The sequence below is a fragment of the Methylobacterium sp. GXS13 genome, from assembly GCF_001455965.1.
Taxonomy (GTDB): domain Bacteria; phylum Pseudomonadota; class Alphaproteobacteria; order Rhizobiales; family Beijerinckiaceae; genus Methylobacterium.
In genome coordinates this window covers 56,644-109,336 of record NZ_LKKO01000020.1, presented here as the reverse complement: position 1 = coordinate 109,336, position 52,693 = coordinate 56,644, and the positions used below count along the sequence as shown (strand labels likewise).

The following is a 52,693-nucleotide window of genomic DNA, read 5'->3' as shown; positions in this document are numbered from 1 at the left end:
GCCGCGTGTCTATCAAAACGCACGGCGACCGGGATGTCTCCTGCCGCCCGCGAGGGTGCGGCGCGGCTCCCGCGAGGGATGCTCAAGCCCAGCGCCAGCCGGTCGGCTCCAGGACCAGCCCCTCGCCCTGGCGGATGCCGAGGCGGGGCGCGGCGTAGACGTCGAGGAGGCCCAGGGCGACCAGGGCCGCGCGTGCCACACCACCATGGGCGACCACCACGGCATCCCCCTGCAGATCGGCCAGGACCGGGCCGACCCGCTCGACCAAGGTGGCGTAGCTCTCCCCGCCGAGCCCGGGCGGACGGTGGTTCCAGCGTTCGCGGTCGCGCGCCGAGGCGCGCCCGGGATCGCGGCGCCGGATCTCGGCCCAGGTCGAGCCCTCCCAGGTTCCGAAACCGATCTCCCGCAGCCGCGGATCTGTGCGGTATTCCCCCGGCGGCAGCCCCAAGCTGGTCCGCAGGATCTCCATGGTCCGCCGCGTACGCTTGAGCGGGCTCGCGAGGAACTCCGCCTGCGCCAGGCGCGGACCCGCCACGGCGGCCAGGCGCTCGGCCACAGCGACGGCCTGCGCCTCCCCCTGCGGGTTGAGGTCGATGTCGCGACTGCCCTGCAGGCGGCCCTCGGCATTCCAGGCGGTCTGGCCGTGGCGGATGAAATAGATCGTGGCCAACCGTGTCAAAGTCCTGTCGCTGCGCAGGTGCCCGGAACGGCCGGGCTCGCCAACCGTTCTGGGCGTTCGTCGGCAATGCCCCGGAACAGGTCCTGCCCATGTCCAAGAAGCACGGCAAGCATCTTCCCGGCCAGTCGCATGAGGACGCCGTGACAGACGGCCCCGATCGGCACCAATCTGCCCGGGCTCGAGCGCCCTCCACCGCCCTCTGGGCCGGAGCGGCCGATGCGATCGCCGGGACGGTCCCGGCGGCTCTGGGGGGCCACAGCGGGGTGAAGATCTTGGCAGCCCCGGGCATCGTGACCGTCGAGCCCGGGACGCGCGTCGATCTCGCAGCGATCGATGCCGACGCCGATGGCGGCCTCGATAAGGCCTGGGCGAAGGAGGCTCTTGCAGGGGAACGCGACCGCATCAGCGCGTTGCAGGAGCGGCTCTATGCCGAGCGCGCGCGCAGCCTGCTGCTGGTTTTCCAGGCGATCGACACCGGCGGCAAGGACGGGACGATTCGTGCGGTGCTCAAGGGGGTGAACCCGCAGGGCTGCACGGTGACCTCGTTCAAGGTGCCGTCGAGCGACGAGCTCGATCACGACTTCCTGTGGCGCTACCACGCCAAGACGCCGGGGCGCGGCATGATCGGGGTGTTCAACCGCAGCCATTACGAAGACGTCCTCGTGGTGCGGGTGAAGAATCTCGTGCCGGACGCCGTCTGGCAGGGCCGCTACCGGCTCATCAACGATTTCGAGCGGTTGCTCGCCGATTCCGGCACGGTGGTGATCAAGTTCTTCCTGCACATTTCCAAGGGCGAGCAGAAGAAGCGGCTTGAGGCCCGGATCGCCGACCCGGAGAAGCATTGGAAGTTCGACCCGGCCGACCTCGTCGAGAGGAAATCCTGGGATGCCTATCAGCAGGCCTTCGCGGACGCGCTCTCCCGATGCGCGACGCCGCACGCCCCGTGGCTGGTGGTGCCGGCCAACCACAAGTGGTTCCGCAACTACGTGATTGCCCGCACGATCGCCGATACGCTGGAGGCGATGGACCCGCGATTCCCCCGAGCGAAGACGGGCATCGCCGACCTGAAGGTCCCGGATTGATCGAAGGGGTGCCAAATGCTGGCGGTTCGGGAAATCGCGGTCTCGGGCTACCGGTCGCTGCGTCGGATCGGTTTCCCAGTGGACGACCTGTCGGTGTTCGTGGGCGGCAACGGCACCGGCAAGACCAACCTCTATCGCGGCCTCGAATTGCTGCAGGCCGCCGCCCGTGGGACGCTCACCCGGGACCTGGCCGCGGAGGGCGGCATGGATTCGTCGCTCTGGGCCGGACGTCGGCGGCACGGTGAGGCGGCCCGGATCCGGCTGTCCGCCACCCTGCACGATGACGTAACCGGGCAGGGCTTCATCTACGCGGTCGAGATCGGGCTGGTGCCGCAGGTTGCCGGTGTTCCCATCGGCGCAGCTTTCGCCCAGGAGCCGCAGGTAAAGGCCGAGCGCCTATCGGTGCGCGCCGGCCCCCGAAAGGCGGTGATCCTCGACCGCGACGGCCGGACCGGCTTCGTTCGCGACGAGGACGGGCGCAAGCGCTCGCTCGGCATCGATCTGCTGCCCACCGAGACGGCGCTCGGCACCTTCCTGGACGCCACGCTGCACCCGGAGATCGCCCTGGTGCGCCTCGCCATGATGGCATGGCGCTTCCATCACGCGTTCCGCACGGACGCCGACGCGCCCCTGCGCCGTCCTTGCCTCGCCGTAACCACGCCGACGCTCGCATCCGACGGGTCGGACCTTGCCGCCGTGTTCGCCACCCTGGCGCATATCCGGCAGGACACGGCCGACCTCGACGAAGCCCTGGACGAGGCGTTTCCGGGCGCCCGGCTGGTGGTGCCGGTGCCCGGACGCGAGGCAGGCTTCGGGATGACGATGCCCGACTTTCCGAACCGGGTCTTCTGCCCGGCGGAGCTGTCGGACGGGACGCTGCGCTACCTCGCCCTCATGGGCGCCCTGCTGGGCTACCGCTTGCCGCCGTTCATCGCGCTGAACGAGCCGGAGACCAGCCTCCATCCCGACCTGATGGAGCCGCTGGCCCGGCTGATCGCCCGGGCGGCCCAGCGCACCCAGGTCTGGCTGGTTACGCATTCCGAGCGACTGGCGGACGGGATCGCCACCCATGGCGGCGCCCTGCGCCGGGTCGTGGTCAAGCGCGAGGGCGAGACCTGGATCGAGGGGCTGAAGCTCTCCGGTGAGTTCGCCGAAGCGGACCGCGACGACGACGATTAATCCTTGTCGAGGGTCAGGTCCGGCGCCTCGGGGTTCTTCATGCCGACGACGTGGTAGCCCGCATCGACGTGCAGGATCTCGCCGGTCATGCCGGCCGACATGTCGGAGATCAAATAGGCGGCGGTCTCGCCGACCTCACCGATGGTCACGGTCCGGCGCAGGGGCGCGTTGTACTCATTCCACTTCAGGATGTAGCGGAAATCGCCGATGCCCGAGGCTGCCAGGGTCTTGATCGGGCCGGCCGAGATCGCGTTGACGCGGATGTTCTTCGGTCCGAGATCGGCCGCGAGATAGCGCACCGAGGCTTCAAGAGCGGCCTTGGCCACGCCCATGACGTTGTAATGCGGCATCCACTTCTCGGCGCCGTAATAGGTCAGCGTCAGCAGGGAGCCCCCTGGGCGCAGGATCTTCTCGGCGCGCTGGGCCACGGCCGTGAACGAGTAGCATGAGACCAGGAGCGACTTGGTGAAGTTCTCCTCGGACGTCTCTAGATAGCGGCCGGTCAGCTCGTCCTTGTCCGAGAAGGCGATGCAGTGGACGACGAAGTCGATGCCCTCGGGGAAGACGCGCGCAGCCTCCTCGAACACGGCGTCGATCGTGGCTGCATCGGTCACGTCGCAATGGCCGATGACGTGGGCGTCGAGTTCCTTCGCCAGGGGCTCGACCCGCTTGCGCAGGGCGTCGCCCTGATAGGTGAAGGCGAGTTCGGCCCCGTGCGCACGGGCGCTGCGGGCGATGCCCCAGGCGATCGAGCGGTTGTTGGCGACGCCGAGCACGAGGCCCCGCTTGCCCGCCAGAATGCCCTGCCCGTGTTCCGCCATGATCGATCCTGGAAACCTCTCGGCCCCTTGCGGCACCGGGGGTCTCCTTAACGGAGCCAGCCCGGTGACGGAAGTCCGCACCCGACCGCAAGACGGTCGGGTGGGTCGCGTGTGTCAGGCGGCTTTGGCGCGCCGGCCCCGGGCGAAGTCGGTGAGGATCGGGTCCTCGCTCTCCGGCAGGGTGATCGCCGTGGTGGCGAACAGGTCGCCGCGCGTGCCGTCCTTCTTGGGCAGGCCCTTGCCGCGCAGCCGGAACGTGCGGCCGGAACTGGTCATCGGCGGCATCTTCATCTCGACGGCGCCGGTCAGCGTCGGCACCCGGATCATGCCGCCGAGCACGGCGTCCTCCAGCGGCACCTCGACGTGGGTGCGCAGGTCGGCGCCGTCGACGGTGAAGCGGGGATGCGGGCGGATGCGGATGGTCAGCAGCGCGTCGCCGGGCTCGCCACGGGGGCCGGCACTCTGGCCGAGGCCGCGGAGCCGGATGGTCTGGCCGTCCTCGACGCCCCGGGGGATCACGACGTCGACCTCCCGGCCGGTGGGCAGCGCCAGCCGCAGCTTCTCCTCGCTGGCGACCTGCTCCAGGCTCACGGACAGCTCGGCGGCGACGTCCTCGCCCTTGGCCGCCTGGCGCTGACCGCCCGGCCCGGCGCCGCCCGCGCGGAACGCCTCGCCGAAGATGTGGGAGAAGATATCCTCGCCCATCCCGCCGCCGCCGCCCCCGCCGCCCTGCCGGCTGCGCGCCATGTTCTCGAAATCGAACCCGCTCGACCGGCCGCCGCCGAAGCCGCCCGAAAATCCCTCGAAGCCGGAGGCGCGCGGCCGTCCGTCGGCGTCGATCTCGCCGCGGTCGAACTGCTTGCGCTTCTCGGAGTCGCCCAGGATCTCGTAGGCCGAGTTCGCCTCGGCGAAGCGGTCCTTGGCCTTCACGTCGTCTTTGTTGCGGTCGGGGTGGAAGTCCTTGGCGAGCTTGCGGTAAGCCTTTTTAATATCGGCTTCGCTCGCTCCCTTGGGGACGCCCAGCACGTCGTAGGGATTGCGCATCGGTCTCTTGGGCTATGCGGTGTGGAATTTCCACCCGGATGTGGGAAGGATGTTGCATCCCTGCAACGATCGCGGCGGCGAAAGTCTGCGGGTTCGCGCCCTGCGTCAAGCGGCGGATCTCGCCCTGGAGCGCGCGACCACATAACCTTTACGCAAGACGCCAGCGCCGGCCTGCGGGAGACAGACACGCGATGCAATACGCCTGCGATCACGTTCACCTGCGCAGCCGCGACGCCGTGAAGGCCGCCGCCTTCTACGTCGAGACCTTCGGAGCCAGGGAGGTGAAGCGCGTCGGCGCCGACCCGGTGCAGCGCATGGTGCTCGATCTTGGCGGTCTCACCGTCTTCATCGAGCAAGCCCCAGCCGAGACCACGCCCGCCACGCGGACGCCCTGCCTCGGCATCGAGCATATCGGCCTGCGCGTCGCCAATATCGATGCCGCCATGGCCGAACTCGCGGCCCGCGGCGTCACCGTGCGGACCGGTATCACCGAGCGCGGCCCCGGCCTGCGGATCGCCTTCGTGGAGGGTCCCGACGGCGCGCTGATCGAGATCCTGGAGCGCCGGTCCGAAGACTGACGCCGGACCACGCCCCACCTCACCCGTGGCGGCCGCCACTCAGGGCCAGGGGGGGCTCCACGTATCCATCCACGGGCGCCGGCGGCTCGATCCGGTCGAAGCCGTCCGCGGTGTAGACCGCGCCGAGCACGGTCTTGAAATGCCGCTGCACCCGGTCGTGGCACTCGCAGGCGGCCCTCGACATCGCCCGGCGGTCGAGCACCGTGATGCGCCCGCGACCGACCCGGATCAGGCCCTGGTCCTGAAGCGTCCGCAGGATGCGCGTCAGGTAGGTGCGCTGGACGCCGAGCATCGAGGCCAGCAATTCGTGGGTGATCGGCAGTGTGTCGCCGCCGATCCGGTCCTGCAGGGTCAAGAGCCAGCGCAGGCAGCGCTGCTCGATCGGGTGCAGGGCGTTGCAGGCCGCGGCCTGGAGCACCTGGGCTAGGAGGCAGTCGGAATAGCGCGCGAACAGGTTGCGGATTTCGGTGGACCGGCGCTTGGCATCCTGGAGACGCTCCGCGTCGAGGCGCAGCATCGGGCCGCCGATCTGCACGATCGCCTCGGTGGAGGCCGGCACCCGGCCCGCGCTGACGATGCCGCCGACCGCGCCTTCGCGCCCGATCGTGGCGGTCTCGGCGCAGCGCCCATCGCGGGTGGCGATGATGAGAGCCACAACGGTCTGGTCGCACGGGAAGGTGATGTGCGTCACGTCCGAGCCCGCCTGGAACACGCTCGCCCCCTTGTCGAAGGAGACCGGTTCAAGATGGGGCGCGATCAACGCGCGGTCGGGCTCCCGAAGCGCATCGAGGAGCAGGTTGCCCGTGAGGGCGGCCGCGCGGTCAGCGGGCATTGCAGGCAGGGGATCATGGGAGAAGAGGCTCCCGGAAGGATCCTCGTCGAGCGGCCCGCCGGCGTGCGGGAGAACCCGATACGCATATATCCTAGCCTGTGTTGGTGAACCAACTTAAGTCTATCAACCCCGAACAATTATTTGTCGGTACATAGCCCCTGTTCCGAGAGCCGCCGATGCTCGCGGGGATCGCAATCGGTCGACAGGAACGAGGCCCAGTCGGACGGCGTGCCGTAGAAGGCGTTGCGGTCGACGTCACCCTGCACGCCGGGGACGCGCCCGGTCGACGTGAACTGCCACAGCATCCACTTCCGGTTGACGAAGCGCTGCTCGGGCTCGGCCGCGGTGGAGCGCAGCCAGTGCGGATAGTCGGGCAGTTCGCCTTCCAGGACGTCCTTGTGGAAGGTGATGTCGGTGTAGATGATCGGGCGCTTGCCGGTGTAACGCTCCATCTCCTCGAGCATCTCGGTGACCATCGCCAGGGCCTGCGCCTTCGGCAGCTTCTTTGGGCAGGTCTGCGAGTGGCCGTTCCACTCCACGTCGAGCACCGGCGGCAGCGCCGTCGGGTCGTTTGGGACGTTGCGCTTGAACCACTCCATCTGGTCCCGGGCCGAGCGGCACCAGAACACGAAGTGATAGGCGCCCCGCGGCACGCCGGCCCGGGCCGCGTTGTCCCAGTTGGTCCGGAAGCGCTCGTCGACGTGGTCACCGCCCTCGGTCGCCTTGATGAAGGCGAACTGGGTGCCGGCGGCCCGGACCGAGGCCCAGTCGACGTTGCCCTGCCACTTCGAGATGTCGATGCCCTGGATCGGGTGCTGCTTGGCCTTGGCCACGCCCGGATGGGGCTTGGCATCGCCCTTGGTCGGGTAGAAGTCGGGGTTGGACGCGCAGGCGGCCAGGCCGGCCATCACGGCGACGGCCAGCACCCGGGTGGCGAGTTGGCGAACGCGCCTCAACCGGCCGGATCCCCGGCTCGATTCGGCGAACGACACCTGCGAAAGCTTGTAATCCCGCACCATCAGTGTTCAGCCCGCCACCGAAGAAGCGCCAAAGTCAGGCGTAAGCGATGACCCGAGCGCAGTTAACGGAGCTTTGCGATCTTTGCGGCGGAATTCCGGGAGTCGTTGCGCTGCCGCGACATACCGCATCAATCCCCGGTTGGTTCACAGGCTCCGATCCGGCTAAGTGCCGGTCCCGCAACGCGAGTCCCGGCACGGTCCCGTGAGCAAGCAACTCTTTACCATAGGCTACGAAGGCCTCGACCCGGAGCGGCTCACCGATGCGCTGCGCTCGGCGGGCGTCGCCGTCCTGGCCGACGTGCGGGCGGTGGCCAACTCGCGCAAGCGCGGCTTCTCGAAGGGCGCGCTGGGAACCGGGCTCGTGGAGGCAGGGCTCGGCTACGCGCATCTGCGCAGCCTCGGCACGCCGAAATCCGGCCGGCGAGGCCGCCCGGGCCGACGACGCGGCGCTGATGCGCAAGATCTACTGCGAGGAGGTGCTCGACACGGCCGCCGGCGGCGTCGCCCTGGATGAGCTCGGCGCCATGGCGGAGGCCGCCCCGACCTGCCTGCTGTGCTTCGAGTGGGACCCGGCCCGCTGCCACCGCCGCGTGCTAGCCGAGCGGCTGGCGGACCGGGGATTCGTGACGACCGACCTGTTCGGTTGACTCTCCACTGGCGTTGGCCGTCGCGCAGGAATGAAACACGCGCCCCTTTCCCGGACGCCTGAAACGTCAGTGGAAGGTGATCCGGGATCCAGCGGAGACAGCGCCGCGCAGCGGCACGATTTTGAAGCGACGGTCGCAATCAGGTGCTTCGCGTCATCCTGTGCTGGATCCCGAGTCGCATTCCGCTCTCGCTCCACGCGCTCGGGAAAAGGGACAGCGCGAAAGCGGCAACGCTCGGCTCGGTCAATTCGTATTCAGGTCAGCGCATCGCCCGCGTGGCGGCGAAGCGCCGGATCGGCGCCATGGCGGCGCTCAGCAGCATCCGGGAGGTGCGCACGGCACCGAATTCCCGCGGGATCGGCCGGCGGCGATTCGGGTCGTTCACCGGCTCGACCGGCAGGTACAGGGCTTCGAGGAACGACATCTCCAGGAGCGTCGCGCCGGCCTCGTCGGCGATGACCAGGGCGGCGTCGAGCAGCCGCGGGTCGCCGCCGTGCTGCCGCATCAGGCCCCGGACGATGGTTCGCGCCGCTGTCCGGGCGGCGTCCATGTCGGCGATGTCCTGGGCCGTCGGCGCGGGCAGATAGGCACCGTCGAGGCGGATGTAGAAATAGGCGCGGATCATGGGAGCGGTCCTCAGGATCTTGCGGCGAGGGTCAAGCGGCCTGGGCGCCGTCCTGGGGATCGGCCTTCTCGGCGGCCGATTTCGGATCGAAGGCGTCCGCCAGCAGGCTGAGGCGCCGGGCCATGTCCCGCACCTCGTTCAGCGCGATCGACTTCTGGCCTTCCTTGACCGCACGGGTGATGTCGCTGACCTGCGTGGTGGCGACCCGCCTCAGTTCGTCGGCGAGCTGGTGGCTGGTCATCATCGCATCCGGTCCCGAATTGGTTCGTCTGTGCCGGGACCGTGGTGGGACGCCGCTTACCAACCGGTTTCGCAGTGCCGCGATGCCTGTGGACAAGCCCGGCAGGCCTTCAATCCTGCAGGTGGCGGGCCGCGATGATCGAGGCGGCGGTGCGGTTCTCGACGCCGAGCTTGGCGTAGATACCCTCGAGGTGCTTGGTCACGGTGCGGTGGCTGAGCCCGAGGATCTCGCCGATATCGCGGCTCGACTTTCCCCGGGACAGCCAGAGCAGCACCTCGGCCTCGCGCCCGGTGACCGGCAGCCGCGCCCGCAGCCGCTCGATGCCGCCGGAGGCTTCCTCGCGCGACAGGCGCAGCAGGATCTCGTCCGGGGTGCGGCCGATGAAGCTCAGCGCGTGAGGCGTGCCGTCGCGGCCGGTGAGCGTCAGGGCGTTGGCCGAGGCGCCGGTGAGACAGCCGCGCAGCCAGTCCCGGGCCCGCGGGGGGAGTTCGAGGGCGACCGCCGGATCGTGACCGAGCCCTGCCAGCAGCCGTCCGGCCTGCGGGGTCGCCCACAGCACGGCCCCGGCCTCGGAGACTGCGAACAGGGTGCGCCCGGCGGTATCGAGGGCGGCGCGGGCGCTCTGCGCGGCCCGGGCGCTGGCGAGGTGCACGCGGATCCGGGCCAGGATTTCGTCGGGGGCGATCGGCTTGGTGACGTAGTCGATCCCGCCGGCGCTCAGGCCCTTCACGATGTGCTCGGTCTCGCTCAAGCCGGTCATGAAGATCACCGGCACCCCGGCGATCTGCGGCTTGGCCTTGAGACGCCGGCAGGTCTCGAACCCGTCCATACCCGGCATCATCGCGTCGAGCAGGATCACGTCCGGGGTGATCTCGTCGACCATTGCGAGGGCGAGGTCGCCGCCCACCGCCACGAGCACGGTGGCGCCGGAGCGCTCGATCGCCTCGGTGAGGAAGCTCAGCGTGTCGGGCGAATCGTCCACAACCAGGACGACATCGCGGCTCGGCTGGTTCGTCGGCGCCTCAGCCATGGCGGGCGAGCCCCTGCAGGACCGAGAGGTAGCGGCGCAGGTCGTAGCCCTCCACGAGGCCGCGCATCTGCGCCACGAAGGCGGGCGCAACCGTGGCGTCGCCCTCCATCTGGGTGAGCTTGGCCTCGATCGCCCGGATGTGTCCGATCCGCCCCAGGCGCAACAACTCGCCGACATGCTCGGGGCCGGGATGGCCGATATCCGTGAGCGCCGGGGCGGGCTCGCGCAAGGAAGGCGTCGCTGCGTCGGTCCATTCGAGGTGGAGCAGCTTGCCGATCCGCTCCAGCACGTCGCGCAGGTCGAAGGGTTTGGCGAAGATCGCGTCGTGGGGAGCGTCGTCGCCGCGCACGGGGCTGATCTCGTGGACGTTGGCCGACATCATGGCGATCGGCCCCGTGTGGCCCTCCGCCCGCAGCGTCGCGGCGGCGGCCCAGCCGCTCATGCCCGGCATGGCGATGTCGAGCAGGATCAGGTCGATGCCGCCCCGGGCCACCGCCGCCAGGCATTCGGGCCCCGAGCCCGCCTCGATCACAAAAATCCCGTGCGGCTCCAGGATCGCCCGCATCAGGGCGCGGTGGGCGCTGTCGTCGTCGGCCACCAGGATCGTGCGGCGGGCACCGGCATAGGCCCGTTCCGGCGCGGAGGCCGGGACCGGCAGGATGATCGGTGCGGGCTGGGCGACGGATGACAGCATCAGGCGCAGCCGGGCCTGGGTGCCGCCGCCCGGCGCCGCCGCCACGGTGATCTCGCCGCCGAGCAATTGCGCCAGCAGGTCCGCGATGGTGAGCCCGAGCCCCGTCCCCGGGGTGCTGCGGGCGGCCGGGGTCGAGCCGCGCTCGAACGGCTGGAAGATCCGGGCCAGATCCGCCTCCGGAATGCCCGGGCCGGTGTCGCGGATCGTGAATATTGCGATCTGGCTGCGATAGCTCAGATCCAGCGAGACGGTGCCGGAGGGCGTGAACTTGATCGCGTTCGACAGGAGGTTGAGCAGCACCTGGCGCAGGCGCTTCTCGTCGGTGGCGACCACCGCGGGCAGGATTTCCGGCCGGGAGAACCGGAATTCGAGGCCCGCCTCCCGGGCCTGGAGCCGGACCATGTCGACCAGCTGGTCGAGGAACTCCGTGAGCCGGACCTCGTCCCGGTGGATCTCGAGCCGCCCGGCCTCCATCCGCGAGATGTCGAGGAGTCCGTCGATCAGCCCGGATAGGTGCTGGGCGCTGCGCCGGATCACCCGGATACCGTTGAGGCGCGGGGCCGGGATCGCGGGATCGGATTCGAGCAGCTGTGCGTAGCCGAGCACCGTGGAGAGCGGTGTGCGCAATTCGTGACTGATGCCGACGACGTAGCGGCTCTTGGCGAGGTTCGCGGCCTCGGCCCGCTCCTTGGCCTCCTGCAGCTTGGCGTCCGTGAGCTTGTGCGCGGCGATCTCGGCCTCGTAGAGCGCGGTCTGGCGCATCGTCTCGGACTGGGCGACCCGCCGGCTCTCCTGGGCGAGGACGAACAGCCACGCCACCACGCCGAGGATCACAACCAGGATGAAGAACACGCTGGTGAGCGCCGAGCGCAGAAAGTCGCGGTGCTCGGGATGCGCGATGGTCGCTCCGGCATGCACGATCCCCAGGATCAGGCCGATCACCGCGCAGAGCGTCAGCATGACCGCCAGATAGCGCCCGAGCGGCGCGCCGATCCAGGCGGCGGTGCGGCCCGGCAGGATCCGGCCGAGCGCCTGCTGCGCCTGGGCCTCCAACCGACCGTGCGGCTTGCACAGGTCGCCGCAGCGGGCATCGAGCGAGCAGCACAGGGAGCAGATCGGGGCGTCGTAGGCCGGGCAATGAGCCATGTCCTCGCCCTCGAAGGGCAATTCGCAGACCCGGCAAATGATCTCGCCCGCCCCCCAATCCTGCTTCGGTATCCGCGCGAGATACCAGCGGCCGGCCGTGGCGCGGGCGATCACCGGCGCCGCCGCAAAGGCGGTGGCCAGCGTCAGGAGTGGCGCGAAGGGCTGAAGCGCGTGGCCCAGCAGGCCGGCATAGGCGAGGCCGCCGACGGCGAGCGCCAGCACCATGGCGCCGGTTCCGACGGGATTGATCGCGTAGAGATGGGCGCGCTTGAACTCGATACCCGGGGGCGAGAGGCCGAGCGGCTTGTTCACCGCGAGGTCGGCGGCCAGTGCCCCGACCCAGGCCGAGACCACGGAGGCGTAGAGCGGCAACGTGCTCTCGATGGTCTTGTCGATGCCGAGCTCCATCAGGAGCACCGCGATCGCGACGTTGAACACCAGCCAGACCACCCGCCCCGGATGGCTATGGGTCAGCCGGGAGAAGAAGTTCGACCACGCGATCGAGCCGGCATAGGCGTTGGTGAGGTTGATCTTGAGCTGCGAGACCAGGACGAACAGGCCGGTGAGCAGGAGTGCCGCCCGGCCGCCCTCCCCGGTGACGTAGCCGAACGCGACCGCGTACATCCGGGTCGGCTCGGCGGCATGCTCGGGCGGGACGCCATGCCCGAGCGCCAGGACCGCGAGCCCGGCGCCGAGCAGGATCTTGAGCATGCCGGGCACGATCCAGCCGGCGCCCCCCGAGAGCACCGCAAGCCACCAGCGCCAGTCGCGCTGGCCGACAGGCTCGGGCACGAATCTCAAAAAGTCGACCTGCTCGCCGACCTGGGCCAGCAGGGCCAACAGCACCCCGGTGGCGAGACCGAACCGGCCGACATCGAACGCCGCGCCGCCGCCGTCGAGGCCCGGGAAATCCGCCAGCGCATGCAGGGGCTCGGCGCCCTGCGCCGCCACGAACACGAGCGGCAGCAGGCTCAAGGCCACCCAGAGCGGCTGCGTCCAGATCTGGAAGCGGCTGATCAGCCGGATGCCGTAGACCACCAGGGGAATCACCGCGGCGGCGCAGAGGAGGTAGCCGACGCCCAGCGGCAGCCCGAAGCAGAGCTGCAGCGCCAGCGCCATGATCGCCGCCTCGATGGCGAAGAACAGGAAGGTGAAGCTCGCGTAGATTAGCGACGTGACCGTGGAGCCGAGATAGCCGAACCCGGCGCCCCGGGTCAGCAGGTCCATGTCGAGGCCGTAGCGGGCGGCGTAGACGGTGATCGGCGCCGCGGTGGCGAAGATGATCAGGCCGACCACCAGCACGGCGGCCAGCGTGTTGGGGAAGCCCGCCGTGAGCGCCAGCGTCCCGCCGATCGCCTCCAGCGCCAGGAACGAGACCGAACCCAGAGCCGTCTGCGCCACCTGGAAGCCGGACCAGCGCCGCGCCTTCTTGGCGGTGAAGCGGAGGGCGTAATCCTCCAGTGTCTCGTCGGCGACGAAGCGGTTGTAGTCCCGGCGGATCGGGATGATGCGCTGGGGGCCGCTCATCGGGACCCGGTTCGGGGCATGAGGCCGCGTTCGCGCACGCGCGCGCGCAAAAAATGCAGCGCCCGGGCGCTGCCCACGCTCCCAGCCTTCGCTCCCAACGATCCCTCAGACTTCTGCGCCGCGATGGTGCGCTCGATGCAAGAGAACGGCCATACGCAAAACATCGTATAGGCCGCAGTGCAACCGAAGACCTAGCCTGGACCAGTCGATCCGAGCCGCTTCTCAAGGCTTGGACGCGGATGAAGGCAGGCACGATGGCTGACGACACCGAGACCGGCGCGAAGAACGGCTTGCACTCCCCGTTGCGGCGCAGGCTGCTCATGGGACTGGCCGGCGCGCCGGCCCTCGCCTTGATGCCCCGCGGCGCCTGGGCGGCAGCGCCCACCTCGGCGGTGAACACAACCGGCCTCGCCGTGACCGACACCGAGGTGACGGTCGGCATCCTGCACTCGGTCACCGGCACGATGGCGATCTCCGAGACCGGCGCCCAGGAGGCGGAGAAGCTCGCCATCGCGCAGATCAATGAGGCCGGCGGCGTGCTCGGCCGCAAGATCAAGATCATCCAGGAGGACGGCGCCTCCGACTGGCCGACCTTCGCCGAGAAGGCCAAGAAGCTCCTGGTCAACGACCATTGCGCCGCCGTGATGGGTTGCTGGACCTCGGCCTCCCGCAAGGCGGTGCTGCCGGTGTTCGAGCAGTATAACGGCCTCCTGTACTATCCGACCTTCTACGAGGGCCTGGAGCAGTCCAAGAACGTGTTCTACACCGGCCAGGAGGCCACGCAGCAGATTCTGGCCGGGCTCGACTGGGTCCACAAGGAGAAGGGTGGCGACAGCTTCTACTTCATCGGCTCGGACTACATCTGGCCGCGCACCTCGAACAAGATCGCCCGCAAGCACGTCGAGAACGTTCTCAAGGGCAAGGTCGTCGGCGAGGAATACTTCCCGCTTGGCCACACCCAGTTCAACTCGGTGATCAACAAGATCAAGCTGACCAAGCCGAAGGTGATCTTCACCGACGTGGTCGGCGGCTCGAACGTGGCGTTCTACAAGCAGCTCAAGGCGGCCGGCATCGACCTGTCGAAGCAGGTGCTGATGACGATCTCGGTCACCGAGGACGAGATCGACGGCATCGGCGGCGAGAACATCGCCGGGGCCTATGCCTGCATGAAGTACTTCCAGTCGATCGAGAACGAGAACAACAAGGCATTCGTCGCCGCCTTCAAGAAGATGTGGGGCGAAAAGACGGTCATCGGCGACGTGACGCAGGCGGCCTATCTCGGCCCGTACCTGTGGAAGATGGCGTGCGAGAAGGCCGGCTCCTTCGACGTCGACAAGGTGGTCGCCGCCTCCCCGGGCCTAGAGTTCAAGGGCGCTCCGGAAGGCTACGTCCGGATCGACGAGAACCACCACCTCTGGTCGAAGACCCGGGTCGGCAAGGCCAAGCCCGATGGCCAGTTCGAGATCGTCTACACCAGCCCGGAGCTGATCAAGCCGGACCCGTTCCCGAAGGGCTACCAGTAGTCTCCAACGCTCCCCTCCCCCCCCTGCGGGGGAGGGGGCCCCTGCGTCAGCAGGGGACGGGAGAGGGGCAGCGCGACGGAGCAGGATTTCATCTCCGCCGCGCCCTCTCCGGATACGGCGCTCTCCTCTCCCGACCCGCTTCGCGGGCCACCCTCCCCCGCAGAGGGGGGAGGGAGAGCGTCGCGGACACCGACACACCAGCAAGATCGCGGGAGACACGAAACAATGTTGGGCGAGTATTCCCTCGGCGACCTCGGCGCGATCTTCGCCATGCAGGGTTTTGCCGGCCTGATCCTGTTCTCGGTCTACCTGCTGATGGCGCTGGGTCTGGCGATCATCTTCGGGCAGATGGGCGTGATCAATATGGCCCACGGGGAATTCATGATCCTCGGGGCCTACGTCACCTATCTCTGCTCGGCCTTCTGCCAGAGCTACCTGCCGGCTTTGTTCCCGGTCTACTTCTTCGTCGCGATGGGGCTGGCGTTCCTGGCCTCCGGGGCGCTCGGGATGCTGGTGGAGTGGAGCCTGATCCGGTTCCTCTACAAGCGCCCCCTCGACACGCTGCTCGCCACCTGGGGCCTGTCGCTGATCCTGCAGCAGGCCTACCGGTCGATCTTCGGCGCCCGCGAGGTCGGCGTCGAGCTGCCGTCCTGGCTGATCGGCTCGGTGCAGGTCACCGACACGATCGAGATCCCGGTCAACGGCCTGTTCGTGATGGCCATCACCATCCTGATCACGGTGAGCGTGGCGCTGCTGATCTATCGCTCGCGCTTTGGACAGCAGGTCCGGGCCGTGATGGCCAACCGCGCCATGGCCGGCGCCGTGGGCATCGATACCGAAAAGGTCGACCGCTACACGTTCGGGCTGGGCTGCGGCATCGCGGGCGTCGCCGGCTCGGCCTTCACGATGATCGGCTCGACCGGGCCGACCTCCGGCCAGCTCTACATCGTCGACACGTTCCTGATCGTCGTCTTCGGCGGCGCCGCGAGCCTCTTGGGCACCATCGCGTCGGCCTTCTCGATCTCCCAGACGCAATCGACCCTGGAATTCTTCCTCTCCGGCTCGATGGCCAAGGTGATCACCCTGCTCGCGGTGGTCGGCATCCTGATGTTGCGGCCGCAGGGCCTCTTCACCCTCAAGGTCCGGCGCTGAGGATGTCCACGATGACGAATCCGGTCCAGACCCTGACCAAGTCGGTCACCGTCAACGACAACCCGTTCATGAAGCCGGTGGAATGGCTGAGCTTGGCTCTGCTCGCCGGGGTGATCCTGGTGGTCCTGCCGCTGGCCCTCGACGGGTTCCGCCTCAACCTCGTCGGCAAGTATCTCACCTACGCCTTCGTGGCGCTCGGGCTGGTGATCTGCTGGGGCTATGCCGGTATTTTGTCCTTGGGCCAGGGCGTCTTTTTCGGGCTCGGTGGGTACTGCATGGCGATGTACCTGAAGCTTGAGGCTTCGAGCGTCGCCAACACCAAGATCCAGTCGACCCCGGGCATCCCGGACTTCATGGACTGGAACCAGATCACCGAGATCCCGTGGTTCTGGCTGCCGTTCAGGAGCCTGCCGCTGACCCTGATCCTGGTGGTGGCGGTCCCGGTCCTGTTCGCGCTGATCATCTCCTACGCGATGTTCAAGCGCCGGGTCGGCGGCACCTATTTCGCGATCATCACCCAGGCGATCGCCGCGATCCTGACGATCCTGATCGTCGGCCAGCAGGGCTACACCGGCGGCATTAACGGCATCACGGACCTGCGCACCCTCCACGGCTGGGACATCCGCACCGACCACGCCAAGGTGATCCTGTACTTCGTGAACGGCGGCCTGCTCATCGCCTGCATCCTGGCGACGCAGTACGTGAAGAAGTCGAAGCTCGGCCGCATCCTGGTCGCCATGCGCGACAAGGAGGACCGGGTCCGGTTCTCGGGCTATTCGGTCGCCGGCTTCAAGGTCTTCGCCTTCTGCCTGGCGGCCGGCTTCGCGGCGCTCGGCGGGGCGATGTTCACCCTCCAGGTCGGGTTCATGTCGCCCTCCTTCGTGGGCATCGTGCCCTCGATCGAGATGGTGATCTACGCCGCGGTCGGTGGGCGCCTGTCCCTGTTCGGCGCGGTCTGGGGCACGCTGCTGGTGAACTGGGCCAAGACCAGCTTCTCCGAGAGCTTTCCGGATCTCTGGCTGTTCGGCCTCGGCGCCCTGTTCATCGCGGTGGTGCTCGCCTTCCCGAACGGTCTGGCCGGCATCTGGCGCGAGCAGATCGAGCCCCGCCTGACCCGCCGGGTGAAGGGTTTGCGGGCGCCCCCGCCCGCCATCGCCCCGTCCCAAAAGGCGCCCGTTGGCGCTCCGGCCGAGTGAGGAACCCATGAACGCCGCGCTCCTCTCCTCCCCCGTGGTCGGCGCCGAAGCGGCCCCGGCGGACTACCTCCTCGCCGTCGAGGCGCTGACGGTCTCGTTCGACGGGTTCAAGGCGGTCAACGACGTGTCGTTCTACGTCGACCCGGACGAGATCCGGGTGATCATCGGCCCGAACGGCGCCGGCAAGACCACGGTGCTCGACCTGATCTGCGGGCGCACCAAGGCCAGCACCGGCTCGATCAAGTACAAGGGTCAGGAGCTGACTAAGCTCTCCGAGAGCGCGATCGTGCAGGCCGGCGTCGGCCGCAAGTTCCAGACGCCGTCGATCTACGACGACCTCACGGTGTTCGAGAACCTGGAGATCTCGTTCCCCCGCGGGCGCTCGGTGTTCGGCGCCCTGACGTTCAAGCGGGATGCGGAAGTCCGCGACCGGATCCACGAGATCGCCCAGACGATCTTCCTCAAGGACCAGCTCAAGGAACGGGCCGAGTTCCTGAGCCACGGCCAGAAGCAGTGGCTCGAGATCGGCATGCTGCTGATCCAGGACCCGGAGCTGCTGATGCTCGACGAGCCGGTGGCCGGGATGAGCGTCGGCGAGCGGATCAAGACCGCGGAACTCCTCAACCAGATCATCAAGGGCCGTTCGGTGCTGGTGATCGAGCACGACATGAAGTTCGTCGAAGACATCGCCCACCGGGTCACCGTGCTCCACCAGGGCAAGGTCCTCTCCGAGGGGTCGATGGAGCGGGTCAAGAACGACCCGAAGGTCATCGAAGTGTATCTGGGACATTGACGATGGGCTCGCTCCAGACCGCACACCCGCCGCTCGCCCAGGCTCCGCCGCGCGTCGTGATCCCGGACGTGGCCCCGGCCCTCGACATCCACGACCTCCACGCCGCCTACGGCCAGAGCGAGGTCCTGCACGGGCTGAGCTTCTCGGTGGCACCCGGCGAGATCGTCGCCGTGATGGGCCGCAACGGCATGGGCAAGACCACCCTGATGAAGACCCTGATGGGTCTTGTGCCGGTCAAATCCGGGACGATCCGGGTCGAGGGCGAGGAGGTCGCCGGGCTCAAGAGCCACGCCCGGGTCGCCAAGGGCCTGGCCTACGTGCCGCAAGGCCGGATGATCTTCTCCACCATGACGGTGCAGGAGAACATCGAGACCGGCCTGACGGTCACCGGCGCCCGCAGGGTGCCGCAGGACCTCTACGACATGTTCCCGGTCCTGCTGGAGATGAAGGGACGGCGCGGCGGCAACCTGTCCGGCGGCCAGCAGCAACAGCTCGCCATCGCCCGGGCGCTCGCCAGCCGCCCGAAGGTGCTGCTGCTGGACGAGCCCACGGAGGGCATCCAACCCTCGATCATCCGCGAGATGGGCCGGACCCTGAAGAAAATCCGCGACGACCGCGGCCTGTCGATCGTGGTGTCCGAGCAGGTCCTGAGCTTCGCCCTCGACGTCGCCGACCGGGTGATCGTGATGGAGAACGGGGCCATCGTCCACGAGGCGCCGCGGGACGGCATCGACGAGGCGGCCGTCGCCCGGTTCCTGTCGGTCTAGGGGCGCCCACATGGCCGATTACGAGATCTTCGAACTCGGCGACTTCGTGCTCCAATGCGGCAAGACGCTGCGTACGGCCAAGCTCGCGTACAAGACCTTCGGGACCCTGAGCCCCGCCAAAGACAACGCCATCGTCTACCCGACCTGGTATTCGGGCCAGCACACCGAGAACGAATGGCTGATCGGCCCCGGCAAGGCGCTCGATCCGGACAAGTACTTCATCATCATCCCGAACATGTTCGGTAACGGGCTCTCGTCCTCGCCGAGCAACACGCCGGCGCCCTGGAACGGGCCGCGCTTCCCCAACGTCACGGCCTACGACAACGTTCGCGCCCAGCACCGCCTCGTCACCGAGCATTTCGGCATCGAGAAGTTGGTTCTGGTCACCGGCTGGTCGATGGGCGCGCTCCAGACCTACCACTGGGCGGCGCTATATCCCGACATGGTGCCGCGGATCCTGCCGTTTCAGGGCTCGGCCAAGTGCTCGCGGCACAATTACGTCTTCCTGGAAGGCGCCAAGGCGGCGCTCCAGGCCGACGCCGCTTGGGAAGAGGGCTGGTACACGCAGCCGCCGACCCGGGGCCTGCGCGCCTTCGGCCGGGTCTATGCCGGCTGGGGCCTGTCGCAGACCTTCTACCGGCTCGAGGCCGACATCACCCACATGGGCTACGCGTCCCTGGAGGACTTCCTCATCGGGTTCTGGGAGGGGCTGTTCTACGCGCGGGACGCCAACAATTTGCTCGCCATGCTGTGGACCTGGCAGCACGGCGACATCAGCGCCAACGACACCTTCAAGGGCGACTTCAAGGCCGCGCTCGGCGCGATCCGCGCGAAGGCGATCCTGATGCCCGCCTCCACCGACCTGTACTTCCCGCCCGAGGACAACGCCATCGAGGCGGCCGCCATGCCGGATGCGGAGCTGCGCGTGATCGACACGTGGTGGGGCCATTTCGCCGGCGGCCCCGGCACCAGTCCGGACGACATCAAGGTCCTCGACGACGCGCTGAAAGAGCTGCTCGCGAGCGGGTGAGTTTCGCGCAACGGCGCGCGGATGGGGTCCGCCCCAAGGTTCTAGGGAGCTGGAGACAGAACATGCCCGAGACGCTGATCAAGGTCGATCTGACGCAATCGGCCTACGACAACGATAGCGTGCACAACCGCTGGCACCCGGACATCCCCATGGTCGCCACCGTGAAGCCGGGCGACGACTTCATCGTCGAGACCTACGACTGGACCGGCGGCTTCATCAAGAACAACGATTCCGCCGATGACGTGCGCGACATCGACCTGTCGATCGTCCACTTCCTGTCCGGTCCGATCGGGGTCGAGGGCGCCGAGCCCGGCGACCTGCTGGTGGTCGACCTGCTCGATATCGGCGCCAAGCCCGAGAGCCAGTGGGGCTTCAACGGCTTCTTCTCCAAGAAGAACGGCGGAGGCTTCCTCGACGAGCACTTTCCCCAGGCCCAGAAGTCGATCTGGGACTTCGAGGGGATGTTCACCAAGTCCCGCCATATACCGGGCGTGCGCTTCCCCGGCCTGATCCATCCCGGCCTGATCGGCTGCCTGCCCGATCCGAAGATGCTGGAGACCTGGAATACCCGCGAGAAGGCGCTCTACGATACCAACCCGGAGCGTGTGCCCGCACTCGCCACCCTGCCCTTCGGCCAGACCGCCCACATGGGCCGGCTGAAAGGTGACGCGAAGGACGCGGCCGCCGCCACCGGCGCCCGCACCGTCCCGCCCCGGGAGCACGGCGGCAATTGCGACATCAAGGACCTGTCGCGCGGGTCAAAAATCTACTTCCCGGTCTACGTCCCCGGCGCCGGGCTCTCGATGGGCGACCTGCATTTCAGCCAGGGCGACGGCGAGATCACCTTCTGCGGCGCCATCGAGATGGCCGGCTGGGTCCATCTCAAGGTCGAGCTGATCAAGGATGGCATGGCGAAGTACGGGATCAAGAACCCGATCTTCAAGCCATCGCCGATCACGCCGAAATTCGACGACCACCTGATCTTCGAAGGTATCTCCGTCGACGAGCACGGCGGCCAGCATTATCTCGACGTGCACATCGCCTACCGGCAGGCCTGCCTCAACGCGATCGAATATCTGAAGAAGTTCGGCTATTCGGGCGCCCAGGCCTACTCGATCCTCGGCACGGCGCCGGTCCAGGGACACATCTCGGGGGTGGTCGACATCCCGAACGCCTGCGCGACTCTGTGGATTCCCACCAAGATCTTCGAGTTCGACATTAATCCCGGCGCCGACGGACCGACCAAGTTCCTCGACGGCTCGATCCAGATGCCGCTCTCGCCGGATCTTTGATCATGCCCGTCTACGAGTATGCCTGCACGGCCTGCGGTCCGTTCACCGCCATGCGGCCGATGGCGGAGTTCAAGGACCCGCACGCCTGCCCGGATTGCGGGACGGCGTGCGACCGGGCCTTCCTCACCGCGCCGCGGATCTCGGGCATGGATGCGGGGCTCAAGGCGGCTCACGCCACCAACGAGCGCAGCCGCCATGCGCCGCGGCGCGTCTCGGGTCACGGCGCCGGCTGCGGCTGCTGCGGACCGAAGAAGACGGCCCCGGCCCCCGCCGCGGCCAAGAGTTTTCCGAGCGCACGGCCCTGGATGATCAGCCACTGAACCACCAACCACCCTCCCCCCTCTGCGGGGGAGGGTGCCCCGCGCATGCGGGGCGGGAGAGGGGCAGCGCGACGATTCAGGATGTCACGCCCGGCACGCCCTTTCCGGACGCGGCGCTCCCCTCTCCCGCCCCCCTTCGGGGGCCACCCTCCCCCGCAGAGGGGGGGAGGGAAACGGCGCCTCGTGCGCCTTTGAAACAGGAGGAATCCACGCCATGATGCACGGAGACATCTCGTCCAGCCAGGACAGCGTCGGCGTCGCCGTCGTGAACTACAAGATGCCGCGTCTCCACACCCGCGCCGAGGTGCTGGAGAACGCCAAGGCGATCGGCAAGATGATCATCGGCATGAAGACTGGCCTGCCCGGCCTCGACCTGGTGATCTTCCCGGAATACTCGACCCACGGCATCATGTACGACGCCGCTGAAATGTACGAGACCGCCTCCTCGGTGCCGGGCGCGGAGACCGAGGTGTTCGCCGCCGCCTGCCGGGAGGCCAAGGTCTGGGGCGTGTTCTCGCTCACCGGCGAGCGCCACGAGGAGCATCCGAACAAGGCCCCCTACAACACCCTGATCCTGATGAACGACCAGGGCGAGATCGTGCAGAAGTACCGCAAGATCATGCCCTGGACGCCGATCGAGGGGTGGTATCCGGGCGACCGCACCTACGTCTCGGACGGGCCGAAGGGGCTCAAGATCAGCCTGATCATCTGCGACGACGGCAATTACCCGGAGATCTGGCGCGACTGCGCCATGCGGGGCGCCGAGCTGATCATCCGCTGCCAGGGCTACATGTACCCGGCGAAAGAGCAGCAGATCCTGATGTCGAAGGCGATGGCGTTCGCCAACAACACCTACGTGGCGGTGGCCAATGCCGCCGGTTTCGATGGCGTCTACAGCTATTTCGGCCACTCGGCGATCATCGGCTTCGACGGCCGGACACTCGGCGAGTGCGGCGAGGAGGAGATGGGCATCCAGTACGCCGCCCTGTCGAAGTTCCTCATCCGGGACTCGCGCGCCCACGGCCAGTCCGAGAACCACCTCTTCAAGCTGCTGCACCGGGGCTATACCGGTATGATCAACTCGAAGGAGAACCGGCACGGGCTATCGGAATGCCCTTACGAGTTCTACCGCCGCTGGATCGAGGATCCCGACGGAACCCGCGACGCCGTTCGCGCCATTACCCGCCAGAGCGTCGGCACCGAGGAATGCCCGATCGAGGGCATCCCGTTCGTCGGCAAGGGTCACGGTGCGCCCGACCCCGTCCGCTGATTTCACCCGGCCTGGTTCCATTCCCGGGGCCGGGCCGGCGCAACGCCCAGGACTCCCATGGACACGACGCCCCTCGACCCCACTGCCTTCCGCAGCCCCGCCGTGCTGCTGTCGGGCCCGGTCGATTACGACATGTACAAGGAGTTCCGCCGCCAGTTCGCCGAGGCCGCCGAACGCGACATCGTCGTGATCGAGCTTTCGACACTCGGCGGCGACCCGGAGGTCGCCCGGATGATGGGCGAGGACATCCGCTACCACACCGAGATGAACCCGGAGCGCCGCTTCGTCTTCCTCGGCAAGGCCGCGATCTACTCGGCGGGCACCACCTTCATGAGCTTCTTCGCCCGGCCGAACCGCTATCTCACCCGAGGCACGCGGCTGATGATTCACGAGCGCAAGATGGACAAGCAGCTCCACGTCCAGGGTCCGCTTACCACCTGCATCGCAGCCGTGAAGGCGACCCTGCACGAGATCGAATGCTCGATCGTGATTCAGAATGAGGGATTTTCCAACCTTATCCAGGGCTCGGACGTGACGCTGAACGAGGTCTTGGAGAAGGCGCCGGCCAATTGGTATCTCGAGGCGGAAGAGGCCAAGCGCCGGGGTTTGATCGAGGCGGTGATTTGAGGTGGCCTGGCTTCGGTCGCGTCACGCGACCTGATAGCGGTCGGCGGCGCGAAGGTCCGTGGGTCGTGGCGACAGCCCTTCCCGTTCGTCCCAGCGCAGCGAAGCAACCGAGGGGCACGCGGTCTGCGGCGATCGCACAGCGCTCAAGGTCCATCGCTGCACTGGCGAGCACGGCGTGAACGGAGCGATCCGCCCCGAAACGGATCGAACCGCGTGCAAGGGCGATGATGAGAGCGCCTCGACGCTCACCCCTTCGGGTAGTCCGCCCCCAGGCTCGTCGCGCGCCACGCCTCGATCTCGGCGAGGGTCTGCTTCAGCCGGGTGGTGACCGCATCGTACCCCCAGGCGCCGAGAACGAGGTGGCGGGGCGGGTTGTCGATCTCCGTCATCTGGATCATCGCCTCGCCGGCGCGGACGGTGTCGCCGGCCTGCGTCCCGCTCTTCTCCGACGTCGCCTTGAGGCGGGCGCCGGCAGTCTCGGCGTAGTCGGCCATCGTGTTCGGGGTCTGGATCAGCGAGCGGCCGGCCCAGTCGGTACGGAACGGGCCCGGCTCGATGCAGATGACCTTGATGCCGAGCGGGCCGGCCTCGGCCGCCAACGCGTCGGAGAAGCCCTCGACGGCGTGCTTGGTCGCCGCATAGTAGCCGGATCCCGGGAAGCCGACGAAGCCGGCCACCGAGGTCACGTTGAGGATATGGCCCGCGCGCTGCGCCCGCATCGCCGGCAGCACCGCCCGGGTCAGGGCGAACAGCCCGAACACGTTGGCGTCGAACTGGGCGCGGATCTTGTCTTCCTCGCCCTCTTCAATCGAGGATTGGTAGCCGTAGCCGGCATTGTTCACCAGCACGTCGACACGCCCGAATTTTTGCGTCGTCTCGCTGACCGCCTGGGCGATCTTGCTGGAGTCGGTAACGTCGAGCGAAAGGGCCAAGACCCGGTCGGCGGCGCCCTCCGCCAGGTCGGCGACCGTGGCCCGGTCGCGGGCCGTCACCACCGCCCGCCAACCCCGGGCGATGACGAGCTTGGCGAGTTCCCGGCCGAAACCGGTGGAGCAGCCGGTGATGAGCCAGACCGGTTGGGTGTTTGCCATGGGGATCCGTTCCGTCATGATCAGGGCGTCGCCGCCGGCTCGGTCAACGTATCGATCGACAGCAGGTAGGCAATCAGCGCATCCTGCTCCGGGCGCGAGACGCCAGCGCCGGCATCCGCCCAGTAGGCGTGCCCTTCGCCGGTAACGCGCGCGATCCGCGCCGTATCCGAGGATTTATTCGCAGCGATCACCTTTGAGCGGAGGTCCCGGTCCACCAGACTGCGAAGGCTATTCGACGGATCGGGGGCGATGCCGCGATAGAGCGTGCCCGGAACGCCGAGCTGCGTCGCCGGATCGGGACCGACCGCGATGCCCGAATCGTGCAGGTAGGGCGCCGTCCAGGCCAGCCCGACGAGGTTCGGCACCTTGTAGCCGCCCGCGGTGCCCCCCTGCCCCCAGGCCAGCTGGACCTGGGCGAGCCGCTCACCCGACAGCGGCACCGGAACGATCACGGGATCGGACGGAAGCGGGAATGGCGTATCGGTTGCGAACAGGCTGGGGGGCGAGAGCCGCGCCTCCATCTTGGCGCCGGCCCTGGCCCGGGTCGGCTCAGTCCCGATCTCGGCCTCCGGGATGATCCGATGGTTGGTGAGCGCCGGCCCGGCATGGCAGGCGCCGCAACCGACCTTCTCGAACACCGCACGCCCGGCCCGCACGGCGGCGGCATCCTGCCGAGTCGGCGGCGGGTGGAGAAGGTTCTGGAACGCCGACATGGCGTTGTTGGCGTGGTTGACCGGCTCCCCGGGGACGGAGGTGAACAAGCCGTTGTCGGTGACGTAGTTGGTCGCCGGATAGGTCGGCAGCACCGCGTAGCTGTTCAGCCCCGGAGAGGCCGGCGTCGGGTCGACGCTGCGCAGCACCTCCGAGGGCTTGAGGGACGCGCCGGGGTTGTACCGGAAGGACTCGGTGGCCGCGCCCCGCAGGACGATGCCGAGATAGGTCTCCGCATCCATGCCGAACAGCCACGGCGCCGCGGCGGCGAGCTGCGTCGTGTCTGAATTGGCGGCGTGGACGTTGTTGTTGAGGGAAGACAGGCCCGCAAACGGTCCGACCGCTTCACGCCCGCTCCAGCTGTAGGGCTCGCCGTGGGCGGAGAAGCTCGACGGGATCGAGGTCGGGTTGGTCACCCGGTCGGCCGAGGAGTCGAAGCTGCCCGGCGGCCAGCTCGCGACTTGGACCTTGGTAGCCGCCTCCACCGCCCCGGCATCCGGCAGGGCCAGACCGGTCCCGGTGGAGCCGGCATGCTCGGGCTCGGCCGCGGGCTTGGCATCGGCCTCCGGCACGCTGGCATGCATGAAATAGGCGGAGGAATTTTTGGCGAGCGCCATCAGCAGCCCGGCATTGAGGTCGGTGTTGGGCGCTCCCTCCACGACCTTGCCGGTGCTCGGGTCGACCGCGGCATGACACAGGGCGCAGGTGATACCCATGCGCAGGTGCCCCCGGTCCGAGAAGGTCCTGATGCCGATGATGAAAGCACCGCCCTTCGGCACGTCGAGCCCGGTCGGCACCAATTCACCCTTGCGATAGGTCCGGGCGCCGATGCGCATGTCCCGGGCCATGGCGACCTGGAGATTGGTGGTGCCCTGCCCGCCCAGCCGAGCCACCGCGAGGGCGACTTCGGTCGGTGTCAGGCCGCCATCGAGCATGCCCATCACGTCGGTGAGGAAGACCTCGTTCCCGAAGGTCTCCTGATAGAAAGCCTGCCGCCCACGCTCGACCATGGCGGGATCGATCGCCACGGCGCCGCTGGCCGCTGAAAGCTCCCTGCGGCCCGCCTCGGTGCCATTGAGGTGCTCCGCCTCCGCACGGGAGACCCGGCGCCCGAGGACATCGAACGCGGTCTGGATCGGGTAGCGGTCCGGATTGAGCAAGTCCGCACGGTCCGGTATCGGCGCGTAGCTGAACCGGCCGAGGCCGAGCGTTATGCCGGCCGCCACGGTCGCGAGGCCGGCGGTAAGGAGGATGCGGCGGGGCCAGCCCATGGACAATCTTTGATATTCTCGGTCCGCCACCCGGCAGACATGCGGGGGTCGGCAACCGGCGATCAACGGCGATCCGCCGCCGAGGTTCACGCCGTCAGGCGGGACCGGGTGTCACGTTCTCGCCAGCACAGGGGGCATATAGCGGGTCGCAGCGTCGTTTTCTGACTGCGGGGCGCGGAAATACACGCTTGGCGGGCGCCCAAGGGAGCGGCGAAACACAGCCGCGAAGGCGCTCGGACTGTCGTAGCCGCAATCCAGCGCGACATCGAGGATGGCCCGGCCCTCCGCCAATAGCGGCAGGGCGTGGAGCATCCGGGCCTGCTGGCACCACCGGCCGAAGCTAAGGCCGGTCTCCCTCTGGAACAGCCGCATGAACGTCGCCCGGCTCATGGCGAGCTCGGCGGCGGCCGCTGCGATGGCATGCGGGCGGGCGGGATCGCAGCGGATCCGCGCGCACAGCGCCGCCAGGCCGGGGTGTTTCGGCGTCGGAAGGTCGAGCGGCTGTACAGGCAGGAACGCCATTTCCAGCATGAGCAGGCGGATCACCGCCTCCGCGACCTCCCGGTTCCCGGGTGTCTCAGTCAGGGCCACGAGCTTGAGGATCAGCTCGCGCAAGAGCGGGGTCACCTCGACAACCCGGCAGCGATCCAGGAACCGGGCGAGCCCGGCGCTGTCAATCAGCAGCGAGCGGAACCGGATCCCGGCATGGCTGGCGGTGACATGGGCCAGGCCCGCCGGGAGCCAGACCGCCCGGTTCGGCGGCACGACCCAGGTTCCACTCTCGGTCGTCACCGCGACAACGCCTTCTGTCGCATAGAGGAGTTGGGCCTGCGCGTGGCGATGGAGCTGGCTCATGTATCGATCGCTGTCGTGGCGGATGACCGCAATCTCGTCCGTGATGCGGATACCGTCTTTCACCGCCGATCCTTTCGCGACGAACCTCGATGCCTGCGCGCGCGCATATCACCGCCGGCTTCCCTAAGGCTGATGTTCCGCATCGGAACCGTCGCCGCCGATCCCGGCCGACCATCGGCCGGCTTTTGCGCGGCGCCGCACCGAAGCATCGATCCCACGGCCGATCCCGTCATGCTGACCAATCCCGCCACCAAATACCGCCCGTTCGTCTCCCCAATCGACCTGTCGGATCGCACCTGGCCGTCGAAGCGCCTCGCCACCGCACCGCGCTGGCTGTCCACGGATCTGCGCGACGGCAATCAGGCGCTGGCCGACCCGATGGATGTCCCCCGCAAGCTGCGCTTCTACGACATGCTGCTCGGCATCGGCTTCAAGGAAATCGAGGTCGCCTTTCCGTCGGCGTCACAGACCGACTTCGATTTCGTCCGGATGCTGATCGAGGGCGATCGCATTCCCGAGGACGTGACGATCCAAGTGCTGACCCAGGCCAGGGCCGACCTGATCGCCCGCACCTTCGCGTCGTTGGACGGAGCCCCTCAAGCGATCGTGCATCTCTACAACGCCACGGCACCGCTGTTCCGGCGGGTCGTGTTCGGGATGGAGCGGCACGAGATCGTGGCCCTCGCCGTATCCGGCGCGACCGCGATGCTGGGGGAGAGCCTGAAGCGGCCCGGCACGCGTTGGACCTTCGAGTACTCGCCGGAAACGTTCTGCTTCACCGAGCCGGATTTCGCCATCGAGATCTGCGAGCGCCTGCTCGATGTCTGGCATCCGACGCCGGAGCGCCCGGCGATCCTCAACCTGCCGACCACGGTCGAGGTATCGATGCCGAACGTCTATGCCGACCAGATCGAGTGGTTCTGCCGCCGCATCTCCCGGCGGGATGCCGTGATCATCAGCGTCCACCCACACAACGACCGCGGTACCGCCGTGGCCTCGGCCGACTAGGCGCTGCTGGCCGGCGCCGACCGGGTCGAGGGCTGCCTGTTCGGCAACGGCGAGCGCACCGGCAATGTCGACCTCGTGACGCTGGCGTTGAACCTGTACACACAGGGGATCGACCCGAAGCTTTCCTTCCCGGCGATCCGCGAGGTCGTGAAGACCGTCGAACATTGCAACAGCCTGCCGGTGCATCCGCGTCACCCCTATGCGGGCGCGTTGGTCCATGCCGCCTTCTCAGGCTCGCACCAGGATGCGATCCGGAAGGGTTTTGCCGCCCATACGCGCCGCAACGATAGCGTTTGGGAGATGCCCTATCTGCCGATCGACCCCGCCGATCTCGGCGAGAGCTACGAGGCCGTCATCCGGGTCAACAGCCAGTCCGGCAAGGGTGGCGTCGCCTGGGTGATCGAGCAGGACCTGGGCCTCAAGCTGCCCCGGGCCCTGCAGATCGACCTGAGCCGACGTGTGCAGATCCTGGCAGACCGGACGAGCCGGGAAATGTCGGCCGCCGACATCACGGCCGCCTTCAGGGAGGCCTATCATGTCGATGACACCACCATTTTCGAGCTGGTCGATGACGGGGGCGGCCTGCGCCGCCATGCGGGCTCGGAACGGATCTTCACCGGCCGGATTTGCCATCGCGGTCAGGACGTCTCGGTGTCCGGACGGGGCAACGGCTTGATCTCGGCCTTGCTCGCGGCGCTGAACGACGCGTTCGCGATCGCCCTCTCGGTCGTGGATTATTCGGAACACGCGCTCCGGCGCGGTTCGGATGCCCAGGCGGCCGCCTATCTCGAATGCACCCTCGTCGACGGCAGCCGGGTCTTCGGCGTCGGGATCGACGACGACGTGGCGACCGCAACCGTGAAGGCCGTATTGAGCGCTGCGAGCAGCGCCGCATCGCTCAGCTGATAAATCCAGGCTGCCTGCGCGGCGACGGCCGAGGCTGTCGATCACCCCAATCTCGTCTTTGGTCCTGGACCGCCTGAGCGCGGGGAAGATCTCGTGCGGCCGGCCCTCGCATGCGATGGAGCTGCACAATTTTTCTGATCTTACGCCGAAGACTTTTTCAGCAGCACCTCCGGCTCATTATGGGTTAGCATGATGTAACGGACTTGTTTGTACTGCAATGCCGCAAATCTTTGATGCGGCGCAACAGAACGGACGGTCAGAAATTTGGTCGACCGTGCGCCGGAACCCTACGGGCTCCGCACCGCCGGCCCGTAACAGACTCGGGGACGGTCGGCACCGAAGCCGGCCGGACATCCGGGCCGGAGGGAGGATCGTGGGCTTCATGAGGAAGAACAAGGTCATTACGGCGGACGAAGCGATCGCGCTGATCCGCGTGAACGACGTCGTGACCACCACGGGCTTCGTCCAGAGTTGCATCCCGGAGGCGTTGCACGCCGCCCTGGAGAAGCGCTTCGTCGAGACCGGCTCGCCCCGGGGTCTGACCCTGATCATGACCGCGGGTGCGGGTGACAGCAAAGGCCTTGGCACCGGCCGCCTGCATCACGACGGCCTGCTCTCCCGAGTCATCGCCGCCAATTTCGGCCGGATGCCGAAGGTCGCGCAGGCCGCGCAGAACAACCTGATCCGCGGCTACAATCTGCCCCAAGGGGTAATCTCGCAGCTCTACCGGGCCGGGGCGGCGGGCCAGCCCGGCCTGTTTTCGAAGGTCGGGCTGCAGACTTATGTCGATCCGCGCCATGGGGGCGCCAAGGTCAACAGCCTGACCACCGAGGACATCGTCAAGCTGGTGGAGGTCGATGGCGAGGAGTGGCTGTTCTACACCGCCACCAAGATCGACGTGGCCTTCATCCGCGCCACCTCGGCCGACCCGTCGGGCAACCTCTCTTACGAGAAGGAAGCGCTGACCCTCGATTGCCTGGCCCAGGCCATGGCGGCCCGGAACAACGGTGGCATCGTCATCGCTCAGGTCGAGCGCATCGTCGAAGACGGCTATCTGCTGCCCAAGGACGTGCGCGTCCCCGGCATCCTGGTCGATTGCGTCGTGGTCGCCGAGCCCGAGATGCACCGGATGAATTACGGCGTCATGCACGACGCCGCTTTGGCCGGCGAGATCCGCGTCCCGGTCACCGGCATCAAGCGGATGCCGCTCAACGAGCGCAAGATCATCGCCCGCCGGGCCGCCTTCGAGCTGCCGCCGAACGGCGTCGTCAATCTCGGTGTCGGCGCGCCGGAGGGCATCTCGTCGGTGGCCAACGAGGAGAAGATCACCCCCTACATCACGCTCACCACCGAGGCCGGGGCGGTGCGGGGGGTGCTGGCCTCCGGGTCCAGCTTCGGCGCGGCTACGAACGCCGACTGCATCATCGATCAGAACCAGATGTTCGACTTCTACGACGGCGGCGGCCTCGACATGACCTGCCTCGGCATGGCCGAGTGCGACGTGGCCGGCAACGTCAACACCTCGAAGTTCGGCGGCAAGCTCAACGGCTGCGGCGGCTTCATCAACATCTCGCAGAACGCCCGCACGGTGGTGTTCGCCGGGACCTTCACGGCGGGCGGGCTGGAGATTGCCGTGGACGACGGCGTGGTCCGGATCGTCAGCGAGGGCCGGTCCCGCAAGTTCGTGACCCAGGTCCAGCAGAACACCTTCTCGGGGCCCTATGCGGTCGAACGGGCGCAGCCGGTCCTCTACGTGACCGAGCGCTGCGTCTTCCAGCTCACCGCCGACGGCCTTGAACTGATCGAGGTGGCGCCCGGTATCGACATCGACCGCGACATCCTCGCCCACATGGATTTCAAGCCGGTGGTGCGCAATCCGGTGCCGATGGACCCGCGCATCTTCCGCGACGAACCGATGGAGTTGCTCTCCGATCTGCTCAATCTCGATCTGGCCTCGCGCATCAGCTACGACGGCGAGCGCAACATCCTCTTCATCAACCTCGAAGGCTGGTATTGCCGGGTGAAGAGCGACATGGACGAGCTGCGCATGACCATCGTCGGGGCCTGCCGCAAGGCTGGCCAGCGGGTCAACGCCGTGATCAACCACGACGGCTTCCGGCTCAACGAGAACCTGATCGACGATTATGCCGGGATGATCCAGTATCTCCAGGCCAACTACTACGCCACCACGACCCGCTACGTCACCAGCGCGTTCCTGCGTCTGAAGATGGAGGAAGCCCTGACGAAGCGCGGCGTCGCTCCCCACGTGTTCGAGCGCAAGGAGGAGGCTCAGGCATTCCTCGGTAGCACCGACAAGAAGGCCCGCAAGCGGATCTCCCCAGCGGTCGCCTCGGCGGCTTAAACTCTAATACCCCCGCCCGGCATCGACACCCTGCGGAGGCTGCCCGGTGGTGCGGTATTCGCGCAAATTGGCCGCCACGGTAGCGGCGGCCGAGTCCATGTCGGTGGGGCCGGAGATGTGCGGCAGCACGGTCACGGCCGGATGGGCCCAGAGCGGAGACTGGGCCGGCAGCGGCTCGACGTCGAACACGTCGAGCACCGCATGCGACAGATGGCCGGAATCCAGCGCCGCGATCAGGTCCTCGGTGACGACGATCGGGCCGCGGGCGAAGTTGATCAGCGCCGCCCCGGGCTTGAGTGCAGCGAGCCGTGCGGCGTTCACGAGGCCGCGTGTCTCCGGCGTGAGGGGCACGATGCAGACGAGGATGTCGCAGTGCCCGAGCATCGCCAGGAGGCCATCGGCGCCATGGACCGTGTCGATCCCCGTCACGGTCTTGGGGGTGCGACTCCAAGCCTCGACGCAGAACCCGGCGTCCGTGAGCCGTTCGGCCGCCGCGCTGCCGAGCGCGCCGAGGCCAAGCAGGCCGACCGTCGTGTCGGTAGGCTTCCGGTACGGATGTGGCTGCCAGAGCCGCTCGCGCTGCTGGCTCGCATAGGCCGGCATGTCGCGCTGAAGATAGTAGGTCCAGGCCAGCACCGCTTCGGCCATGGTGCGAGCCATCTCCCGGTCGACCAGCCGGATGATCGGAAGCGGCCGGTCGAAGACGCCGACGAGCTTCTCGACGCCAGCCCACAGGCTCTGCACCCAGACGAGGCCCGGCAGGGCGGCGACTTCGGCGGGATCCGGATTCGCTACGATGGCGACCTGCGCGCCCGCGCGCTCCGCATCCGTCATCCGGCGGAACGGGACCAGCCGCTCTCCGGGCATCGCGGCCGACAGGATCTGCAGATATTCCGCCTCCTGCGCCGGGCCCTTGCAACCGACCAGCGCGACAACCTCCGCCATCCTCGAACTCCACACGCGTCTCAGGCCACGCCCATCCGAGAGCGATGCAGGCGCTGTGCCTGCCCGGGGCGCGCTCGCCAAGTCTGGCAACCCTCCGCGGTCAGCGCGCCTCGACGAGCGCCGGATAGACGAAGCGGACGTGGCGCCGCTCTTCGGGGATCGCAGTCGTGACGCGCTTGCGCAGGCTGCCGGTGGTGACTGGCACCGCCACCTCGGTGGGCCGCAGGCGCCAGCGCTCGGCGCTCGCCATCGGAACCGGCGGCTTCGGCCGCTCGAGATGCCGGTCCGCGCCCTCGGTCGGCACGGTGGCAAGCCCGGCCAGCGTGACGACGGCAAGCAGGGCGTGACGGGACCGGCGCAGGGGCCGTGATCGAGGCGATGAGGCGGACATGGCAGGAAACTCGCGTGGACACGCTAGCTCTGCTCGTCGGGGATGAAGACGGGATCGAACCGAATCGATTCCCAACCTGTTCCCAACACCTGCGTCGAGTTGCGGTAAACACCGGGTCTTGAGGCACGGTAAACGAACACGACGGGAGGACGCGCAGGCATGGCGAGCAAGGTAGAGGGAAGCGCCGGGACACCCGAGCGCGCGGAGATCGGCCGCGTCATCGACACCGACATTTCCGCACGCCTGGATCGGCTGCCCTGGGGCCGCTTCCACGTGCTCGTCATCGTGGCGCTCGGCATCACCTGGGTTCTCGACGGGCTGGAAGTGACGCTGGCCGGCTCCCTGGTGGGCGCCCTGCGCCAGCCGCCCATGTCGTTCTCGGAGTTCGATGTCGGGCTGGCCGCCTCCTGCTACCTCGTCGGCGCGGTCACCGGCGCGCTGGGCTTCGGCTGGCTGACCGACCGGATCGGCCGCAAGAAGCTGTTCTTCATCACGCTCGCTCTCTACCTGATCGCCACCGCGGCCACGGGCTTGTCCTGGAATGTCGCGAGCTTCTGCGTCTTCCGCTTCTTCACCGGCGCAGGGATCGGCGGCGAGTACACGGCGATCAACTCGACCATCCAGGAGCTGGTCCCGGCCCGGGTGCGCGGCTGGACCAACCTCGTTATCAACGGCTCGTTCTGGATCGGCGCCGCGCTGGGCTCGTTCATGTCGATCGTGCTGCTGCGGCCCGAGGTGATCGATCCGGCCTGGGGCTGGCGGGTGGCCTTCTTCACCGGCGGCGCCATCGGCCTGGTGATCCTGTTGCTGCGCACCTGGATCCCTGAGAGCCCGCGCTGGCTCGCCACGCACGGCTACGCCGCGGAGGCTGACCGGGTCGTCACCGGGATCGAGAAACGCTTCACCGACGAGGGCGTCACCCTGCCGCCGGTCGACGACAGCAAGCGCATGAAGGTCCGCACGCGCAGCCACACCCCACTATCGGAGGTGTTCCACGCCCTGTTCGTCACGAACCGGCTGGCCACGATGGTTGGCCTCGCCCTGATGGTCGCGCAAGCGTTCTTCTACAACGCGCTGTTCTTCACCTACGCGCTGGTGCTGGAGCGATTCTACGCCGTGCCGGGCAACAGCGTCGGCTGGTACCTGCTGCCCTTCGCGCTCGGATCGTTCCTGGGACCGCTGCTGCTCGGACGATTGTTCGACACGATCGGCCGGCGCCAGATGATCGCCTTCACCTACGGGATCTCCGCGGTGCTGCTGGTCGCCGTGGGCCTGCTGTTCCGCCTCGACGTGGTCGGGCCGGTGGGGCAGACCGCGGCGTGGATGGTCGTATTCTTCTTCGCGTCCGCCGCGGCGAGTTCGGCCTACCTCACCGTTTCCGAGACCTTCCCACTCGAGATACGGGCGCTCGCCATTGCTGCCTTCTACGCGGTCGGCACCGGGATCGGTGGCGTCTCCGGGCCGCTCCTGTTCGGCAGCCTGGTCGAGACCGGCTCCCGGGACTGGGTGCTGTTCGGCTACGGGATCGGCGCAGCGCTCATGCTGATCGCCGCGGTGGTCGGCGGGGTCTGGGGTACGGCCGCGGAGGGCAAGTCCCTGGAGGACGTGTCGAAGCCGCTGGCGGCGGCGTAGACGCCTCGGGAGCCGTCAGGTGGCCCTGCGGGCCGCCTGACGAAGCTCTGTCAGCTCTCCTTCCGCCAAACCTGCCCGTGGTAAACGAAGCGCCGGCCCTCGTTGGCGAGGGCGGCCAGGCCCTTGAAGGCCGGATCGTGGACGGTGATGACGCTGGTGGGGATCTGGCGCATCATCTCGGCGAACGGCGCCTTGCGCTCAAACGCCTCGCGAAACCCGCTCTCCTCCAGCACCTTAACGATGCGGGGCGCAATGCCGCCGCCGATATAGACGCCGCTGGTAGCGAGGAAGGTCAGGGCGAGGTCGCCGCAGACCCGGCCGAGCAGTCGGCCGAACAGCTCCAAAGCTTCCGCGGCGTGCGGGTCCGAAGCGTTGAGCCCAGCCTCGGTCACGGCTGCCGGATCGAGCTTCTCGTGCGGCTGGCCGGAGCGGACATGCGCCACCGCCGCATGCAGCCGCGCGAGGCCCGGCCCCGACAATACTGCCTCGACGGTGATGCGCTCCTCCACGCGCTCCAGCGCGTGCCAGACTTTCTCCTCGAATGCGTCCGCTGGGCCGAAATCGGTGTGGCCGGCCTCGGTGGAGACGATGGCGAGGTGGGCTGAGTAGGGCACCAGGGCCGCCGCCCCGAAGCCGGTGCCAGGCCCGAGCACGACCCGGGCGCCGCCCGGTATCGTCGGACTGGGCCCGACCGGCGTGAGGTCGTGGGGCTCGATATCGGCCGCGCCGGCCGCGACGGGCACGTAGTCGTTCACCACCACCGCCGAGGAGAGCCCGAAATCCTTCGCGATGCGCTCGCCGCCAATCCGCCAATGCGCGTTGGTGAGTTGGGGCTCCGGCCCATCGACCCGCCCGCCCATCGCCAGGATGGTCGAGCGCGGCGGCGGCAGAGCATCGCCGCCCTTGGCCAGCGCCGCCTTGATGGCGTGCGACGGATCTGGATGGTCGGCGGTCGCTTCGTGCGAGAGAAGCTGGGGCTCGGCACCCTTCTCGGCGATCAGGCCGAAACGGGCGTTCGTGCCACCGATGTCACCGATCAGAACCGGAAACTCGAACATCGACGAAGGGCCTTTTCCTGAGCTGGCTCACGCTAGGCAGGACACGTGCCTACCGTCGTCTAACGAAGGATAGGGCGGCCTCAGGCCGAAGGCAGGGCCTCGGGATCGATCGTGCCGCGCTCCGCCCAGTCCCGCAGGAGGGCGCGGACGTCGGCCGGGTCGGGCAGACGGCGGCTCGCCACGGTGTCGCCGTCGCCGACCCGGACGGCGATGCCGCCATCCTCCTCCACCGAAGCGAAGGCGATCTCATCGGTGCGGTCGTCGCCGAAGAAGACCGGCCGGCGGCCGGCATAGGGGGCCTGCTCCAGGAAGGCGCGGATCGCGTGAGCCTTGGTCGCTTGCGCCGGGACAATCTCGCCCACAGCCTTGCCGAGTTGGAGCCGATAGGCTCCCCCGAGGGCCTCGGCCGAGTCCCTGACCAGCGCCTCGGCCCGGCCGGCATCCTCCGGGTTCGCGAGACGCCAATGCACCGCCACCGAGGCGCCCTTGTCCTCGATCAGCACGTTGTCGAACCCCCGGCTCTCCGTGTGCAGGCGCTCCACCTGCCGTCGCAGCTCCGGATGATCCTCGGCGCGGCCGCCCGACAGCGCCCCGCCGACCCGGCGCTCGACGCCGTGAAGCCCAGCCGCATCGAGGCGCGCGGGGCCCAGGAAGCCGTCGATCACCGTGACCGGACGGCCGGTCACGATCGCCAGCGCCCCGCCCAGCCGATCGCGCAGGCGTTCGAGGGTCTCGACCAAGCCAGGCTCGACCAGCACGGCATCCGGCCGCGGCGCGATCTCGGCGAGGGTTCCATCGAAGTCGAGGAAGAGGGCGATGTCCATCGCGGTCGGTCCCGGGCGGTAAGCGTCCGGCACGCGCTAGCATGCGACGACGGCGCGAGAAACGGCTATGGGCCTCAACCTATCGCTTCAACCGGACACGATATACGCCGGAAACGTCATGGCTAGACCGATCTCACGCCCGATCCCCGACCCGACCGCCCCCGGCGATGAGAGCGTATGGGATTATCCACGCCCGCCGCGGCTGGAACGGGTGGCGGAGCGATTGCAGGTGGTGCTCGGCGGTGCCGTGATCGCTGAAACGACTGCGGGCTACCGGGTTCTGGAGACCGCCCACCCACCGACCTACTACTTGCCGCCCTGTGATGTAACGGCCGGCGTACTCTCGGGTCCGCGTCGCGGTGGCATTTGCGAGTGGAAGGGGCAGGCCGTGCTGTTCGACGTGCATGGCGGCGACCGGCTGGCGCCCAGCGCTGCCTGGTCCTACCCGGAGCCGACGCCCGGTTTCGATGCCATTGCCGGCTATGTAGCATTTTATGCCCTGCCGATGGATGCCTGCTTCGTGGGAGCCGCACGGGTCACGCCCCAGCCGGGGACCTTCTACGGCGGCTGGATCACGCCCGGCATCGTTGGCCCGTTCAAGGGTAGCCCGGGCACGATGGGCTGGTGATCCCGCCGGAGCGCGCTTTATCCTCCTGATCGAGCCTCACCGGCCGAAGGAGACGACATGAGTGCGCTGACTGCGATCGATCCCAAGGGTGCAGGCCTCAGCCCGGACGGGCTCGCCCGGATCGTGCCTTGGATGGACCGGCTGGTTGCAGACGGTCGACTCGCTGGACTGTCTGTCACCGTGGCTCGACGCGGCCGCGTGGCCTTCGCCCGCGCCTGCGGCCAAGCGGATCTGACCCGCGCCACGCCGTTCACCCTGGATACGGTGACCCGAATCTACTCGATGACCAAGCCGCTCACCTCGGTGGCCGTCATGCAACTCTATGAGCAAGGCCGCTTCCAGCTCGACGATGCAGTCGCGCGGGTGCTGCCGGAGTTTGCAGAGATGCGCGTCGCCGTGGGCGGCAACCGGTCTAAGATCGAGACCGAGCCGGCTCGCCGACCGATCACAGTGCGCGACCTTCTCACCCATACGGCGGGCCTGACCTACGGCTTCATGGAGGCGACTCTCGTCGATGCCCAATATCGCGAGCACGGCGTGGATTTTCTGGCGCGCGAGGGCAGCCTCGCCGAAATGACCCGACGGGTCGCAGCGCTGCCACTGTTGGCCCAGCCGGGTAGCGCGTGGAACTACAGCGTCGCCACCGACGTGCTCGGCCAGTACGTGGCCACTCTCACCGGGCGCCCCTTCGCCGACTACCTGCGGGAGGAGGTCATTGCGCCCCTCGGCATGGTCGACACCGACTTTTATGTCCGGCCGGAGCTGATGCCGCGCTTCTGCGCGACCTACGCGTATGACCGCGCCCGCCAGCTCAGACAATTCGACGATTCCATTGAGACTGTCTTCGCGCAACCGCCGGCCATCGCCTCGGGCGGCGGCGGTCTCGTCTCGACCGCGGCCGATTACCAGCGCTTCTGCCGGATGATCCTCAACCAAGGGACGCTTGATGGAAATCGATTGCTCGGCCGAAAGACCGTGGCGCTGATGCTGGCCAATCACTTATCGGGGGATCTTGCGGCCATGGGCACGCCACGCTTCGCTGAGACTTCCTACACCGGGATCGGCTTCGGCCTCGGCTTCTCAGTGATGCTCGACCCTGCCCGGGCCCAGATCCTCGGCACGCCCGGCGAGGTCGCCTGGGGCGGCTTGGCCTCGACGGCCTTTTGGATAGACCCAGCCGAGGATCTCTCGGTCGTGCTCATGACGCAGCTTGTGCCGTCTTCGGCCCTGCCGATCCGGAGGGAACTGCGCGTGCTGACCTACGCGGCCCTCAACGATTGAGGGCCGCGCATCCTGCTTATTGCGGAGCGGGAGCGTCCGCTGCGGCTGGCTTCGACGGCGGCTTCGCGCCCGCCTTGGCGGTGGGCTTCGACCCCGTGGCGAATTCCGGATCGCTGCGCGGGCCGTTCGGGGCGTTGGTGGGTCCTGTGAGCTGGCCGGGCGCGAGGTCGACGACCTTGTTCCAGGTCTGCGACTTGCACAGGAAGGCGATCAGGCATCCACGCACCGTCAACTCGTTGGGCGCGTCCGTCCAGATCGTCACGTCGTAGGACTTGCCGTCCTCGGAATTGTAGATCTTGCCCTCGTAATGGGCGTCAGCGTTCGGCTTCAGACCCATGATCAGCTGGTGACCCAGGGATGGGCGCGCCTGCTTCTTCGGGTCGGGATTCTTGAAGTCGATCCGCGGCTCGCCCTTATCGTTGAGCGGAACCTTGAGCCACACCACGTAGCCGCACAGACGGTCGTTGGCCGCACCGCACTTCTCGAGGCGAACGCGGGCGCGGCCGTCTTCGGTCAGATAGGTGCCGCTGGGGTCGGCCGGAGCCGCGGCTTGCGCGGGAGCCGCCAGCGCGGCGAACGCAAGGACCGCGAGCGGCGCGATCCGCCGACCGATCGAAGACATCGTCATACCCGAACTCCCTTGCCTCGCGACCCTGAAGGAGCGCAACCACCCGCCATGCGGAAAGCCCCCTCGGTCGCGTCATCGCGCTGTCGCCGGGTCCAGAACCTGGCGACGCGCGCGTCCTGCCCGCCCTGTCCCGCGCGAAGTTGTCCGCATCATGACGGCGCAGCCTAGGGCTGAGGCGTATTGGCAAGTCTTCGTATCGATGCGGATGGTTCAGGCACGCGTGGGCGGTGTGCTGCGGCCGGGCCCCAGCGGCCGCTGCATCAGAGTCACGTCGAGCCAGCGGCCTTGCTTGTAGCCAACGCCTGCCAGGGTGCCGACCGGCGTGAACCCGAGGCCGGCATGCAGCGCAACGGAGGCGGTGCAGTCACTCTCGGCGATGACCGCGACCATCGTCCGGCCACCAATGCGCTCGCTCTCGGCGATCAACGCGGTGAGCAGGGCGCGGCCGAAGCGCGCCGCCCGGGCCGACCGCGCGACGTAGATCGAATCCTCGAGGGTCGAGCGGTACGCCGCGCGCTGGTGATAAGGGCCGGCATAGGCGTAGCCGGCCACCGTGCCATCCCGGACAGCCACGAGATACGGGAAGCCGCCCTCGTTCAGGACAGCGAAACGGCGAGCCATCTCAACGATGCTCGGCGGCTCCAACTCGAAGCTGGCCGTGCCGGTGCTGACGGCATCGCCGTAGATGGATGCGATGGCCGGGAGATCGACCTCGATTGCAGGGCGGATCGTGTGGGTCACGGTCCACTTCTATCTGCCCGACGCTCAGACCGGCAATGCGCGATCACCCCGAGGGGCCGGGCGATCGCGCCCGGATCGTCACGGCCGATCCCGTGGCCGGATTGCGCGGGGATGGACGCAGATCCGGTCCGCAATCGATTCGCCGTGCGATCCGATTATTCGGCCGCGGTCATTTCGGCGGTGAAGTGGCCACACCAGTCCTTGGAGGCCACCACCGGCCACAGACCCTTGGACTGCGGTGCGGGCTGGCTGACCGGCGGATTGAAGCGGCAGAGACCCTCGTCGCCCTGCGCTTGAGCACCGTTGAGCTTGTGATCGTCGAAGAAGCGGCAGCTCTCGCAGGCGGCGTTCGCGGTACCGGTCATGGTGTCTCTCCGTCGTCGTGAAAGCTTCGGCAGGTCGTCGAATGGCCCGCTCTATGTCAGTTCTTAATTAGAACAACTTCAATGAAGCGTCAAGGGCGACGCGACCTCCGGCGGCGGCTTGGAGCGACGGTTCGCTTGGTGCGGTCCGGCCAATCCCGCTCGGCGAACACGGATCCAAAACGGAAGAAGCCGGATCCCCCCTCAGGGATCCGGCTTCATGAGGCCGTGGGTCATTCCAGGTCACCGCCCTGTCGAGGACGGTGCATGGGTCGAGCGAGAGGGCTGGATTAGCCCTGCTTGTCTTTCTTGTTCGCCCGGTGATGCCCGACTGCGCAGCCAGCGGCGGCGCCCATCTTGCCGTGACCGGCCATATGCCCGGCAATCCCACCAACGACCGCCCCCTTGAGACAGCCTTTCGCTTCGGCCGGCGCGCCGAGCACGAGAGCGCCGATCGCCAGCGCGGAAGCCAGTGCAATCCGATATGTCATTGCGGTTCTCCGAATGTGTTGTTGGCAACGACCGCGTGACCGAAGACGTTCCGCTTCCCACTCTCGGGCGGCCTACCGCGCCAGCCCGGTCACAAGCCGGAGCAGGTCCGATTGCCGGGTCGCGCCGGTCTTGGCGAAGATCGCCTTCAGCTGTGAGCGTGCCGTGGCAGCAGTGATCGAAAATTGGTTCGCCGCCTCGGCGAGGCTGAGACCACCGGATACAGCCTGGGCCAAGCGCGCCTCCGCTGGCGTCAACCGATAGGCGGTCTGAAGGATGGCGGCAGGCGGAACCGGCAGAGCGCCGGGGACGCTGGCGATCAGCAGCGTACGCCCGCCCGCGAACAATCCGCGGCTGGGGCCGACCAGCGGCACGACATGGATCGCGATCGGAAGGGCATCGCGCCGCGGCACCACCACGGCGGAGATCGGCGATCGCCCGGACGGCCGCGACAGCGCCTCGAGCTGCCGCGCAGCCTCGCCCTCCTCGGCGATGAGACGTCCACCCGCCAGTTTCAGATCGCGACCGAGCAGAGTACTGAACGCCGTGTTCCAGCGGATGGCCCTCCCCTCGGAATCGAGGATCATGGCGGGACGCCCAAGGACGTCGAAAGCCTCCGTCAGCCCGGCGAGTCGCGCCTTCTCGACCACCGCGGTGAGGAGCCCGGCACGTCGGAGCAGCGGTGACAGGGTGGCGAGACGCGCCTGCTCATGGGGCTCGTACAGGCCCTGCGCCACGGTCCTCTGCAAGGCCAGGCACCAGAGCCGGCCCTTCACCTCGAAGCCGATGCCGGCGAACCAGCGCAGGCCGCTGGAGGCCAGCAGATCCTGATAGAACGGCAGCCGCTCAATCTCCTCGGGCGTCGTGAAATCCTGGTCGACGGCGATGCCCCGGGCCCGGATCATCGGCAGTCCGCGAAAGCGGTGATCCTCCCGATGCCAATGTTCTTCGAAATAGCGCCTCGAGGATTCGGCCAAAGAGGCCGTTGTGATCGCGTCCAGACCCGTCCGGTCGGTGCGCAGGAGCAGCGCCCCCTCGCTCCCAGAAGCCTGTGCAACTCGCTCCATCAGGTCCGGCCAGCGCGCCGGATCGACCACCGCCTCTTCCAGATCTTCCCGGAAGCTCATCTCCAGATCATCACGCAGGCGCGCAACGGGATCATGATTCAGGCCGGGCATGGGGCTCGACTCCGAGCCGGCAAAACCGGCCATCAGGATCGTTATACATTCATTTCATCAAAATAACGCCCGATGATCAATCGTATTTCGTCATTTTAACCCTCAATACCGAGCAATCAGCTCAACGGACGACAATTTCGATAGGTCGATCCAGGTTGATGGATTGATTATTCCCGAGGGTGGCTCCTGGGTATCAGGTGGCTCAATGAACGTAAGCGCCGTCGATCCGGCAGATGGAACGGCGTCGGTTGAACCCAGAAGGGGCATCCGGCCCTGCCGCCGCCCGACCACAGCTCCGTACTCTGCCACGCGGCCGAGATCACAACTTCTGATAGATTCGAGACGGGGGAGCTTCAAGCCTCGTTAACCAAACCCGTCGATTGTATCGCTCAGCGCGGTTCGATCACGAGTTGTCATCGGACGGGCGCAGTCGAGCATGGTGCGGCTGAAGGTCGATGGCGTTTATCCTGTCTGCGGTCCTCAGCGCGGCGACCCGGCGCGTCTCCCGGGCATCCGGCCTCGCGGCTCATCCGCGAAGTCGTGCCACCGCGCTGGCGGTCCTGACCTGCGCACCGCTGCTGAGCGGTTGTATGTCGGGCAAACCCACATCCGCCGGGCGATCCGGCCCGGACGTGACGCAGACCGGCTCGATTACCGAGGGTCTGCCGCCCGCCTTGGTCGCGGCTGCCCAGGAGGAGGTCGGGCGCACGATGCGCCTGGGACTGGCCAACTATCGGCTCAACGTCGGCGACAACCTCGAAGTCTCGTTCCTGATCGATTCCAGCGTGGTTCAGCCGACCTACCGTCTCAACCCCAGCGACGAGTTCGACGTCGATTTCCGCACCCACCCAGAATACAACCGTACGGTGATCGTGCGGCCGGACGGCCGGATCTCGCTGCCGGGCAAGAACGGCATCAAGGTCGCCGGCCTGTCGCCGGAAGCCGCGGCCGCGCTGATCAAGAACAGCTACGACGACGTCCTCATCGACCCGGTCGTCACGATCATGCTGCGCAAATTCCGCACCGTGACCGATGATTTCCGCGAACTCACCCAGCGGGCCGATATGGGCCGCGTGAAGGTCCTGGCGATCGAGCCGGACGGCAAGATCAACCTGCCGATGGTGCCCGCGGTTCAGGCCGCCGGAAAGACCGTGACCGAACTCGCCGGCAGCCTCACCGCGGCCTACCACCGCCAGCTCGCCACGGTGAGCACGAGCGTGCGGCTCGCGAGCTTGGTGCCGGCCAACACCATGGTGTTCGGTGAAGTCCGGGCTCCTGGGCCCGTGACCCTCCAGGGCGCCCGCACCTTGGCGCAGGTCCTGGGCTCGGCCGGTGGCATCCTGCCGACCGCCGCGGGCGAGGCCGTGCGCATCATCCGGTTCGACGCCGAGGCAGCAGGCAGCGTCCGCATCGTCGATATCGGCCAGCCGGGGCTGGCGGACACGATCATCGTGCCGCCGAACGCCACGGTCTACGTGCCGCCATCACTGCTGGCCAAGACCGCCCGCGCCGTCGATCTGGTGGTTCGCCAGATCCTGCTCTTCAACGGTACCGGCTTCGGTGTGAATTACATCACCGGTCCGTCGGCCAACACCTCCACCAGCGCAACCGTGAGGTCCGGGACGTGACGAAGTCCGACCTGTCCCGGCCCGACCGGACCACGCCCGACGCGTTCGAGGATATCGCCTTCGATCTTCGCGACGCCCTGGCGGCCCTGTTCCGGCATATCCGGCCAGCCCTGCTGATCCTGGCCGCCGCGATCCTCGGCGCCGGCATCTACCTCCTGCTGACGCCGGCCGAATACACCGCCGACGCCAAGCTGATCATACGCCTCGGCCGCGAGAAGTCGGCCGCCCCGATCCAGAGCGGCGCCAACCAGAACTACATGTTCTCGGAACGCGCGCAGAACGTGAACAACGAGATCGAAATCCTGCGTGATCCGAGCATCGTGCGCGACGAGTTCGCGGCGCTGAAGGCGATCACTCCGGCGGGCGATCTCGGGCCGCCCCCCGAGGACTGGATGGATTGGCTGATCTACCAGGGCCGTGTCGCCATGCGCGGGGCCAAGGCGGTCAAGACCTGGATCGTGGACACCGCCCGCATCCCGTTCGAGGCGCTCGGCCTCCTGCGCCACCTGAGCCCTGACGAGAAGCTCTACGAGGCCTACTTGGCGTCCTTCAAGGTCGTGTTCGTCAAGGAGACGGACGTGATCCTGACCGGCTTCACCTGGACGGATCCGAACTTCGCCGCCCAGGCCCTGAATCGGCTGCTCGACGCCTACAAGCGCCGCCATGTCGAGGTCTATGCCGACGAGACCCCGGCGACCTTCTACCAGGGCAAGCTGGAGCGGGCGCGCGCCGACCTCGCCGCCATCGATGCACAGCTGGCAAAATCCCTGAAAGGCAACAACACCGCGAGCTTCGAGATCGAGCAGCAGAACGACCTCGGAACGCTGTCCGACCTCGCCCGCCAAAAATCGGCCGCGCAGATCGAGCGTGAAGGCGTCGAGGCCCGGCTCAAGCGCACCCGCGAGACCGGCCCCGATCGCTGGCAGCCGACGCCGCCCGATGCCGACCCGACCGTCGCGGCCTTCGACACGCGCTGGGCGGATCTCAGGACCAAGCGCGCGGAGATCGCCGTCCGGTTCAGGCCGACCGCGCCCGAATTCGTCAGCCTCGACCGGGACCTCGCGGCCCTGACCCGGCAGAAGTACCAAGCGCTGATCGCCGCCGACACGGCGCGGCTCTCGGTTCTGTCGGAGAAGATTCAGACCATCACGGGGATCGAAGCCAACCGCCGCAGAGCCGCCATCGGCCAGAGCGACGCCGCCCTGGCCTATGGCCGGCTGGCGCAGCAGAAGAGCCTGCTCAGCGACGAGATCACCGACACCCAGAAGCGGATCGACGCCCTGCGCACAGGCACCGGGCTTGACGCGCAGTCCGTGACCTCCTCCGCGTTGGTCGCGCGCGCCGTACCGCCGCGGCTGCCCTCCGGCCCGAACCGGCCCTTGATCCTCGGCCTGGCAGCCGGCCTCGGGCTGCTCGCCGCGCTGGCCTATGTCGCTCTCGCCGAGATACTCGCCCAGACCTACCGTAGTGCATCCGAAGTCGCCCGCTCGCTGCGCGTGCCGGTTCTGGCCGCCGTGCCGCTGCGCTCGGGCCCTGGGCGGCGCCCGCGTTTCGGCGGAGCCGCCGCATGATCACCGCCAACGCCCCGCTGATCGACCCGGCCGTGCTGGAGCCGGCGCTCGTCCAACTCAGCCGCCACGAAGCCCGGCTCCGCCGGGTCGGGATCACCGCCGTCCAGCCCGGCGAGGGCGTCAGTACCCTCGCTCGGGAACTCGCCGGCGCCTATGCCCGCCGCGGCCGCACCGCCGTACTGATTGAAGCGAACTGGTCACGGCCATCGCTCGCAGAAGCCTACGGGCTCGTCGGCCGCCCGGGCTTCGCCGACATCGTCGCCGGCGACGTAGCACCGAGCCTCGGGGTTCACCCGGTGGCGGACGGCCTCAGCGTCGTGCCGGCTGGCAACGACAGGGCGATTCAGCGGGCGACCCTGGACGACGGCCGCGTGGAGGACTTCCTGGCGCTGGTCGACGACCGCTTCGACCTCGCCATCCTGGACTGCGAGCCGATCACCGAGATCGGCGACGCTGCAGCGCTCTCGCCGTTCGTGGACGGATTCGTCCTGGTGATCGGCGCCGAGCGCACGCGCCGGGCCGTGGCGCAGCAGGCGCTCGCCGACCTCAAGGCAGCGGGCGGTGCGCCGCTCGGCATCGTCCTCAACGGGACCCGCCGGCCGATCCCGAAATGGCTGTACCGGTGGCTCGGATGAGCGGTGCCTCGCTGCGCGCGCTCCGCGCCTTGCCCATCGCCACCCTCGGCCTTGCCGCCGCGGCTGGCGCCGTGGCGCTGAGCGCTGCGCCTCTCAAATTCGCCGTGGTCGGGCTGGCGGCTGCCTTCGGCGGGGTCAGCGCCCTCATCGCCGGACAGCGCTACCGCCTGACGCCCCTCCTGCTGGTCGGCCTCGCGGTCGGGCTGACCGTGAAGCTCGACGTCAGTTTCTTTCAGCATTTCGAGGCGAATGGCCAATACCTGCCGAGCATCGGCGGCGGGGCTGGACTGACGGTCAGCGTCGCGCTCCTCGTGGCTTTGACGCTGATCTTGTCGAAGGTGACCGGCATCGGCGAGCGCGTCCGGGGCCTGCGCCTCGATCGGCCCCTCGTCCTGACGCAGATCGGATTTCTGGCGGCCGGCCTGCTTTCCCTCAGCAACGCCACAGACACCGCGTACCTGTGGTTCGATGCCTGGCGGTTCCTCGGCCTGCTCTTGGTCTCGGTCGCGGTCTCGAACCTGTCGGGGGCCGACATCCGGACCCTGGCTCTGGCGATCTGTGCCTTGTGCCTTGTGCAGACCGCGGTGGCGGGCCTGCAATACGTCTCCGGCTCCGAACTCGGCCTCTCGGTGCTGGGCGAGGAGCAGATCGTCGAGGAAAACATCAACTTCTCTGCGCAACGCCGCGCTGGCGGTCTGAAGGTTCACCCCAACATCCTCGGCTATTACTACGAGTTCGTCTGGCCGCTGGCCCTGGCGCTCGCCCTCTCGCGGGGTCCGCGGCTCCTGCGCCTCATCGGAGCGGCCGGCGCCGGATCGGCCGTCGTCGGCGTAGTGCTGACCCTGTCACGTGCCTCGTGGCTGACCTATCCGCTCTCGGCCACCCTGGTCGTCCTGCTGGTCTACCGGGACCGGCTCTTCTCCCGGGCGAGCCTGATCGTGTTCGCCGTGCTGGTCGTGGTGGCCGGGATCGGAGCGATCTACGCCGGGCCGCTGGTCTGGGAACGCCTCACCGCGGACGATGGCGGCTCGGCGGCTCAGCGTGGGCCGCTCAATGCGGCCGCCCTGGCCCTATTCGAACAATTCCCGATCTTCGGCGTCGGCCTGAACAATTTCGGCAATCAGTTCGCCGTGCTTGATCAGACTGGCCTGTCCCGCCTCGCCGGCCTGTTCGACCGCTCGAACCACGTGGTGCACAACCTGCACATTCTGATCCTCACCGAGGTCGGGATCGTCGGCTATACGGCCTTCGCCTTGGTCTTTTTGGTCGGGATCTTCCGGGGCTTCCGGGCCGCGTGGCGCGCACCGATCGGGGATCCCCTGGCGGCCATCGCAGCGGCTTGCGCCGTCGGCCTGATCGCACACCTGTTGCACGGTTTGGTCGACCCGGGCTTCCGCCTGAATCTGGGTATCGCTGAGCTGCTCTATACCGGTCTCGGGCTGATCGCGGGCGTGCGGGCGGCGCAACGACGTGCGGCAGCCGACCGGCGCCGAGAGGGGTACCGACCATGAACGGGATCGGCCTCAGCGTCCTGATCGTCACTTACAATGCCGGTGCCGATATCGAGACCTGCCTGCAGCTCCTGGCGACCAGCCGGATCAATCGCCCCTACGAGGTGATCCTCGTCGACAACGCCTCGTCCGATGGGACGCCGGAGCGGATTGCCTACGGCTTCCCGTGGGTGAAGCTGATGGCGGAGCAGACCAACCATGGTTTCGCAGGCGGCAATGCCGTCGGCCTGAAGGCGGCGCAGTACGATACGATTTTGTTGCTCAATCCCGACGCGTTCCTGCGCGATCCGGAAGTGCTCGCCGCCGCCCTCGCCCATCTCGATGCGCATCCGGATGTCGGCGCCCTCGGCCCACGCCTGATCTTCCCGGACGGCCGCCATCAGGTCGGCGATGCCGGCTATGAGCCGCGCCCGCTCTCGACCCTGGTCCACGCCGCGGGGTTGTCTGGACGCTTCGGCCTGCGCGGTCTCTACCTTGCGAGTCGCCAAGCCAGGGGACGCGCGGCCGTGGACGTGGACTGGGTCTGCGGCGCGTTTCTCATGATGCGCCGTGCCGCGATCGAGACGATCGGCGGGCTCGAAAGCCCGATGTTTCTCTACGGCGAGGACGTGGATTGGGGCTGCCGCCTGCGTGATGCCGGATGGCGGGTCGCCTACCTGCCGGCGATCGCGGTCGTCCATCTCCAGGGCGGCTCGTCCGGCGCGCGCTCAGCCCGCTGGCTCGACGGGTTGGCGGAGATCTACCGCCTGCGCAATGCCGGCCGGTTCCTGTCCTCGCCGGCGTTCTTCTCAGGGCCACTCCGGCTCGGCTTCACCCTGCGGGCGCTGGCCTATGGGTTCGCCGGCCGGCTGAAGCACCGGCCGGACCTCGCCCACAAAGCCGAGGACATGCGCAGGTTCTCCGCCCACCTGCGCACTCGTCGAAGCTGATGGGCTCAATCCTCAAGGCCGCTTGCGAATGAAGACCATGTGATAGCCCTTTAACGGACCCGGCGTGAGCCGGAACAGCAGCTCCCAGAACTTGCCCAGGACGATGTTCTCGCCATGATAGAACGGCTGCCCGTCAAAACTGTAGGTGAAGTGCTCGAACCGATCAGTTGGGAAAAGCCGCTGCCGCGCCGCCTCCGTGTTCATCGTGTAGAGCGGCACGAACGAGTCGATCTCGACCCGCCGCGGCTCGACCCAGCGCAAGACCTGGGCGTGCAGCCGCTTCGGGATCAACCGCGCGCCGACTCCGACATAACCCCAGCGGTTGGGCGTCCAGGCGCAGAGCCAGCCCCCCGGGGCGAGGACTCGGCCGAGCTCGGCTGCGGTGACCTCGGGATGCTCGATATGTTCGAGGACCGAGAACGCCGAGATCAGGTCGAAGCTTCCGTCCGGGAACGGCAGGATCCCATCGTGTCCGATGAGCCGGACCTCGTCGGCGGACTTGTTCTCGAGAACCGCCTCATCCACGTCGCAAGCCATGACGTGAGCGCAACGTCCGCGGAAGTCGCCGAGGTGCCGGCGCAGTGGAACCGGGTCATCGGTCCACTTGCCGCGTCCGGCCCCGAACTCCATCACCCGCATGTCCGGCCGGAGCAGCGCGTTGACGCGGACGATGTACTCCATCCGGTGGTCCTGCCGGGAATAACCCCCGGCGCCCATCTCCCGGAACAGGCGCTGTTCGACGGTGACCATCTGTTAGGCTCCTCTGGCGGCGCGATGCGCACGGTGGTGGTGAAGGGGGGCGAGCCGGACAGGCGTCCGGCCGTGGCGATCCTCGGCACCCGCGGGGTGCCGGCCGCGCATGGAGGCTTCGAGACCCTGGCCGAGCGTCTCGCGCTGGAGCTCGTCGAGCGCGGCTGGCGGGTCGAAGTCTATTGTCAGGTCACCAAGCCGACGCTGCCGAGCATCTGGCGCGGCATCGCGCTGATCCCGGTGGCGGTCCGGGGCGACGGCGCCTTCGCGACCATCGTGTTCGACTTCAAATGCACGCTGCAGGCGGCATTCCGGCCGGCCCTGCCGCTGGTCCTGGGCTACAACACCGCTGCGTTCTCGATCCTGTATCGGCTCACGGGCAAGCGCAGCGTGATGAACATGGACGGGATCGAGTGGAAGCGCGACCGCTGGTCGAAGCCGGCCAAGGCGTGGTTCTGGCTGAACGAGCGCCTCGGCAGCCTGTTCTCCACGCATCTGGTCGCCGACCATCCGGAGATCGCCCGGCACTTGGCCCGCAACACCGCAGAAAAGCGGATCACCACCATCGCGTACGGCGCCGACCCGGTGCTGGAGGCGCCGACTGCCCCGCTGGCGGACTTTAAAGTGCGCCCCCGCGATTACGGGCTGCTGATCGCCCGCGTGGTGCCAGAGAACCTCGTGCTCCAGATCGTGCGTGCGTGGAGCGAGATCCGCCCAGGCCTGCCCCTGGTCGTTCTCGGCAAGCTGATGGAGTCCGATCCCTACCATCGTGCCGTGAAGGCCGCGGGCGGCCCCGACGTGATTTTTGCCGGCGCGATCTACGAATCCGAGCGCGTCGCGGCCCTTCGGCTGCACGCCCGCTTCCACATTCATGGCCACACGGTCGGCGGAACGAACCCGTCCCTTGTGGAGGCTTTGGGGGCCGGCTCGCCGATCCTGGCCCACGACAATCCGTTCAATCGCTGGGTCGCGGGCGACGGAGCGGTGTATTTCGGCGACGAGACCGAGCTGCGCCGGGGCATCCTCAACCTCGTGCGCGCCGCACCGAGCCGGCTCGACGCCCTGTCGGCGGCCTCCCGCGGCCGGCACGCCGACGCCTTCGGCTGGCAAGGCATTTTCGACGCCTACGAGGGCGTGCTCCGGCGCCAGCTCCCGTCCAGGCGTACCGCCCGCCCAGGCCCGGAAGCGCTTCGCCGGCACGAGCACGGGCCGGCCTGAGCCGGGGTCGGACCGCTCGGGCACCCGGCTAGACTGCATCGCCGGCCCCCGAAGTCTCGGGGCGGCTGCGGATCTGCCGCTGGGCGATCATCGTCACGGTGCCGGCAGGCACGTCCCGCAGCGTGCAGACACCGATTCCGATCGTCGCCCCGGATCCGACCGTGACGGCGCCCTGGACGGCCGCGTGGGCGCCGACGACCACGCCATCGCCAAGGCACGGCGCATCGCCGGGGAACGGTGCACCAGGAGAGACCCAATCCCGCGGACCGACCAGCGTCCCGGGCAGCAGTACGAGATCAGTCCCCGCGCGGCCGCAAAACACGACCCGTGCCGGGTGGGGCACGAACAGGCCAGGGCCGATCGGCGAGCCGGGATGCAGGCTCGCGCCAGTCAAACGCAACGACAGGTTCGAGACGAACGCCGCGCTGCGCCGCCAGCCGCGTCCGTGCAGCAGATGGGCTGTCCGATGGAAGATCGAGACCTGCATGGCCGGCAGCGTCAGGTGCATCAGGCGGCGCAGCCGGGAGGTTGGCTTGCCGCCCGTGGTCTGGCGCAGGACGCGGGCGAAATCGGCGGAGAGCAGGCGGAGCAGCGCCGTATCACCGGTCGGCCCGCGTGGATCGGGGCTGATGACGCCGCCGGTCATGCCGCGGCTCCGCGGCCCGGCAGGGCGCGCCAGGGCTGGGGCATCACGGTCTCGTCCGGCTCGACGTCCTTGAGGATGGTTGTGCGGGGGCCGAGGCGGGCTCGATCGCCGATCCGCACGGCGCCGAGCACGATCGCGCCGGCTTCGAGCACCACGCCGTCCCCCAACGCCGGCAGGCCGGGGCCACCGCCGATATCTTGATCGGGCTCCTTGAGCAGTCCGCCAATCGAGGCCTGGACGCCGAAGGCTGCATCGCGTCCGACAGCGCCCGCTATGACGGCGCCGAAGGGGTACGGCAGGAAGAGCCCTCCGGCGATCCGGCTCGATGGGGGGATGTCGGAACCGGTCCACCAGCCGTTGACGAGCCACAGCAGCCACGCCGCCATTCGCCAGCCACGCTCGTGGCTGTAACGCGATAGCCGATAGAGCCAGACCGCGTGATAGCCCCGGTGCAGACGCGCCGAGCCGTGGCCACGGCGATGCCAGTGGGCGCGGTCGGCTGCGAGCGCCGCGCGCATCTGCGCCCACCGCGGCCGTCGTCCCCCGGCGGTTTCCGTTGCGCCCGCAAGGTGGATCCCCCTGGCGGCGGCAGTCTCGGCTGGCTCGGACATACGCAGTCCTCCGCTTTCCTGAAGCGCGACGTCTATGCAACCATAAATTGAAGATACGGTTGCAAGCCATACGCACCCTGCCACGATGCAATCGTAGGTCGCGGTTTTCAGTAAGGCTTCACCGAGAGATGTACCGCTTGGTAAACCGATTGCGTGGATATCGCCGCCCAGGCGGCATGCGGTACGGCGCGAATCTGCTCGGACAGGCTGCCGGGCGCGGTGTTTATTTGGCCGCTGGCTTCGTCACCTTTGTGATGGTCGGCCATGACGTGGGCCCGGCGGCCCTCGGCCGCTACGGCCTCGCCCTGGCCGTGCTCGCGGTGGCGCTCATCGCCGCCGATTTCGGCACGACGCTGACTTTCGGAGCGCGCCTGGGGGCTGGCGCGCCGGAGATGCGGGCTGCGGAATTCGGCCGCATGATCGCGGCCCGACTGCTCCTCGGCGGTACCACCGGCTTGCTGCTGCTCTGCACCTTGCCGTTCCTACCCGAGGAAATCCGACCCGCGCTGGCACTCGCAGCCTCGCTCATGCCGCTCGCGGCCGCGCGTTTCCTCGATTCCGTGTTTCAGGTCTGCGGGCGACCTGGCTGGTCGGTCTGGCCGTCGCTGGCCAATGCCGCGACCCTGGTCGGCGGCACCGCGCTCGCGCTCTGGTTGCAGCTTCCCGAGGCAGCCTTGAGCGTTGTCGCGGTGTCCGCGGGCGTCGTCTACGGCGCGGTTGGTCTGGTCCTGGCCGCCCGGCTCTTACCCCTGCGCCCTGCCTCCCTGGCGCATGGCTGGGCGGCGATACGGGCGGCAGCCGGAGTCGGGGTCTCGAACGCCTTGGGGTCGCTGAACGGCCGCATCAGCCTGATCATGCTGGCAGCCCTGGCAGGCGCCACCGAGCTTGGTCATTTCACCGCCGGGTTCAGATTCTTCGAGCTCGGCGCCGCGGTGGCGATCACCCTGTGCGCACCGCTCGTGCCGGTGTTCGGCCGGGCGGTCGGCTCCCTCGAAACAGGCCGGCCGCGATCCGGCACCACTCGGCTATGCGCCAGCGTACGCCCGGCGCTGACCTCGGTCCTGGCGGCCTCAGGTGCTGGAACCGTGGCGGCCTGTGCGGTCGCTGATCCCCTGGTGCGCTTGATCTTCGGCCCGGATTTCGCCGCAGCCGCACCGGTCCTGCGGATCGCCGCCGCCATGAGCGCCCTGCTGATCACCGCAACCGTGCTGTTCGCGGGGCTTGTTCCGCTCGGCCGGACCGGCTTCGCGGTACGTGGCAGTGCGGCCGCCTGCGCCACGAACCTTGCGGCCTGCGCGGTGCTGATCCCCCTGGATCCTCTGCTCGGCGCGGCTTGGGCCGCCCTTCTGGCCGAGGTCGCGATGCTGGCGGTTGTCGCCCACGCCTTCTGGCGGGAGGTGGGGCCACCTCTGACCGTCGCGGACGTGCCGATTGTGCTCGGCCCCGGCCTCGTCACCGCCCTGGTCTGGGCCGCCGGTTCGGCAGCGCTCGCGCCCTTCACGGTGCCGACCGCAGCCGGTCTTTCCGCCGCGGTGGCCGCATGGCTGTGCCTGCGCCGCCGCTCCCCCGCCGATTCCCTTCCCCTCTCGATCCCGGAAGCTTCGTCATGAGCGACGTCCCCATGCTCTCGGTCATCATCCCGACCTACAACCGCGCCGACACACTGCGCCTTTGCCTGCGGGCCTTCGATCGGCAGACGACCGAGGTGCCGTTCGAGAT

The 52,693-nt window shown here is 68.1% G+C and carries 49 protein-coding genes and 2 pseudogenes (1 of these 51 cut by a window edge); 27 read left to right on the top strand and 24 right to left on the bottom strand.

Annotated features, from left to right (window positions below; genetic code table 11):
* Positions 1 to 82: 82 nt before the first annotated feature.
* Positions 83 to 670 (bottom strand): histidine phosphatase family protein, encoded by a 588-nt coding sequence (locus AO398_RS06605; protein WP_082643151.1) that lies wholly within the window; start codon positions 668 to 670, stop codon positions 83 to 85.
* 98 nt (positions 671 to 768) lie between these two features.
* Here AO398_RS06605 and AO398_RS06600 point away from each other — a divergent pair, with 98 nt between their 5' ends.
* Positions 769 to 1,761, top strand: a complete 993-nt coding sequence (locus AO398_RS06600; RefSeq protein ID WP_058191222.1) for a polyphosphate kinase 2 family protein — start codon at positions 769 to 771, stop codon at positions 1,759 to 1,761.
* A 15-nt stretch (positions 1,762 to 1,776) separates the two neighbouring features.
* Positions 1,777 to 2,940 carry an AAA family ATPase gene (locus AO398_RS06595; RefSeq protein ID WP_058191221.1) on the top strand — a complete coding sequence of 388 codons (1,164 nt, stop codon included), beginning with the start codon at positions 1,777 to 1,779 and terminating at the stop codon, positions 2,938 to 2,940.
* Here AO398_RS06595 and fabI read toward each other — a convergent pair.
* Together fabI and AO398_RS06585 are read right to left on the bottom strand one after the other, a co-directional pair.
* Complete coding sequence (gene fabI, locus AO398_RS06590) at positions 2,937 to 3,761, bottom strand: enoyl-ACP reductase FabI (RefSeq protein WP_058191220.1); 825 nt, start codon at positions 3,759 to 3,761, stop codon at positions 2,937 to 2,939. The two genes, AO398_RS06595 and fabI, sit on opposite strands and share 4 nt — an antisense overlap.
* A 114-nt stretch (positions 3,762 to 3,875) precedes the next feature.
* The gene (locus AO398_RS06585) at positions 3,876 to 4,805 is read right to left on the bottom strand and encodes a DnaJ C-terminal domain-containing protein (protein WP_058191219.1); all 930 of its coding nucleotides are present in this window, start codon (positions 4,803 to 4,805) and stop codon (positions 3,876 to 3,878) included.
* A 191-nt stretch (positions 4,806 to 4,996) separates the two neighbouring features.
* Between AO398_RS06585 and AO398_RS06580 the strand changes: the two genes are divergently transcribed.
* On the top strand, positions 4,997 to 5,383 hold the full coding sequence (locus AO398_RS06580) for a VOC family protein (RefSeq protein WP_058191218.1): 387 nt from the start codon (positions 4,997 to 4,999) through the stop codon (positions 5,381 to 5,383).
* A gap of 19 nt (positions 5,384 to 5,402) precedes the next feature.
* Here AO398_RS06580 and AO398_RS06575 read toward each other — a convergent pair whose 3' ends face one another.
* Positions 5,403 to 6,215, bottom strand: a complete 813-nt coding sequence (locus AO398_RS06575) for a Crp/Fnr family transcriptional regulator (RefSeq protein WP_058191217.1) — start codon at positions 6,213 to 6,215, stop codon at positions 5,403 to 5,405.
* Between the two features lie 137 nt (positions 6,216 to 6,352).
* Complete coding sequence (locus tag AO398_RS06570) at positions 6,353 to 7,123, bottom strand: glycoside hydrolase family 25 protein (RefSeq protein WP_243955703.1); 771 nt, start codon at positions 7,121 to 7,123, stop codon at positions 6,353 to 6,355.
* 313 nt (positions 7,124 to 7,436) lie between these two features.
* On the opposite strand from AO398_RS06570, the pseudogene AO398_RS06565 reads away from it, so the two are divergent.
* A pseudogene (locus AO398_RS06565) lies at positions 7,437 to 7,881 on the top strand (DUF488 domain-containing protein).
* A 259-nt stretch (positions 7,882 to 8,140) separates the two neighbouring features.
* On the opposite strand, the gene AO398_RS06560 reads toward AO398_RS06565, so the two are convergent.
* The 4 genes from AO398_RS06560 to AO398_RS06545 all read right to left on the bottom strand — a co-directional run bounded on the left by AO398_RS06560 (position 8,141) and on the right by AO398_RS06545 (position 13,144).
* Positions 8,141 to 8,506, bottom strand: coding sequence for a hypothetical protein (locus tag AO398_RS06560; RefSeq protein ID WP_058191215.1), 366 nt, complete (start codon positions 8,504 to 8,506; stop codon positions 8,141 to 8,143).
* Positions 8,507 to 8,537: 31 nt separating this feature from the next.
* Positions 8,538 to 8,747, bottom strand: a complete 210-nt coding sequence (locus AO398_RS06555; RefSeq protein ID WP_058191233.1) for a hypothetical protein — start codon at positions 8,745 to 8,747, stop codon at positions 8,538 to 8,540.
* Positions 8,748 to 8,856: 109 nt separating this feature from the next.
* Positions 8,857 to 9,777 carry a response regulator transcription factor gene (locus AO398_RS06550; protein WP_058191214.1) on the bottom strand — a complete coding sequence of 307 codons (921 nt, stop codon included), beginning with the start codon at positions 9,775 to 9,777 and terminating at the stop codon, positions 8,857 to 8,859.
* On the bottom strand, positions 9,770 to 13,144 hold the full coding sequence (locus tag AO398_RS06545) for an ATP-binding protein (RefSeq protein WP_058191213.1): 3,375 nt from the start codon (positions 13,142 to 13,144) through the stop codon (positions 9,770 to 9,772). The genes AO398_RS06550 and AO398_RS06545 overlap by 8 nt, the downstream gene beginning before the upstream one ends.
* Positions 13,145 to 13,398: 254 nt before the next feature.
* Here AO398_RS06545 and urtA point away from each other — a divergent pair, with 254 nt between their 5' ends.
* The 10 genes from urtA to AO398_RS06495 all read left to right on the top strand — a co-directional run bounded on the left by urtA (position 13,399) and on the right by AO398_RS06495 (position 23,114).
* Positions 13,399 to 14,667: an urea ABC transporter substrate-binding protein gene (urtA, locus tag AO398_RS06540; RefSeq protein WP_058191232.1), complete on the top strand. Its 1,269-nt coding sequence runs from the start codon at positions 13,399 to 13,401 to the stop codon at positions 14,665 to 14,667.
* Between the two features lie 225 nt (positions 14,668 to 14,892).
* On the top strand, positions 14,893 to 15,819 hold the full coding sequence (urtB, locus tag AO398_RS06535; protein WP_058191212.1) for an urea ABC transporter permease subunit UrtB: 927 nt from the start codon (positions 14,893 to 14,895) through the stop codon (positions 15,817 to 15,819).
* A gap of 11 nt (positions 15,820 to 15,830) precedes the next feature.
* Entirely contained in the window at positions 15,831 to 17,015 is a 1,185-nt protein-coding gene (gene urtC / locus AO398_RS06530; RefSeq protein WP_058191211.1) for an urea ABC transporter permease subunit UrtC, read from the top strand.
* A 7-nt stretch (positions 17,016 to 17,022) separates the two neighbouring features.
* Entirely contained in the window at positions 17,023 to 17,808 is a 786-nt protein-coding gene (urtD, locus tag AO398_RS06525; protein WP_058191210.1) for an urea ABC transporter ATP-binding protein UrtD, read from the top strand.
* 2 nt (positions 17,809 to 17,810) lie between these two features.
* On the top strand, positions 17,811 to 18,575 hold the full coding sequence (gene urtE, locus AO398_RS06520; protein ID WP_082643149.1) for an urea ABC transporter ATP-binding subunit UrtE: 765 nt from the start codon (positions 17,811 to 17,813) through the stop codon (positions 18,573 to 18,575).
* A gap of 10 nt (positions 18,576 to 18,585) precedes the next feature.
* The gene (locus AO398_RS06515) at positions 18,586 to 19,605 is read left to right on the top strand and encodes an alpha/beta fold hydrolase (RefSeq protein ID WP_058191209.1); all 1,020 of its coding nucleotides are present in this window, start codon (positions 18,586 to 18,588) and stop codon (positions 19,603 to 19,605) included.
* 62 nt (positions 19,606 to 19,667) lie between these two features.
* Positions 19,668 to 20,897, top strand: coding sequence for a formamidase (gene fmdA, locus AO398_RS06510; RefSeq protein ID WP_058191208.1), 1,230 nt, complete (start codon positions 19,668 to 19,670; stop codon positions 20,895 to 20,897).
* A 2-nt stretch (positions 20,898 to 20,899) separates the two neighbouring features.
* Positions 20,900 to 21,217, top strand: coding sequence for a zinc ribbon domain-containing protein (locus AO398_RS06505; RefSeq protein ID WP_058191207.1), 318 nt, complete (start codon positions 20,900 to 20,902; stop codon positions 21,215 to 21,217).
* Positions 21,218 to 21,431: 214 nt separating this feature from the next.
* Positions 21,432 to 22,487, top strand: coding sequence for an aliphatic amidase (locus tag AO398_RS06500; RefSeq protein WP_058191206.1), 1,056 nt, complete (start codon positions 21,432 to 21,434; stop codon positions 22,485 to 22,487).
* A gap of 57 nt (positions 22,488 to 22,544) precedes the next feature.
* Positions 22,545 to 23,114 (top strand): ATP-dependent Clp protease proteolytic subunit, encoded by a 570-nt coding sequence (locus AO398_RS06495; RefSeq protein ID WP_058191205.1) that lies wholly within the window; start codon positions 22,545 to 22,547, stop codon positions 23,112 to 23,114.
* Positions 23,115 to 23,359: 245 nt separating this feature from the next.
* On the opposite strand, the gene AO398_RS06490 is transcribed toward AO398_RS06495, so the two are convergent.
* The 3 genes from AO398_RS06490 to AO398_RS06480 all read right to left on the bottom strand — a co-directional run bounded on the left by AO398_RS06490 (position 23,360) and on the right by AO398_RS06480 (position 27,105).
* The gene (locus tag AO398_RS06490; RefSeq protein WP_244498685.1) at positions 23,360 to 24,205 is read right to left on the bottom strand and encodes an oxidoreductase; all 846 of its coding nucleotides are present in this window, start codon (positions 24,203 to 24,205) and stop codon (positions 23,360 to 23,362) included.
* Between the two features lie 20 nt (positions 24,206 to 24,225).
* The gene (locus AO398_RS06485) at positions 24,226 to 26,187 is read right to left on the bottom strand and encodes a hypothetical protein (RefSeq protein ID WP_058191204.1); all 1,962 of its coding nucleotides are present in this window, start codon (positions 26,185 to 26,187) and stop codon (positions 24,226 to 24,228) included.
* Between the two features lie 111 nt (positions 26,188 to 26,298).
* Positions 26,299 to 27,105 (bottom strand): helix-turn-helix transcriptional regulator, encoded by an 807-nt coding sequence (locus AO398_RS06480; RefSeq protein ID WP_082643148.1) that lies wholly within the window; start codon positions 27,103 to 27,105, stop codon positions 26,299 to 26,301.
* Positions 27,106 to 27,273: 168 nt separating this feature from the next.
* Between AO398_RS06480 and leuA the strand changes: the two are divergent.
* Positions 27,274 to 28,956, top strand: a pseudogene (gene leuA / locus AO398_RS06475) (2-isopropylmalate synthase).
* A gap of 382 nt (positions 28,957 to 29,338) precedes the next feature.
* A complete protein-coding gene (locus AO398_RS06470; RefSeq protein ID WP_058191203.1) occupies positions 29,339 to 31,318 on the top strand; it encodes a malonate decarboxylase subunit alpha in 1,980 nt (659 codons plus the stop codon).
* A 3-nt stretch (positions 31,319 to 31,321) separates the two neighbouring features.
* Here AO398_RS06470 and AO398_RS06465 read toward each other — a convergent pair whose 3' ends face one another.
* On the bottom strand, positions 31,322 to 32,263 hold the full coding sequence (locus tag AO398_RS06465; RefSeq protein ID WP_058191202.1) for a glyoxylate/hydroxypyruvate reductase A: 942 nt from the start codon (positions 32,261 to 32,263) through the stop codon (positions 31,322 to 31,324).
* A gap of 100 nt (positions 32,264 to 32,363) precedes the next feature.
* On the bottom strand, positions 32,364 to 32,654 hold the full coding sequence (locus tag AO398_RS06460) for a hypothetical protein (RefSeq protein WP_244498684.1): 291 nt from the start codon (positions 32,652 to 32,654) through the stop codon (positions 32,364 to 32,366).
* Between the two features lie 159 nt (positions 32,655 to 32,813).
* Between AO398_RS06460 and AO398_RS06455 the strand changes: the two genes are divergently transcribed.
* Positions 32,814 to 34,286: an MFS transporter gene (locus AO398_RS06455; RefSeq protein ID WP_058191201.1), complete on the top strand. Its 1,473-nt coding sequence runs from the start codon at positions 32,814 to 32,816 to the stop codon at positions 34,284 to 34,286.
* Between the two features lie 50 nt (positions 34,287 to 34,336).
* On the opposite strand, the gene AO398_RS06450 is transcribed toward AO398_RS06455, so the two are convergent.
* Together AO398_RS06450 and otsB are read right to left on the bottom strand one after the other, a co-directional pair.
* Complete coding sequence (locus tag AO398_RS06450) at positions 34,337 to 35,344, bottom strand: glucokinase (RefSeq protein ID WP_058191200.1); 1,008 nt, start codon at positions 35,342 to 35,344, stop codon at positions 34,337 to 34,339.
* A gap of 80 nt (positions 35,345 to 35,424) precedes the next feature.
* A complete protein-coding gene (otsB, locus tag AO398_RS06445) occupies positions 35,425 to 36,168 on the bottom strand; it encodes a trehalose-phosphatase (RefSeq protein WP_058191199.1) in 744 nt (247 codons plus the stop codon).
* Between the two features lie 118 nt (positions 36,169 to 36,286).
* On the opposite strand from otsB, the gene AO398_RS06440 reads away from it, so the two are divergent.
* Together AO398_RS06440 and AO398_RS06435 are read left to right on the top strand one after the other, a co-directional pair.
* The gene (locus tag AO398_RS06440) at positions 36,287 to 36,796 is read left to right on the top strand and encodes a DUF427 domain-containing protein (protein WP_058191198.1); all 510 of its coding nucleotides are present in this window, start codon (positions 36,287 to 36,289) and stop codon (positions 36,794 to 36,796) included.
* A gap of 57 nt (positions 36,797 to 36,853) precedes the next feature.
* Positions 36,854 to 38,077: a serine hydrolase domain-containing protein gene (locus tag AO398_RS06435; protein WP_058191197.1), complete on the top strand. Its 1,224-nt coding sequence runs from the start codon at positions 36,854 to 36,856 to the stop codon at positions 38,075 to 38,077.
* Between the two features lie 16 nt (positions 38,078 to 38,093).
* Here the strand turns inward: AO398_RS06435 and AO398_RS06430 are convergent, their stop codons facing one another.
* The 5 genes from AO398_RS06430 to AO398_RS06410 form a co-directional block, all read right to left on the bottom strand.
* On the bottom strand, positions 38,094 to 38,705 hold the full coding sequence (locus tag AO398_RS06430; protein WP_058191196.1) for a DUF2147 domain-containing protein: 612 nt from the start codon (positions 38,703 to 38,705) through the stop codon (positions 38,094 to 38,096).
* Between the two features lie 210 nt (positions 38,706 to 38,915).
* Positions 38,916 to 39,446 (bottom strand): GNAT family N-acetyltransferase, encoded by a 531-nt coding sequence (locus tag AO398_RS06425; RefSeq protein ID WP_058191195.1) that lies wholly within the window; start codon positions 39,444 to 39,446, stop codon positions 38,916 to 38,918.
* A 155-nt stretch (positions 39,447 to 39,601) separates the two neighbouring features.
* On the bottom strand, positions 39,602 to 39,811 hold the full coding sequence (locus AO398_RS06420) for a hypothetical protein (protein ID WP_058191194.1): 210 nt from the start codon (positions 39,809 to 39,811) through the stop codon (positions 39,602 to 39,604).
* A 287-nt stretch (positions 39,812 to 40,098) separates the two neighbouring features.
* Entirely contained in the window at positions 40,099 to 40,299 is a 201-nt protein-coding gene (locus AO398_RS06415) for a hypothetical protein (RefSeq protein WP_058191193.1), read from the bottom strand.
* 72 nt (positions 40,300 to 40,371) lie between these two features.
* Entirely contained in the window at positions 40,372 to 41,475 is a 1,104-nt protein-coding gene (locus tag AO398_RS06410) for a helix-turn-helix transcriptional regulator (RefSeq protein WP_058191228.1), read from the bottom strand.
* A gap of 455 nt (positions 41,476 to 41,930) precedes the next feature.
* On the opposite strand from AO398_RS06410, the gene AO398_RS06405 reads away from it, so the two are divergent.
* From AO398_RS06405 to AO398_RS06385, 5 genes are read left to right on the top strand one after another with little or no spacing between them, the layout of a single operon-like run.
* Positions 41,931 to 43,103, top strand: coding sequence for a polysaccharide biosynthesis/export family protein (locus AO398_RS06405; RefSeq protein WP_058191192.1), 1,173 nt, complete (start codon positions 41,931 to 41,933; stop codon positions 43,101 to 43,103).
* Positions 43,100 to 44,674, top strand: coding sequence for a Wzz/FepE/Etk N-terminal domain-containing protein (locus AO398_RS06400; RefSeq protein ID WP_152997434.1), 1,575 nt, complete (start codon positions 43,100 to 43,102; stop codon positions 44,672 to 44,674). Before AO398_RS06405 ends, AO398_RS06400 begins: the two co-directional genes overlap by 4 nt.
* The gene (locus AO398_RS06395; protein ID WP_058191191.1) at positions 44,671 to 45,309 is read left to right on the top strand and encodes a CpsD/CapB family tyrosine-protein kinase; all 639 of its coding nucleotides are present in this window, start codon (positions 44,671 to 44,673) and stop codon (positions 45,307 to 45,309) included. The genes AO398_RS06400 and AO398_RS06395 overlap by 4 nt, the downstream gene beginning before the upstream one ends.
* On the top strand, positions 45,306 to 46,820 hold the full coding sequence (locus tag AO398_RS06390; RefSeq protein WP_058191190.1) for an O-antigen ligase family protein: 1,515 nt from the start codon (positions 45,306 to 45,308) through the stop codon (positions 46,818 to 46,820). The genes AO398_RS06395 and AO398_RS06390 overlap by 4 nt, the downstream gene beginning before the upstream one ends.
* A complete protein-coding gene (locus AO398_RS06385) occupies positions 46,817 to 47,749 on the top strand; it encodes a glycosyltransferase family 2 protein (RefSeq protein WP_058191189.1) in 933 nt (310 codons plus the stop codon). Before AO398_RS06390 ends, AO398_RS06385 begins: the two co-directional genes overlap by 4 nt.
* Before the next feature lie 12 nt (positions 47,750 to 47,761).
* Here the strand turns inward: AO398_RS06385 and AO398_RS06380 are convergent, their stop codons facing one another.
* A complete protein-coding gene (locus tag AO398_RS06380; RefSeq protein WP_058191188.1) occupies positions 47,762 to 48,499 on the bottom strand; it encodes a class I SAM-dependent methyltransferase in 738 nt (245 codons plus the stop codon).
* Positions 48,500 to 48,523: 24 nt separating this feature from the next.
* Between AO398_RS06380 and AO398_RS06375 the strand changes: the two genes are divergently transcribed.
* Complete coding sequence (locus tag AO398_RS06375) at positions 48,524 to 49,717, top strand: DUF1972 domain-containing protein (RefSeq protein ID WP_058191187.1); 1,194 nt, start codon at positions 48,524 to 48,526, stop codon at positions 49,715 to 49,717.
* A 28-nt stretch (positions 49,718 to 49,745) separates the two neighbouring features.
* Here the strand turns inward: AO398_RS06375 and AO398_RS06370 are convergent, their stop codons facing one another.
* Together AO398_RS06370 and AO398_RS06365 are read right to left on the bottom strand one after the other, a co-directional pair.
* Positions 49,746 to 50,363 carry a hypothetical protein gene (locus tag AO398_RS06370; protein WP_058191186.1) on the bottom strand — a complete coding sequence of 206 codons (618 nt, stop codon included), beginning with the start codon at positions 50,361 to 50,363 and terminating at the stop codon, positions 49,746 to 49,748.
* Positions 50,360 to 50,881, bottom strand: a complete 522-nt coding sequence (locus AO398_RS06365) for a serine acetyltransferase (protein ID WP_244498683.1) — start codon at positions 50,879 to 50,881, stop codon at positions 50,360 to 50,362. Before AO398_RS06365 ends, AO398_RS06370 begins: the two co-directional genes overlap by 4 nt.
* A 269-nt stretch (positions 50,882 to 51,150) precedes the next feature.
* Here AO398_RS06365 and AO398_RS06360 point away from each other — a divergent pair, with 269 nt between their 5' ends.
* Together AO398_RS06360 and AO398_RS06355 are read left to right on the top strand one after the other, a co-directional pair.
* A complete protein-coding gene (locus AO398_RS06360) occupies positions 51,151 to 52,584 on the top strand; it encodes an oligosaccharide flippase family protein (RefSeq protein WP_244498682.1) in 1,434 nt (477 codons plus the stop codon).
* Positions 52,581 to 52,693: the start of a glycosyltransferase gene (locus AO398_RS06355; protein WP_058191183.1), read on the top strand. It continues 829 nt past the right edge of the window; the window shows 113 of its 942 coding nt (coding positions 1-113); the start codon lies at positions 52,581 to 52,583; the stop codon falls past the right edge of the window. Before AO398_RS06360 ends, AO398_RS06355 begins: the two co-directional genes overlap by 4 nt.

What these genes read in the sequence shown, in the direction of transcription:
- AO398_RS06420 (WP_058191194.1), bottom strand. Translation starts at nt 39,811, where the DNA reads ATGACCGGTACCGCGAACGCCGCCTGCGAGAGCTGCCGCTTCTTCGAC.
- urtE (WP_082643149.1), top strand. Translation starts at nt 17,811, where the DNA reads ATGGGCTCGCTCCAGACCGCACACCCGCCGCTCGCCCAGGCTCCGCCG.
- AO398_RS06515 (WP_058191209.1), top strand. Translation starts at nt 18,586, where the DNA reads ATGGCCGATTACGAGATCTTCGAACTCGGCGACTTCGTGCTCCAATGC.
- AO398_RS06385 (WP_058191189.1), top strand. Translation starts at nt 46,817, where the DNA reads ATGAACGGGATCGGCCTCAGCGTCCTGATCGTCACTTACAATGCCGGT.
- AO398_RS06450 (WP_058191200.1), bottom strand. Translation starts at nt 35,344, where the DNA reads ATGTTCGAGTTTCCGGTTCTGATCGGTGACATCGGTGGCACGAACGCC.
- AO398_RS06580 (WP_058191218.1), top strand. Translation starts at nt 4,997, where the DNA reads ATGCAATACGCCTGCGATCACGTTCACCTGCGCAGCCGCGACGCCGTG.
- AO398_RS06505 (WP_058191207.1), top strand. Translation starts at nt 20,900, where the DNA reads ATGCCCGTCTACGAGTATGCCTGCACGGCCTGCGGTCCGTTCACCGCC.
- urtA (WP_058191232.1), top strand. Translation starts at nt 13,399, where the DNA reads ATGGCTGACGACACCGAGACCGGCGCGAAGAACGGCTTGCACTCCCCG.
- AO398_RS06415 (WP_058191193.1), bottom strand. Translation starts at nt 40,299, where the DNA reads ATGACATATCGGATTGCACTGGCTTCCGCGCTGGCGATCGGCGCTCTC.
- AO398_RS06545 (WP_058191213.1), bottom strand. Translation starts at nt 13,144, where the DNA reads ATGAGCGGCCCCCAGCGCATCATCCCGATCCGCCGGGACTACAACCGC.
- AO398_RS06365 (WP_244498683.1), bottom strand. Translation starts at nt 50,881, where the DNA reads ATGCGCGCGGCGCTCGCAGCCGACCGCGCCCACTGGCATCGCCGTGGC.
- AO398_RS06405 (WP_058191192.1), top strand. Translation starts at nt 41,931, where the DNA reads ATGGCGTTTATCCTGTCTGCGGTCCTCAGCGCGGCGACCCGGCGCGTC.
- AO398_RS06585 (WP_058191219.1), bottom strand. Translation starts at nt 4,805, where the DNA reads ATGCGCAATCCCTACGACGTGCTGGGCGTCCCCAAGGGAGCGAGCGAA.
- fabI (WP_058191220.1), bottom strand. Translation starts at nt 3,761, where the DNA reads ATGGCGGAACACGGGCAGGGCATTCTGGCGGGCAAGCGGGGCCTCGTG.
- AO398_RS06375 (WP_058191187.1), top strand. Translation starts at nt 48,524, where the DNA reads ATGCGCACGGTGGTGGTGAAGGGGGGCGAGCCGGACAGGCGTCCGGCC.
- AO398_RS06430 (WP_058191196.1), bottom strand. Translation starts at nt 38,705, where the DNA reads ATGACGATGTCTTCGATCGGTCGGCGGATCGCGCCGCTCGCGGTCCTT.
- AO398_RS06500 (WP_058191206.1), top strand. Translation starts at nt 21,432, where the DNA reads ATGATGCACGGAGACATCTCGTCCAGCCAGGACAGCGTCGGCGTCGCC.
- urtD (WP_058191210.1), top strand. Translation starts at nt 17,023, where the DNA reads ATGAACGCCGCGCTCCTCTCCTCCCCCGTGGTCGGCGCCGAAGCGGCC.
- AO398_RS06435 (WP_058191197.1), top strand. Translation starts at nt 36,854, where the DNA reads ATGAGTGCGCTGACTGCGATCGATCCCAAGGGTGCAGGCCTCAGCCCG.
- AO398_RS06465 (WP_058191202.1), bottom strand. Translation starts at nt 32,263, where the DNA reads ATGGCGGAGGTTGTCGCGCTGGTCGGTTGCAAGGGCCCGGCGCAGGAG.
- AO398_RS06555 (WP_058191233.1), bottom strand. Translation starts at nt 8,747, where the DNA reads ATGACCAGCCACCAGCTCGCCGACGAACTGAGGCGGGTCGCCACCACG.
- AO398_RS06495 (WP_058191205.1), top strand. Translation starts at nt 22,545, where the DNA reads ATGGACACGACGCCCCTCGACCCCACTGCCTTCCGCAGCCCCGCCGTG.
- AO398_RS06550 (WP_058191214.1), bottom strand. Translation starts at nt 9,777, where the DNA reads ATGGCTGAGGCGCCGACGAACCAGCCGAGCCGCGATGTCGTCCTGGTT.
- AO398_RS06490 (WP_244498685.1), bottom strand. Translation starts at nt 24,205, where the DNA reads ATGGCAAACACCCAACCGGTCTGGCTCATCACCGGCTGCTCCACCGGT.
- AO398_RS06570 (WP_243955703.1), bottom strand. Translation starts at nt 7,123, where the DNA reads ATGGCCGGCCTGGCCGCCTGCGCGTCCAACCCCGACTTCTACCCGACC.
- AO398_RS06470 (WP_058191203.1), top strand. Translation starts at nt 29,339, where the DNA reads ATGAGGAAGAACAAGGTCATTACGGCGGACGAAGCGATCGCGCTGATC.
- AO398_RS06460 (WP_244498684.1), bottom strand. Translation starts at nt 32,654, where the DNA reads ATGTCCGCCTCATCGCCTCGATCACGGCCCCTGCGCCGGTCCCGTCAC.
- urtC (WP_058191211.1), top strand. Translation starts at nt 15,831, where the DNA reads ATGACGAATCCGGTCCAGACCCTGACCAAGTCGGTCACCGTCAACGAC.
- AO398_RS06575 (WP_058191217.1), bottom strand. Translation starts at nt 6,215, where the DNA reads ATGCCCGCTGACCGCGCGGCCGCCCTCACGGGCAACCTGCTCCTCGAT.
- AO398_RS06360 (WP_244498682.1), top strand. Translation starts at nt 51,151, where the DNA reads ATGCGGTACGGCGCGAATCTGCTCGGACAGGCTGCCGGGCGCGGTGTT.
- otsB (WP_058191199.1), bottom strand. Translation starts at nt 36,168, where the DNA reads ATGGACATCGCCCTCTTCCTCGACTTCGATGGAACCCTCGCCGAGATC.
- AO398_RS06595 (WP_058191221.1), top strand. Translation starts at nt 1,777, where the DNA reads ATGCTGGCGGTTCGGGAAATCGCGGTCTCGGGCTACCGGTCGCTGCGT.
- AO398_RS06390 (WP_058191190.1), top strand. Translation starts at nt 45,306, where the DNA reads ATGAGCGGTGCCTCGCTGCGCGCGCTCCGCGCCTTGCCCATCGCCACC.
- AO398_RS06370 (WP_058191186.1), bottom strand. Translation starts at nt 50,363, where the DNA reads ATGACCGGCGGCGTCATCAGCCCCGATCCACGCGGGCCGACCGGTGAT.
- AO398_RS06395 (WP_058191191.1), top strand. Translation starts at nt 44,671, where the DNA reads ATGATCACCGCCAACGCCCCGCTGATCGACCCGGCCGTGCTGGAGCCG.
- AO398_RS06455 (WP_058191201.1), top strand. Translation starts at nt 32,814, where the DNA reads ATGGCGAGCAAGGTAGAGGGAAGCGCCGGGACACCCGAGCGCGCGGAG.
- AO398_RS06410 (WP_058191228.1), bottom strand. Translation starts at nt 41,475, where the DNA reads ATGCCCGGCCTGAATCATGATCCCGTTGCGCGCCTGCGTGATGATCTG.
- AO398_RS06380 (WP_058191188.1), bottom strand. Translation starts at nt 48,499, where the DNA reads ATGGTCACCGTCGAACAGCGCCTGTTCCGGGAGATGGGCGCCGGGGGT.
- fmdA (WP_058191208.1), top strand. Translation starts at nt 19,668, where the DNA reads ATGCCCGAGACGCTGATCAAGGTCGATCTGACGCAATCGGCCTACGAC.
- AO398_RS06560 (WP_058191215.1), bottom strand. Translation starts at nt 8,506, where the DNA reads ATGATCCGCGCCTATTTCTACATCCGCCTCGACGGTGCCTATCTGCCC.
- AO398_RS06485 (WP_058191204.1), bottom strand. Translation starts at nt 26,187, where the DNA reads ATGGGCTGGCCCCGCCGCATCCTCCTTACCGCCGGCCTCGCGACCGTG.
- AO398_RS06440 (WP_058191198.1), top strand. Translation starts at nt 36,287, where the DNA reads ATGGCTAGACCGATCTCACGCCCGATCCCCGACCCGACCGCCCCCGGC.
- AO398_RS06600 (WP_058191222.1), top strand. Translation starts at nt 769, where the DNA reads ATGTCCAAGAAGCACGGCAAGCATCTTCCCGGCCAGTCGCATGAGGAC.
- urtB (WP_058191212.1), top strand. Translation starts at nt 14,893, where the DNA reads ATGTTGGGCGAGTATTCCCTCGGCGACCTCGGCGCGATCTTCGCCATG.